The sequence below is a fragment of the Deinococcus maricopensis DSM 21211 genome, assembly GCF_000186385.1.
In the GTDB taxonomy this organism is placed as follows: Bacteria; Deinococcota; Deinococci; order Deinococcales; family Deinococcaceae; genus Deinococcus_B; species Deinococcus_B maricopensis.
In genome coordinates, this window is the sequence record NC_014958.1 from 2,680,565 (window position 1) to 2,734,964 (window position 54,400).

At 70.1% G+C, this 54,400-nt stretch carries 56 protein-coding genes (2 of these 56 cut by a window edge); 27 read left to right on the forward strand and 29 right to left on the reverse strand.

From position 1 onward, the window contains the following. A protein-coding gene (locus DEIMA_RS12525) for an LLM class flavin-dependent oxidoreductase (RefSeq protein WP_013557635.1) crosses the window boundary here: on the reverse strand, window positions 1-345 show its 5' portion. It extends 663 nt beyond the left edge of the window; the window shows 345 of its 1,008 coding nt (coding positions 1-345); its start codon is at window positions 343-345; its stop codon lies beyond the left edge, outside the window. Between the two features lie 264 nt (window positions 346-609). On the opposite strand from DEIMA_RS12525, the gene DEIMA_RS12530 reads away from it, so the two are divergent. Further along, window positions 610-2,424 carry a DEAD/DEAH box helicase gene (locus DEIMA_RS12530; RefSeq protein WP_013557636.1) on the forward strand — a complete coding sequence of 605 codons (1,815 nt, stop codon included), beginning with the start codon at window positions 610-612 and terminating at the stop codon, window positions 2,422-2,424. Window positions 2,425-2,486: 62 nt separating this feature from the next. Here the strand turns inward: DEIMA_RS12530 and DEIMA_RS12535 are convergent, their stop codons facing one another. The 7 genes from DEIMA_RS12535 to DEIMA_RS12565 form a co-directional block, all read right to left on the reverse strand. After that, on the reverse strand, window positions 2,487-2,894 hold the full coding sequence (locus DEIMA_RS12535) for a DUF3995 domain-containing protein (protein ID WP_013557637.1): 408 nt from the start codon (window positions 2,892-2,894) through the stop codon (window positions 2,487-2,489). 256 nt (window positions 2,895-3,150) lie between these two features. Beyond that, window positions 3,151-3,762 carry a thymidine kinase gene (locus DEIMA_RS12540; protein ID WP_013557638.1) on the reverse strand — a complete coding sequence of 204 codons (612 nt, stop codon included), beginning with the start codon at window positions 3,760-3,762 and terminating at the stop codon, window positions 3,151-3,153. Window positions 3,763-3,860: 98 nt separating this feature from the next. After that, the gene (gene rpmE / locus DEIMA_RS12545) at window positions 3,861-4,079 is read right to left on the reverse strand and encodes a 50S ribosomal protein L31 (RefSeq protein WP_013557639.1); all 219 of its coding nucleotides are present in this window, start codon (window positions 4,077-4,079) and stop codon (window positions 3,861-3,863) included. A 66-nt stretch (window positions 4,080-4,145) separates the two neighbouring features. Next, on the reverse strand, window positions 4,146-4,643 hold the full coding sequence (locus tag DEIMA_RS12550) for a MarR family winged helix-turn-helix transcriptional regulator (protein ID WP_013557640.1): 498 nt from the start codon (window positions 4,641-4,643) through the stop codon (window positions 4,146-4,148). Window positions 4,644-4,652: 9 nt separating this feature from the next. Further along, the gene (locus DEIMA_RS12555; RefSeq protein ID WP_013557641.1) at window positions 4,653-5,132 is read right to left on the reverse strand and encodes a DMT family transporter; all 480 of its coding nucleotides are present in this window, start codon (window positions 5,130-5,132) and stop codon (window positions 4,653-4,655) included. Window positions 5,133-5,169: 37 nt separating this feature from the next. Continuing rightward, entirely contained in the window at window positions 5,170-5,625 is a 456-nt protein-coding gene (locus DEIMA_RS12560) for a DMT family transporter (RefSeq protein WP_013557642.1), read from the reverse strand. Between the two features lie 71 nt (window positions 5,626-5,696). Further along, window positions 5,697-6,137, reverse strand: a complete 441-nt coding sequence (locus tag DEIMA_RS12565) for a response regulator (protein ID WP_013557643.1) — start codon at window positions 6,135-6,137, stop codon at window positions 5,697-5,699. Window positions 6,138-6,230: 93 nt separating this feature from the next. Here DEIMA_RS12565 and DEIMA_RS12570 point away from each other — a divergent pair, with 93 nt between their 5' ends. Both DEIMA_RS12570 and DEIMA_RS12575 read left to right on the forward strand, forming a co-directional pair. Then, window positions 6,231-7,418 carry a sensor histidine kinase gene (locus DEIMA_RS12570; RefSeq protein ID WP_013557644.1) on the forward strand — a complete coding sequence of 396 codons (1,188 nt, stop codon included), beginning with the start codon at window positions 6,231-6,233 and terminating at the stop codon, window positions 7,416-7,418. A gap of 148 nt (window positions 7,419-7,566) precedes the next feature. Beyond that, window positions 7,567-8,763 carry an MFS transporter gene (locus DEIMA_RS12575; RefSeq protein ID WP_013557645.1) on the forward strand — a complete coding sequence of 399 codons (1,197 nt, stop codon included), beginning with the start codon at window positions 7,567-7,569 and terminating at the stop codon, window positions 8,761-8,763. A 13-nt stretch (window positions 8,764-8,776) separates the two neighbouring features. Here DEIMA_RS12575 and mutL read toward each other — a convergent pair whose 3' ends face one another. The 3 genes from mutL to DEIMA_RS12590 form a co-directional block, all read right to left on the reverse strand. Next, window positions 8,777-10,447: a DNA mismatch repair endonuclease MutL gene (mutL, locus tag DEIMA_RS12580; protein ID WP_013557646.1), complete on the reverse strand. Its 1,671-nt coding sequence runs from the start codon at window positions 10,445-10,447 to the stop codon at window positions 8,777-8,779. A gap of 48 nt (window positions 10,448-10,495) precedes the next feature. Then, a complete protein-coding gene (gene mutS / locus DEIMA_RS12585) occupies window positions 10,496-13,060 on the reverse strand; it encodes a DNA mismatch repair protein MutS (RefSeq protein ID WP_013557647.1) in 2,565 nt (854 codons plus the stop codon). 181 nt (window positions 13,061-13,241) lie between these two features. Then, window positions 13,242-13,646, reverse strand: a complete 405-nt coding sequence (locus tag DEIMA_RS12590) for a hypothetical protein (protein ID WP_013557648.1) — start codon at window positions 13,644-13,646, stop codon at window positions 13,242-13,244. A gap of 344 nt (window positions 13,647-13,990) precedes the next feature. On the opposite strand from DEIMA_RS12590, the gene DEIMA_RS12595 reads away from it, so the two are divergent. From DEIMA_RS12595 to DEIMA_RS12605, 3 genes are all read left to right on the forward strand, one after another. Beyond that, window positions 13,991-14,509 (forward strand): hypothetical protein, encoded by a 519-nt coding sequence (locus DEIMA_RS12595; protein WP_013557649.1) that lies wholly within the window; start codon window positions 13,991-13,993, stop codon window positions 14,507-14,509. A 61-nt stretch (window positions 14,510-14,570) separates the two neighbouring features. Further along, window positions 14,571-15,056, forward strand: a complete 486-nt coding sequence (locus tag DEIMA_RS12600; RefSeq protein WP_013557650.1) for a cytochrome c biogenesis protein CcdC — start codon at window positions 14,571-14,573, stop codon at window positions 15,054-15,056. A gap of 24 nt (window positions 15,057-15,080) precedes the next feature. Then, the gene (locus tag DEIMA_RS12605) at window positions 15,081-16,316 is read left to right on the forward strand and encodes a cytochrome P450 (protein ID WP_013557651.1); all 1,236 of its coding nucleotides are present in this window, start codon (window positions 15,081-15,083) and stop codon (window positions 16,314-16,316) included. Window positions 16,317-16,418: 102 nt separating this feature from the next. Here the strand turns inward: DEIMA_RS12605 and DEIMA_RS12610 are convergent, their stop codons facing one another. The 4 genes from DEIMA_RS12610 to DEIMA_RS12625 form a co-directional block, all read right to left on the reverse strand. Beyond that, a complete protein-coding gene (locus DEIMA_RS12610; protein WP_013557652.1) occupies window positions 16,419-16,631 on the reverse strand; it encodes a hypothetical protein in 213 nt (70 codons plus the stop codon). A 27-nt stretch (window positions 16,632-16,658) separates the two neighbouring features. Beyond that, the gene (locus tag DEIMA_RS12615) at window positions 16,659-17,870 is read right to left on the reverse strand and encodes an MFS transporter (protein WP_013557653.1); all 1,212 of its coding nucleotides are present in this window, start codon (window positions 17,868-17,870) and stop codon (window positions 16,659-16,661) included. A 74-nt stretch (window positions 17,871-17,944) separates the two neighbouring features. After that, window positions 17,945-18,658: a hypothetical protein gene (locus tag DEIMA_RS12620; RefSeq protein WP_013557654.1), complete on the reverse strand. Its 714-nt coding sequence runs from the start codon at window positions 18,656-18,658 to the stop codon at window positions 17,945-17,947. Window positions 18,659-18,680: 22 nt separating this feature from the next. Next, a complete protein-coding gene (locus DEIMA_RS12625; RefSeq protein WP_013557655.1) occupies window positions 18,681-18,884 on the reverse strand; it encodes a MerR family DNA-binding transcriptional regulator in 204 nt (67 codons plus the stop codon). Window positions 18,885-19,191: 307 nt separating this feature from the next. Here DEIMA_RS12625 and DEIMA_RS12630 point away from each other — a divergent pair, with 307 nt between their 5' ends. Continuing rightward, window positions 19,192-19,719 carry a DUF402 domain-containing protein gene (locus DEIMA_RS12630; protein ID WP_013557656.1) on the forward strand — a complete coding sequence of 176 codons (528 nt, stop codon included), beginning with the start codon at window positions 19,192-19,194 and terminating at the stop codon, window positions 19,717-19,719. A 53-nt stretch (window positions 19,720-19,772) separates the two neighbouring features. Then, window positions 19,773-20,528 (forward strand): DUF554 domain-containing protein, encoded by a 756-nt coding sequence (locus DEIMA_RS12635; protein ID WP_013557657.1) that lies wholly within the window; start codon window positions 19,773-19,775, stop codon window positions 20,526-20,528. Between the two features lie 56 nt (window positions 20,529-20,584). Here DEIMA_RS12635 and DEIMA_RS12640 read toward each other — a convergent pair whose 3' ends face one another. Further along, window positions 20,585-22,045 carry a potassium/proton antiporter gene (locus DEIMA_RS12640; RefSeq protein ID WP_013557658.1) on the reverse strand — a complete coding sequence of 487 codons (1,461 nt, stop codon included), beginning with the start codon at window positions 22,043-22,045 and terminating at the stop codon, window positions 20,585-20,587. 29 nt (window positions 22,046-22,074) lie between these two features. Beyond that, entirely contained in the window at window positions 22,075-22,413 is a 339-nt protein-coding gene (locus DEIMA_RS12645) for a hypothetical protein (protein WP_148234961.1), read from the reverse strand. Window positions 22,414-22,553: 140 nt separating this feature from the next. Between DEIMA_RS12645 and DEIMA_RS12650 the strand changes: the two genes are divergently transcribed. The 5 genes from DEIMA_RS12650 (at window position 22,554) to DEIMA_RS12670 (ending at window position 26,861) form a co-directional block, all read left to right on the forward strand. After that, window positions 22,554-23,801: an aspartate aminotransferase type Ic gene (locus tag DEIMA_RS12650; RefSeq protein ID WP_013557660.1), complete on the forward strand. Its 1,248-nt coding sequence runs from the start codon at window positions 22,554-22,556 to the stop codon at window positions 23,799-23,801. A 73-nt stretch (window positions 23,802-23,874) separates the two neighbouring features. Further along, window positions 23,875-24,315 (forward strand): hypothetical protein, encoded by a 441-nt coding sequence (locus DEIMA_RS17010; protein WP_013557661.1) that lies wholly within the window; start codon window positions 23,875-23,877, stop codon window positions 24,313-24,315. A gap of 46 nt (window positions 24,316-24,361) precedes the next feature. After that, complete coding sequence (gene gatC, locus DEIMA_RS12660) at window positions 24,362-24,649, forward strand: Asp-tRNA(Asn)/Glu-tRNA(Gln) amidotransferase subunit GatC (RefSeq protein WP_013557662.1); 288 nt, start codon at window positions 24,362-24,364, stop codon at window positions 24,647-24,649. Window positions 24,650-24,686: 37 nt separating this feature from the next. Continuing rightward, complete coding sequence (serS, locus tag DEIMA_RS12665) at window positions 24,687-25,955, forward strand: serine--tRNA ligase (protein WP_013557663.1); 1,269 nt, start codon at window positions 24,687-24,689, stop codon at window positions 25,953-25,955. A 93-nt stretch (window positions 25,956-26,048) separates the two neighbouring features. After that, a complete protein-coding gene (locus DEIMA_RS12670; protein ID WP_013557664.1) occupies window positions 26,049-26,861 on the forward strand; it encodes a DMT family transporter in 813 nt (270 codons plus the stop codon). On the opposite strand, the gene DEIMA_RS12675 is transcribed toward DEIMA_RS12670, so the two are convergent. Continuing rightward, entirely contained in the window at window positions 26,858-27,133 is a 276-nt protein-coding gene (locus DEIMA_RS12675) for a hypothetical protein (protein WP_043816730.1), read from the reverse strand. The genes DEIMA_RS12670 and DEIMA_RS12675 overlap by 4 nt on opposite strands. 35 nt (window positions 27,134-27,168) lie before the next feature. Between DEIMA_RS12675 and DEIMA_RS17365 the strand changes: the two genes are divergently transcribed. Beyond that, on the forward strand, window positions 27,169-27,972 hold the full coding sequence (locus DEIMA_RS17365) for an IS5 family transposase (RefSeq protein ID WP_083810903.1): 804 nt from the start codon (window positions 27,169-27,171) through the stop codon (window positions 27,970-27,972). A gap of 68 nt (window positions 27,973-28,040) precedes the next feature. On the opposite strand, the gene DEIMA_RS12680 is transcribed toward DEIMA_RS17365, so the two are convergent. Next, the gene (locus tag DEIMA_RS12680; RefSeq protein ID WP_013557666.1) at window positions 28,041-28,667 is read right to left on the reverse strand and encodes an MBL fold metallo-hydrolase; all 627 of its coding nucleotides are present in this window, start codon (window positions 28,665-28,667) and stop codon (window positions 28,041-28,043) included. Between the two features lie 65 nt (window positions 28,668-28,732). Between DEIMA_RS12680 and DEIMA_RS17965 the strand changes: the two genes are divergently transcribed. Together DEIMA_RS17965 and DEIMA_RS18875 are read left to right on the forward strand one after the other, a co-directional pair. After that, the gene (locus DEIMA_RS17965) at window positions 28,733-29,104 is read left to right on the forward strand and encodes a hypothetical protein (RefSeq protein WP_043816732.1); all 372 of its coding nucleotides are present in this window, start codon (window positions 28,733-28,735) and stop codon (window positions 29,102-29,104) included. Window positions 29,105-29,179: 75 nt separating this feature from the next. Beyond that, window positions 29,180-30,559 carry an ATP-binding cassette domain-containing protein gene (locus DEIMA_RS18875; RefSeq protein WP_043816734.1) on the forward strand — a complete coding sequence of 460 codons (1,380 nt, stop codon included), beginning with the start codon at window positions 29,180-29,182 and terminating at the stop codon, window positions 30,557-30,559. A gap of 34 nt (window positions 30,560-30,593) precedes the next feature. On the opposite strand, the gene DEIMA_RS12695 is transcribed toward DEIMA_RS18875, so the two are convergent. Beyond that, on the reverse strand, window positions 30,594-31,370 hold the full coding sequence (locus DEIMA_RS12695; RefSeq protein WP_013557668.1) for an HAD hydrolase family protein: 777 nt from the start codon (window positions 31,368-31,370) through the stop codon (window positions 30,594-30,596). 65 nt (window positions 31,371-31,435) lie between these two features. Further along, window positions 31,436-32,239 carry an enoyl-CoA hydratase/isomerase family protein gene (locus DEIMA_RS12700; RefSeq protein ID WP_013557669.1) on the reverse strand — a complete coding sequence of 268 codons (804 nt, stop codon included), beginning with the start codon at window positions 32,237-32,239 and terminating at the stop codon, window positions 31,436-31,438. A 63-nt stretch (window positions 32,240-32,302) separates the two neighbouring features. On the opposite strand from DEIMA_RS12700, the gene DEIMA_RS12705 reads away from it, so the two are divergent. Next, window positions 32,303-32,800: a hypothetical protein gene (locus DEIMA_RS12705; protein ID WP_013557670.1), complete on the forward strand. Its 498-nt coding sequence runs from the start codon at window positions 32,303-32,305 to the stop codon at window positions 32,798-32,800. A 69-nt stretch (window positions 32,801-32,869) separates the two neighbouring features. On the opposite strand, the gene ftsH is transcribed toward DEIMA_RS12705, so the two are convergent. Continuing rightward, window positions 32,870-34,741, reverse strand: a complete 1,872-nt coding sequence (gene ftsH / locus DEIMA_RS12710; RefSeq protein ID WP_013557671.1) for an ATP-dependent zinc metalloprotease FtsH — start codon at window positions 34,739-34,741, stop codon at window positions 32,870-32,872. 222 nt (window positions 34,742-34,963) lie between these two features. On the opposite strand from ftsH, the gene dnaK reads away from it, so the two are divergent. From dnaK to DEIMA_RS17970, 4 genes are all read left to right on the forward strand, one after another. Next, on the forward strand, window positions 34,964-36,853 hold the full coding sequence (gene dnaK, locus DEIMA_RS12715) for a molecular chaperone DnaK (RefSeq protein WP_013557672.1): 1,890 nt from the start codon (window positions 34,964-34,966) through the stop codon (window positions 36,851-36,853). Between the two features lie 97 nt (window positions 36,854-36,950). After that, on the forward strand, window positions 36,951-37,568 hold the full coding sequence (locus DEIMA_RS12720; protein WP_013557673.1) for a nucleotide exchange factor GrpE: 618 nt from the start codon (window positions 36,951-36,953) through the stop codon (window positions 37,566-37,568). 153 nt (window positions 37,569-37,721) lie between these two features. Beyond that, window positions 37,722-38,609 (forward strand): DnaJ C-terminal domain-containing protein, encoded by an 888-nt coding sequence (locus DEIMA_RS12725; RefSeq protein ID WP_013557674.1) that lies wholly within the window; start codon window positions 37,722-37,724, stop codon window positions 38,607-38,609. Window positions 38,610-38,735: 126 nt separating this feature from the next. Next, complete coding sequence (locus DEIMA_RS17970) at window positions 38,736-40,232, forward strand: tetratricopeptide repeat protein (RefSeq protein WP_148234962.1); 1,497 nt, start codon at window positions 38,736-38,738, stop codon at window positions 40,230-40,232. A gap of 36 nt (window positions 40,233-40,268) precedes the next feature. On the opposite strand, the gene DEIMA_RS12735 is transcribed toward DEIMA_RS17970, so the two are convergent. The 6 genes from DEIMA_RS12735 to DEIMA_RS12760 are packed head-to-tail and all read right to left on the reverse strand — an operon-like array spanning window position 40,269 to window position 45,785. Beyond that, window positions 40,269-40,979, reverse strand: a complete 711-nt coding sequence (locus DEIMA_RS12735) for an ABC transporter ATP-binding protein (RefSeq protein ID WP_013557676.1) — start codon at window positions 40,977-40,979, stop codon at window positions 40,269-40,271. Continuing rightward, window positions 40,979-41,728, reverse strand: a complete 750-nt coding sequence (locus DEIMA_RS12740; protein WP_013557677.1) for an ABC transporter ATP-binding protein — start codon at window positions 41,726-41,728, stop codon at window positions 40,979-40,981. The genes DEIMA_RS12735 and DEIMA_RS12740 overlap by 1 nt, the downstream gene beginning before the upstream one ends. Beyond that, window positions 41,725-42,693: a branched-chain amino acid ABC transporter permease gene (locus tag DEIMA_RS12745; RefSeq protein WP_013557678.1), complete on the reverse strand. Its 969-nt coding sequence runs from the start codon at window positions 42,691-42,693 to the stop codon at window positions 41,725-41,727. Before DEIMA_RS12745 ends, DEIMA_RS12740 begins: the two co-directional genes overlap by 4 nt. Continuing rightward, window positions 42,690-43,553: a branched-chain amino acid ABC transporter permease gene (locus DEIMA_RS12750; protein ID WP_013557679.1), complete on the reverse strand. Its 864-nt coding sequence runs from the start codon at window positions 43,551-43,553 to the stop codon at window positions 42,690-42,692. Before DEIMA_RS12750 ends, DEIMA_RS12745 begins: the two co-directional genes overlap by 4 nt. Then, on the reverse strand, window positions 43,526-44,596 hold the full coding sequence (locus DEIMA_RS12755; protein ID WP_013557680.1) for an alpha/beta hydrolase: 1,071 nt from the start codon (window positions 44,594-44,596) through the stop codon (window positions 43,526-43,528). Before DEIMA_RS12755 ends, DEIMA_RS12750 begins: the two co-directional genes overlap by 28 nt. 28 nt (window positions 44,597-44,624) lie before the next feature. After that, window positions 44,625-45,785 (reverse strand): amino acid ABC transporter substrate-binding protein, encoded by a 1,161-nt coding sequence (locus DEIMA_RS12760; RefSeq protein WP_043816737.1) that lies wholly within the window; start codon window positions 45,783-45,785, stop codon window positions 44,625-44,627. A gap of 100 nt (window positions 45,786-45,885) precedes the next feature. Here DEIMA_RS12760 and DEIMA_RS12765 point away from each other — a divergent pair, with 100 nt between their 5' ends. The 6 genes from DEIMA_RS12765 to DEIMA_RS12790 all read left to right on the forward strand — a co-directional run bounded on the left by DEIMA_RS12765 (window position 45,886) and on the right by DEIMA_RS12790 (window position 53,323). Beyond that, a complete protein-coding gene (locus tag DEIMA_RS12765) occupies window positions 45,886-46,887 on the forward strand; it encodes an alpha/beta fold hydrolase (RefSeq protein ID WP_013557682.1) in 1,002 nt (333 codons plus the stop codon). Between the two features lie 74 nt (window positions 46,888-46,961). Then, the gene (locus DEIMA_RS12770; protein ID WP_013555658.1) at window positions 46,962-47,657 is read left to right on the forward strand and encodes a CoA transferase subunit A; all 696 of its coding nucleotides are present in this window, start codon (window positions 46,962-46,964) and stop codon (window positions 47,655-47,657) included. Continuing rightward, window positions 47,657-48,286: a CoA transferase subunit B gene (locus DEIMA_RS12775; RefSeq protein WP_013557683.1), complete on the forward strand. Its 630-nt coding sequence runs from the start codon at window positions 47,657-47,659 to the stop codon at window positions 48,284-48,286. Before DEIMA_RS12770 ends, DEIMA_RS12775 begins: the two co-directional genes overlap by 1 nt. 40 nt (window positions 48,287-48,326) lie before the next feature. After that, on the forward strand, window positions 48,327-51,299 hold the full coding sequence (locus DEIMA_RS12780) for an AfsR/SARP family transcriptional regulator (RefSeq protein WP_043816739.1): 2,973 nt from the start codon (window positions 48,327-48,329) through the stop codon (window positions 51,297-51,299). A 47-nt stretch (window positions 51,300-51,346) separates the two neighbouring features. Next, entirely contained in the window at window positions 51,347-52,126 is a 780-nt protein-coding gene (locus DEIMA_RS12785) for a 3-hydroxybutyrate dehydrogenase (protein ID WP_013557685.1), read from the forward strand. A gap of 105 nt (window positions 52,127-52,231) precedes the next feature. Next, the gene (locus DEIMA_RS12790) at window positions 52,232-53,323 is read left to right on the forward strand and encodes an aldose epimerase family protein (RefSeq protein ID WP_013557686.1); all 1,092 of its coding nucleotides are present in this window, start codon (window positions 52,232-52,234) and stop codon (window positions 53,321-53,323) included. 77 nt (window positions 53,324-53,400) lie between these two features. Here DEIMA_RS12790 and DEIMA_RS12795 read toward each other — a convergent pair whose 3' ends face one another. Beyond that, on the reverse strand, window positions 53,401-54,400 hold the 3' portion of the coding sequence (locus DEIMA_RS12795) for an acyl-CoA dehydrogenase family protein (RefSeq protein WP_013557687.1). The gene runs 140 nt beyond the window's last position; only the last 1,000 of its 1,140 coding nucleotides appear in the window; the start codon falls outside the window, past its right edge; the stop codon is at window positions 53,401-53,403.

Genomic DNA, 54,400 nt, shown 5'->3' on the forward strand with positions numbered 1-54,400 from the left:
CCCGTCCGTCCCCGGGGCCCGCCCGATGCCCAGGTCAATGCGGCCCGGCGCGAGCGCCTCCAGCGTCCGGAAGTTCTCCGCGACCTTCAGCGGCGCGTGGTTCGGCAGCATCACGCCGCCCGACCCGACGCGAATGCGCGTGGTCGCGCGCGCCACGACGCCCACCATCAGTTCCGGCGCGCTGCTCGCCAGGCTGCTCATGTTGTGGTGCTCCGCCAGCCAGTACCGCGTGAACCCCTGCGCGTCCGCGTGGCGCGCGAGGTCCAACGTATTCTCCACCGCCTGCGCGGGTGTCGAGCCAGACGGAATGGGCATCAGGTCCAGGACAGAAAGGGGCAGATTCATGCGCCGCAGCGTACGCCGCCCACCTGCAACAACCGTGACGCAAGACCGCTTTGCTTCGCACTGGACAGAATGCCTGTCTATCCTATATAATTCTCTCTTAGTGCCGCACGAGAGACATCGCGCGGCGGGGGCGCTCCCGACTGCCCGAGCCTGCACACCGTGTGCCGCTCACCTGCACCAGACCACCGCCAGCGACGGCGAAGCACTGGCCGCGAACGAGCTGATGGCCTTGACCGGGGGAGAAGCTACCCGAAAGGACCAAATATGCAGTTCACTGACCTGATCGCGCCCGCACTCGCGGCGCGCCTCGCCGAGCGCGGTATTCTCGAAGCCAGCCCCATCCAGGCCGAAAGCCTGCCCCACACCATGCAGGGCCGCGACCTCATCGGCCGCGCCCGCACCGGCACCGGCAAGACCCTCGCCTTCGCGATTCCCGTCATCGACAAGCTGGAACCCAGCCGCGAACGTGGCCGCCTGCCCCGCGCCCTGATCCTCGCCCCGACCCGCGAACTCGCGAAGCAGGTCGCCGAGGAATTCAAGAAGAGCGCCCCCGAACTCCTCACGCTCACCGTGTACGGCGGCGCCGCGTACGGCCCGCAGGAAAAAGCCCTGTACGGCGGCGTCGACGTGATCGTCGGCACCCCCGGCCGCGTCATCGACCACATCGAGCGCGGCAACCTGAAGCTTGACGCCGTGCAGTTCGCCATCCTCGACGAAGCCGACGAGATGCTCAGCGTGGGCTTCGCGGACGCCATCGAGTCGATCCTCAGCGCCACGCCCGAAACGCGCCAGACGATGCTGTTCAGCGCCACGCTGCCTGCCGGCGTCACGCGCATCGGCAACAAGTACCTCAAGGACCCCCTCGTGGTGGACCTCGTCGGCGAGAGCCGCATGCAGGCCGCGCAGACCGTCCAGCACCTCAAGGTGAAGGTGGGCCGCACCCGCACCCGCGTCCTCGCGGACTTCCTCACCATCTACAACCCCGAGCGCGCCATCGTCTTCACCCGCACCAAACGCGAAGTGGACGAGCTCGCGATGGAACTCATCCACCGCGGCCTCGAAGCCGAAGCGCTGCACGGCGACCTCGCGCAGAGCCAGCGTGAACGCGCCCTCGGCAGCTTCCGCGCCGGACGCGTCCGCGTGCTCGTCGCCACCGACGTCGCCGCGCGCGGCCTTGACATCCCCGAAATCGACCTCGTGGTCCAGTACCACCTCCCCCAGGACCCCGAAAGCTACGTGCACCGCAGTGGCCGTACGGGCCGCGCCGGCCGCACCGGCACCGCCATCGTCATGTACGGCGAACGCGAAGGCCGCGAACTGCGCAACCTGGAGTACCAGACCGGCGTGAAGTTCGAGGAGCGCAGCATCCCCACGCCCAAGGAAGTGCGTGAAGCGAGCGCCCGCGCCGCTGCCGACAACGTCAAGAAGGTCGACGCCGAAATGGCCCAGCCCTTCATGGCCGAAGCGGAACGCCTGTTCAGCGAACTGGGCCTGGACGCCCTCGCCCGCGCCCTCGCCAAAATCAGCGGCGTGACGCAGCCGGCCGTGAACGCCAGCCTGCTCAGCGGCGAAGAAGGCATGACCACCATCATCCTGAACGCCGAGCGCATGAGCGTCGCCCGCGCCGTCGCGCTGATCGCCCGCAGCACCGATATCGACACGCGCCGCCTTGGCAAGATCCGCCTGTGGCGCGGCGGGGCCGTCGCGGACCTCCCGAACGAGGCCGTTGCCCCGCTCCTCGCCAAGAACCCCATCGACGACGAAGTGACCATCGAAGTCGCCCAGGAACTGCCGGAACTCTTCGAGCAGCCGGAACGTGAAGGCCGCAGCGGCGGGCGCGGCAACTACGGCGGCGGCCGCGGCGGACGCTACGACCGCGACGGCGGCCAGGGCGGCGGGTACGGCAACCGTGGCGGCGGACGCTACGGCAACCGCGACAGCGGCCAGGGCGGGTACGGCAACCGCAGCGGCGGACGCTACGAGGACCGCAACAGCGCGCCCCGCGACGATCGCCCCCGCCGTGACGACTTCAGCAACCGCGAATTCGTGCCGGCCGGCCCCAGCCGCCGCCGCGACTAACCCACCGAAGTCCCCAACAAGAAGGCCCCTGCTGCAACGCAGGGGCCTTCTTCCGTTCCGGTTTATCGGGGCAGCGTCCACACCACCACGCCCAGCAGCAGACACAGCGGCGTGAACAGCCACGCGTCCCACCGCGCGAACGGGGTGGCGCGCACGCGCCTGAACAGCCCCACGTACCGGAATTCCCCCAGGGCGCGCAACAGGAACACGCACGCGAGCGCCCTCTCCCCCACGATTAGCAGGACCTCCGGGACGGGCGCACGCAGGACGCCGTGCGCTGCGAGGACCAGCAGGGCCGCAAGACCCAGCGCGCACGCGACCATCAACGTGGCCAGGATGGACGGGCGGAACAGCTGCGCCCCGTTCGGGCTGGTGGGCACCGCCACGGCGACGCCGCGCCGCCCCCCCAGCGCCCAGTACACATGAAGCCCACTCAATGCCAGGAGCACTGCCACCACTGCCGTGACCATCTGACCCTCCTCTTTCCGGCGTTCGCCTGAGGGCAGTGTCCTCGCGGCGCGCGAGGCGCATGTCCCCCACATGAGGGAGGTCACGTGGGCGCTCCCCTCATTCAGGCCCGGGTGCGTGGGCGCCCGGGCCTGATGGGTGGTGAGGGCTGCGTACGGGGTTGCTCGGTTCAGGATCAGCGCGCGGACAATTGACGGTACCGTTGTCGCCGCTGCTCACGCGTGATGTTGAAGCGCTGCAGGTGGAGCGTGCGCTGCTTCAGTCGCGGCGGAGTTCGTGGTGCACTCGGCAGCGCGCTTCGTACGCTTCCTGCGCGCCGACCATGACGACGGGGTCGTTGAAGCGGGCGGGCTGGCCGCCGATGAGGCGTTGCGTGCGTGTGGCGGGCGCGCCGCACACGACGCAGATGGCGGTGAGCTTCTCGACGCTTTCGGCGCGGGCGACGAGGTCGGGCATCAGGCCGAACGGTTCGGCGCGGAAGTCCAGGTCGAGGCCGGCGAGGATGACGCGTACGCCGTGGTCCGCGAGGTCAAGCGCGAGGGGGACGAGGCCGGCGTCGAAGAATTGCGCCTCGTCGAAGCCGACGACGTCGGGGAGGGCGGTGTCGGCGGTGAGCAGGGTGCCCTGTCCGGTGAGGTGCGCGAGGACGTCGTCGGTGTGGCGGACTGCGACGGCTTCGACGGTGCGGCCGTTGTGGCTGGCGACGAAGGTGGCGTGGTAGCGGTCGTCGATGGCGGGTTTGAACACGGCAACGCGCTGGCGGGCGATGACGGCGCGGTTGACGCGGCGGATCAGTTCTTCGCTTTTGCCGCTGAACATCGGGCCGACGATCACTTCGAGGTGACCGCCGTGGTAGGGGGATTTCAGCATGACGCGCCATTGTAGTGCAGGGGGTGGGGTGCGGGCGACCCCCTCATGCGGGAAGGCCGCCACGCAGAGCGTGGCGGCCTTGAAGGTGCAGATCTGGGTTACTTCTTGCGGCTGCGGTAGCTGTCGCCGAAGCGCTTGTTGAACTTGTCCACGCGGCCTTCGGTGTCGACGAAGCGCGCTTCGCCGGTCCAGAAGGGGTGCACGCCGCTCCACACGTCGACGTGGATTTCGGGCTTGGTGCTCATGGTTTCCATGACGACCTTGCCTTGGTAGATGATCTTGCAGGGAACCGCTTTGGGGTGGATGTCCTTCTTCATGTTTCGCCTCCTCCGCCACGTCAGGTGCGTAGCGGGCAACCGCTCCAGTGTAGCACAACGCGCCGGTCAGGGCGTGGCTTCAGGGGCGTCCATCAAGCGCGTGAGGAGGGTGCGCAGCGTGGCGCGCTCCTCGCGCGTGAGGGGGCTGAGCAGCCGCTCCTCGTTGGCGACGTGCGCGTCGAGGACGTCGTCAACGCGGGCGCGGCCGTCGCGGGTGAGGCGGACGCGGGTGGCGCGGCGGTCCGTTTCGTGCGGGACGCGTTCGATCAGGTGCAGCGCTTCCAGGGCGTCGAGGCGCTTGGTGATGGCGGGCGGCGTGATGGCGCACAGGCCGCTGAGTTCGCCCGGGGTGAGGCCGCCGGGCGGGGCGGAGCGGCGCAGCGTGACGAGCAGGTCGAAGCTGGCAGGGGTCAGGTCGTGCGCGGCAAAGAACCGTTCGAGGTGCGTCTGGAGGTAGGCGCTGGCCCGCTGCACCGAGATGACGGTGAGCATGGGGGTGGCGTCAAGGTCGGGGCGCGTGGTGCGCCAGTCGTGTTCGATGCGCGCGAGGAGGTCGTGGGCCATGGACGCTGCTCAGTGTGCCGCATGCTCGGGCGGTGCGGTGCGGGGGGTGGGCGTGGGGCGTTCGCGTTCGCGGGCGAGCAGGACGACGGCGAGGAGCAGGATGGCGCCGGCGAGGAGGTGCGTGGGGCGCGGGGGGTGCGCGGTCACGCCGAACAGGCCGAAGCCGTCGACGAGGAGCGCGCCGGCGATCTGGCCGAGGGTGGTGGCGGCGGTGCTGGCGGTCAGGCCGAGTTGCGCGGCGGTGCGGAGCGTGAGGGTGACGTAGATGGCGCCGATGAGACCGCCGAGGTACGCCCAGGCGGGCGCGGTGGCGTGCAGGTGCGCCGGGAGGAGCAGGGTGGCGAGGCCGGTGACGAGGGCGCCGCCGAGGAAGTTGACGAGGCTGGCGAGCAGCGCGTGGCGGGCGTGACCGGCGAGGCGGACGTTGATGGCGAGGCCGACGCTGAGGCCGAGGCCAGCGCCGAGCGTGCCGAGCAGAGCGATCAGCATGGGGGGTCCTTTCTGAGGGGGCGCATGGGCCGGCGGGTCAGTGGCTGAGGGCGCGCAGGACGACGGCGATGAGGATCAGCGCGACGACGAGGAGCCGCGTGGGGTTCAGGGGGCGGCGTTCCAGGCCGAGCGCGCCGAAGTGGTCCAGCAGGACGCTCATGAGGGTCTGCGCGGCGATGACGAGCGTGACCGCGAGGCCGGCGCCGAGTTCGCGGGTGAGGACGACGCTGCCGAGCACGTAGGCGCTGCCGAGCAGGCCGCCGGTGAGGGTCCAGGCGGGGGCGCTGCGCAGGCGCGTGAGGTGGGCGCGCGCGGCGGGCGTGAGCGCGATCATGACCGCGAGGGTGAGGGTGCCGATGACGTAAGAGGTGAAGGCGGTGAGGGGGGCGCTGCCGTTGGTGCGGGCGAGCGCGGCGTTCACGGCGAATTGCGCGGGGAGCAGCAGTCCGGCGGCGACGGCGAGGGCGAGCCAGGGGGCGGTGTTGACCTTCATATCCTCATAGTTCACCGGTGAACCACTTGCGCGGGGTGAGCGGCGCACAATCCGCCCCTCCGCCGTCTGGCCTACCGGCCCGCCACCTCACCCAGCGTCGGCAGGCGCAGCACCCCGCGCCAGTACGCTTCCACCGTCTGCAGCACCCGCGTGTACTCCGCGTACGTGCCCGGCTTCACCACATACCCGCTCGCGTGCCCCTCATACGACCGCTGCACGTCCTCCGGATGCTCCGACGTCGACAGCACCAGCACCGGAATACTCCGCAGCCGCTCATCCGCCTTCGCGCGCCGCAGAAACGCATGACCGTCCATCACCGGCATGTTCAGGTCCAGCACCACCAGGTCCGGACGAAAGTCCGCGCCGCCGGTCAGGAACGCCCACGCCTCCTGACCGTTTTCGACGTGGTGCACCATGATCTCCTCGGCCACCTCGGACAACATCTCCTGAAACAGCGCGGCGTCAGCCAGCTCGTCCTCCACGAGCAGCAACGTAAACGGGGTGTTCGGCATCCCCCCACGCTACCGCAGCGCGCAAGAGACGCCAACACCGAACTGTCAGCTACACCGAACTTTCCCCCCCAGCCCAGGTGTTACGTTGGCCTCATGCCTCGCCCCCTGGCGTCTCCCGCGCGGTACGCCATCGCGGCCTTCGACGCCCTCACCGCGCACATCGCCATCCTGAACGCCGACGGGGTCATCCTCGCCGTCAACAACGCCTGGCGGCGCTTCGCGCAGGAAAACGGCGGCACCGACGACGTCGGCACCAACTACCTGGAGTTGTGCGACCACGCGCGCGGCGACGACCAGGAGGACGCCCACCGCATCGCGGACGGCATCCGCGACGTTCTCGCCGGCACCCGCAGCGTGTACGAACTGGAGTACCCCTGCCACTCCCCCAACGAGCAGCGGTACTTCCTGGCGCGCGTCACGTGCTTCATGCAAGACGGCGCGCGCTACGCCGTCGTCGCGCACGAGAACATCACGCGCCGCAAACGCGCGGAGCTGGAGGTGCGCGACCTGAACCGCACCCTGGAGGCGCGCGTGCACGAACGCACCCGCGAAGTCGAGCAGGCCAGCGCCGCCCTCGCCGCCAAGAACGCCGAACTGGAACGCAGCGTCCGCGACCTGCGCGAGTTCGCGTACGTCGCCAGCCACGACCTACAGGAGCCGCTGCGGACCCTCGGGGCGTACAGCGACCTGCTGCGCCACCGCTACGCCGACCAGCTCGATGACCGCGCGCGCGGCTATCTGACGCACATCACCGAGCAGGTGTTCCGCGCGCGGCAGCTCGTGCGCGACGTGCTCACGCTGTCGAACGTCAGCGCGCAACCGCCCCTGGGCAGCGTCGACATGCGCGCCATCTGGACCACCGTCAGCGCCACCCTCCCCTGGCCTGAGGACGCCACCGCCACCTGCGGCGCCCTCCCGCCGGTCCGCGCGAACCTGCCGCAGGTGCAGCAGCTGCTCACGAACCTGCTCGGGAACGCCATCAAGTTCCGCGCGGACCGGCCGCTGCGCGTCCTGCTGAGCGCGTGGCAGCAGGACGGCTGGGTGGAGTTCGCGCTGTCCGACAACGGCATCGGCATTCCAGGCGCGCACGCCGAACGGGTATTCGTGATGTTCCAGCGCCTGCACAGCCGGCAGCGCGCCGAAGGGAACGGCATCGGCCTCGCGGTGTGCCGCAAGATCGTGGAGCGGCACGGCGGCCGCATCTGGATGGACACCCGCAGCGCCGAAGGGCTGACCGTGCGCTTCACCCTGCCGGCCATGACGCCCCCACCCGGCCAGTAACCCCGCCGCGAACACCGGGTGTACGCTGGGACATGCCGCTTCCCCCCTGGTAAGGCTCGCCGCATGACCGGCCCGGCACGGGTCTGTCCCCACCTTGAACGACGAACCGCCCGCCCTGCGCGCCTCGTCACCTTCAAGAGAGGACATCATGAACGTGCCTGCTGTTCCCCGGCCTGCCGGGCGCCCCGTAAGGTTCCTGGCGGCGCCCCTCGCTGCCGAATTCGTCGACGAACTGATGGACGGCGTGCTGGGCGCCGCGTGGCCCGCCATCACCCACGACCTGACCCTCACCTACCTGCAGGTGGGCTTGCTGATGGGCGTCCCGTACGTGCTCGGCAGCGTCGTGGACCCCGCGCTGGGCGTCCTGTCCGACGCGGGCGGGCGCCGCGCACTCGTGCTGAGCGGCGGCGTCGCGTTCGCGCTGTCCGTGACGCTCGTGGCGCTCAGCGCGGGCTTCTGGCCGCTGCTGCTGGCGCTTACGGTGTTCTTCCCCGCGTCGGGCGCGTTCGTGACCCTGACCGAAACGGCCCTGATGGACGCCGAACCCACCCGCCGAGAAGCGAACATGGCCCGCTGGGCGCTCGCCGGGTCCGCCGGAAACACCGCCGGGCCGCTGCTGGTGAGCGGCGCGGCCGCGCTCAGCCTCGGCTGGCGGCCCGTGTTCGCGCTGGTGGCGCTCCTCACGCTCGCCGCCCTGGCCCTGGTGTGGCGACGCCGCGCCGCCCTCGGGCCCGCCACGCCCCTGGCCGCGCCCACAGGTGCGGGCGTACGGGGCGCGCTGCGAGGCCTGGCGCCGCTGCTGCACCGCCGGGACGTACGCGCCGCGCTGCTGCACCTGGAGTGCGCGAACCTCCTGCTGGACGTGTTCCGTGGGTTTCTCGCACTGTACATCGTGAGCGCGGACGGCGTGACGCCCGCGCAGGCCGGCGTGGCCGTGGCGGTGCTGACGCTGGTGGGCCTGCTGGGAGACGCGCTGGCCGTGCCCCTGCTGGAGCGCGTGCGCGGCGTGCCGCTCGTCCGCGCGAGCGCCGCCGTGACGCTCGTGGTGTTCCCGGCCTTCCTGCTGGCCCCCACCCTGCCCCTGAAGCTGGGGCTGATCGGCGCGCTCGCCCTGCTGACGTCCGGGTGGTACGCGGTGCTGCAGGCGCGCCTGTACGCCCTCGTGCCGGAGCGCAGCGGCAGCATCCTGACGCTCGGAGCGGTGACGGGCCTGCTGGGCGGCGCCGTCCCGGTCGCGCTGGGCGCCGTGGCGCAGGCGGCGGGTATCGGTGCGGCCCTGTGGCTGCTGCTGCTCGGCCCGCTCACGCTGGTGCTCGGCCTGCCCCGTCAGAAGGACGCGGGTTGACGGGGCCGCGAAATCAGGGGCGGGCGGGCGGCGGGGTGGCGTCCTCGCGGGCGACCGGCGCCTCGCGGGTGTCGCGGGCGCGCGCGACGTCCCGCACGCCGCGCCGACCGAACGCGTGCGCGAGGTCCCGCTCGGACAGGCGCAGCACGGTCGGGCGGCCGTGCGGGCACGCCCACGGCTGCGCGCACCCCGCCAGCTCCGCGAGCAGTGACGGGCCGCGCTCCTCGGTGAGCATGCCGGCCTTCAGGGCGGGCGCGCACGCGAGGCGCGCGAGCACCTCGCGGCGCGGGTCGTGCGTGCCGAGCGCCGCCTCGATCACCTGCTCATGCAGGCGCGGCACGGGCAGGTGCGCGAGCGCGGCCGGCAACGCCCGCAGGCGCGCCAGGCCCGCCCCGAACGCCTCCACGTGCAGCCCGAACGCGCGCAGGTCCGCTTCCGTTCCGGCGAGCCGCGCGGCCTGCTCGGGCGTCAGCTGCAGGAGTTCCGGCTCGGGCAGCTCGAACGCCTCGGCCGCGTCGAACGCGGCGCTCAGGCGCTCGTACAGCACGCGCTCGTGCGCGGCATGCGCGTCCACCACCCACAGGTCTCCGTCGCCCTCCGCGAGCAGGTACAGTCCCGCGAACACGCCCGAGAACGTGAGCGGCGGGAAGGTGCCGTCCGCGGCAGCGGCGCGCGGCGCGGGCGGCTGTGGGAGGCGCAGGTCCGGCAGGGCCCGCGCGAGCGGATGCTGCGCGAGCGCGGCGCGCACCGCCTCGGTCACGCGCCGCGCAACGCCGTCCACGTCCGCGAGCGCCACCACGGCCTTCGCCGGGTGGACGTTCGGGTTCACGTCCTCGGGCGGCACGCGCACGTCCAGTACGCACAGCGGCGCGAGACTGCCGGGCAGCAGCTCCCCATACCCGTGGATGATCGCGCGTTCCAGCTCCGGCGGCGCGAGCACCGGACGGCCGTTCACGCTCACGTGCATGCGGTCCCGGCGGGCGCGCGTCAGCTCCGGGCGGGAGATCACGCCGGTCACGCCGGTCGCGTCCACGCGCACGACGCGGTTCGCGCTGAGGCTCCCGTACACGCTCGCGACCGCGGCGCGAGCGTCGCCGGGTGCGTGCTGCACGCGCACCTCGCCGTCCACCGTGAGGCGCCAGCTGAGGCCCGGATGGTGCAGCACGTACCGGGTGACGAGGCCCGTGATCTCGCGCGCCTCCGTCGCGGCGGACGCCTGCGTGCGGCGCCGCGCGGGCAGGTGCGCGAACAGGTCCGTGACGGCCACGCTCGTGCCCGCCGGGGCGCTCACGCGCCGCACCTGCACGTCGTCCGCGCAGGCGACCAGCTCCGTCGCGCCGACCTGCGCGGCCGGACGGGTCGTGAGCGTCAGCGTGCCCGCCTGACTCATCGCCCACAGCGCCTCCCCGCGGAACCCGAGGGTGGTCACGCGGTCCACGGCCTCCAGCTTGCTCGTCGCGTGCCGCAGCGGCGCGAGCGGCACCTCACCGGCAGGAATGCCCGCACCGTTGTCGCGGACGCGCACGGCGCGCAGGCCGCCGCCCTCCACCTCCACCTCAATGCGCGTCGCGCCCGCGTCGAGGGCGTTGTCGAGCAGTTCGCGCACCACGTCCAGCGGGCGCGACACCACCTCGCCCGCCGCGATCTGGCGGGCCACATCCGGCGGGAGAATTCGGATCGTCATGGTTGACCTCCATGATCGCGCGAACGGGCGCGCGGGACGGTGGACTGGTCAGGAATTGACTGGGGCCTCGTCGCCGCGCGCGCGCCGCTGCCACGCGTGCAGCAGCTTCAGGGCGTCCATCGGCGTGAGCTGCGTCAGGTCGAGCGTCACGAGGTCGCGGCGCAGGCTGTCCGTGTCGCCCGTGGCGTTCAGCGCCGCGAGCAGGCCGCTCGCGCGCGCCGTCACGCTCGCCGGCAGGCCCGCGAGACGCGCGACCTCCACGCCGTAACTCTGCGCCGCCGCGCCCGGAATCACCTGATGGTAGAAGGTCAGCCCGCCCCGCTCCTCCTCTTCGGCGGCGACATGCAGGTTCACGAGGCCGGTGAGTTCGCCGTCCAGGCGCGTGAGCTCGAAGTAGTGCGTGGCGAACAGCGTGAACGCGCCTGTGGCGTGCAGGTGCTCCAGCGCGGCCTGCGCGATGGCCTGCCCGTCGAGGCTGCTGGTGCCGCGCCCGATCTCGTCGAGGACGATCAGACTGCGGGCCGTCGCGGCGTGCAGGATCGTCGCGAGTTCGCTCATCTCGACCATGAAGGTGCTGCGACCGCCCGCGAGGTCGTCGGACGCGCCGATGCGCGTGTGAATGCTGTCGAAGATCGGCAGGCGCGCGCGCTGCGCCGGCACGAAACTGCCGATCTGGTGCAGCAGCGCGCACAGCGCGACTGTGCGCAGGTACGTGCTCTTCCCCGCCATGTTCGGCCCGGTCAGCACCAGCACGCGCCGCGTGGCGTCGAGGTGCGCGTCGTTCGGCACGAACGCGTCCCCGAGCGCGTGCTCCACGACCGGGTGCCGCGCCTGCTCCAGCTCCACCCGGGTGTCTGCGTTCGTTTCGGGCCGCGTCCAGTGCCGCTCCGCCGCGAGGTCCGCGAGGGTCGACACGACGTCCAGTTCCGCGAGCGCACCGGCGGCGTCCGTGAGGGCGTCCACGTGCGCGGCGAGCGCGTCACGCAACTCCGTGAACACCTCCAGCTCCAGGCGAGCTGCGGCCCCCTCGGCCCGCGCGATCTCCCGTTCCCGCTCGCGCAGGTCCGGCCGCGTGAAGCGCGCGCGGTCCTTGAGCGTCGCGATCTGCCGGTAGTCGCCCGGGACGCGCGGCAGGTGCGTCGCCGTCACTTCCAGGTAGTACCCGATGACGTTGTTGAACCCGACCTTCAGCGAGCCGATGCCGGTGCGCGCCCGCTCCTCCGTTTCGAGCGCCGCAATCCACGCCCGGTGCCCGAGCGACTCCGCACGCAGCGCGTCCAGTTCCGCGTGGAACCCGTCGCGGATCAGGCCGCCGTCTGTGGCGCGCAGCGGCGGGTCGTCCGTGAGGGCCGCGCGAATCAGGTTCAGCGCCTCCGGCAGGGCCGTGAGGCGCGCGCGCACGCCGCCCAGCAGGCCGTCCTGCACCGCCAGCAGCTCCGTGGCCTGCGGCAGCAGCTCCAGCGTGCGCGCGAGTGCGGCCACCTCGCGCGGCGTCGCGCGGCGCGCCGCCACGCGCGCCGCGAGGCGCTCCAGGTCGTGCGCGCGGTACAGCAGGGCCCGCACGCCCGCGCGCAGGTCCGGGGTGCGTACGAACGTGTCCACGGCGTTCACGCGCGCCTCGATGCTCGCGGCGTCCAGCAGCGGCGCGCGCAACCACGCGCGCAGGCGACGCCGCCCGCCCGCCGTGCGGGTGCTGCCGAGCGCCTGCAGCAGCGTCATGCCCTGCGGACTGCTCGCTTGGAACACTTCCAGGGCCCGCAGCGTCTGGTCCGCGAGGTGCATCTGCGCGCCCGGCTCGTACCGGGTGACGCGCCGCACCATGTCCAGCCGGCCCTGCTGCGTGCCGCGCGCGTACAGCAGCACGGCCCCGCACGCGCGCACGAGCGCGGGCGTGCTCAGGCTGGCGGGCACGTCACCGAGCGTGTCGCGCAGCGCGCCTACGGCGTCCTGCGCGTCGAAGCTCGCGTGCGACAGCATCACGGGGAACCGCGCCTGGAAGTCCGCGAGCAGCGCCGCGTTCCCTTCGAGTTCCGGCGCGAGCAGCACCTCGCGCGCGCGGTGCCGTCCCAGCTCGTCGTACAGGGCCGTGCGCGTCCCGAAGCTCGCGCAGCGGAACTCGCCGGTGGACAGGTCCAGCAGCGCGAGCGCGTACCCCTCGCCGGTGGCGACCGCCGCGAGGTAATTCTCGTCCTGCCCGATCAGCTTCTCGTCCGTGACAGTGCCGGGCGTGTACAGCTGCGTGACCTTGCGGTCCACGAGGCCAGCGCCGGGTTCTTCCATCTGATCCGCGACCGCCACGCGCACACCGAGGTTCAGCAGGCGTTCGATGTGCGTCTCGGCGGCGCGTACGGGAATGCCGGCCATGGGGGTGCTGAAGTCCTTGCTGGTCTTGTGCGTGAGGGTCAGGCCGAGCAGGCGGGAGGCCCGCTCGGCGTCCTCACCGAACGTTTCGTAGAAGTCCCCGCACTGGAACAGCAGGATGGACCCGGGGAGGTTCTCGGCGACGCTGTCGCGCATGTCCACGTACTGCTGGAGCATGGGCGGCAGCGGCCCGCGTCCCGAGCCTTTCAGGCCGAGGTCGTGGTGAATGCGTTCTGTATCGAAGCGGGCCATGCGGACGCCAGTATTTCACGGGGGGTCCATGCGGACCGTGGCTGAATCCCGGTGTGCGCTGACGCGTACGGGGATGCCCGTGCTGGTGCACTGGGCGTCACGACTTCACAGGTGGTTACGCGCCCTCAGAGGGCGACGAAGCATGCTGCGCTGGACAGCGCCGGGCCCTTCGGCGCCTGGCTTACCAGTCGAGGCGGAGGGCGACGTGCAGACCGATTTCCTCGTCGCCGAAGAGGTGCGCGCTGATGGTGTGGTCGCTGGCTTTGTTCACGAACACGTCCACCGGACCGTCCTTGGTGTTGCCGGAGCGTTGCGGCTGCAGCACGTAGCCTTTGCTCTTGAGCAGGGCCACGAAGTCCTTGTAGGTGTTCATGGCGTTGCCGTGCAGCTTCCAGAGCTCGATGTGCTTGACGTCCGCGGGCGTTTTGTACACCTGCACGTACCCTTTTTCGATGTCGCCGCAGGCTGCCTGGAATCCGGATGGAGTGGCCAGTTCGGCGTTGAGAATCTTTTTGACGTCTTTGGGGCAGGCGAGGGCCATGCTCGACGTGGCGAGCATCAGCAGAACAAAGGGAATTCGCATCATGGTTTACGTCCTTGCGGCGCACAGCAAAAGCGAAGGTCGTGTGCTTTGATGCACGGCCTTCGCTTCTAATCCAGTACGGGTGTTTTAACGCAGCAGGAGAAGCTGCGGACGCTGAACTATAGCAACCGCGCCTGACCAGTACAACCCCACCCGAACTGCATGCGAACAGGCTGTCCTTGCAAGCGTGGCCTCCGAATTCTCATGAGCGGCGGGCTGCGCTGGCAGGCCGCCTGCTGCACTGACGCAGCCATACTGACGCGGCCGTGCCCAGAGTGCGGGCCTGTCGATGCACGCAGGGCAGCCACCCGGGGGGAGGCGCCGGTGCGTTCCGGTACGCTGCGGGCATGATGAGTCACTTCAGGGTGCTGGCGCTGCTGCTTGGCCTGGGGGGCGTCGCGGCGTCGTCCGCGGACCGCGTGTACACCTCGCTGGATCCCAACGTGTGCCGCACGGTCGAGCAAGATACGGAAAGCGAGTTCATCCGGCAGCTCTGCCCGGGGGTCGCCCGCGTGACGCTGGAGGTGTCCGAAGGGGACCTGCGCACGAACGTCCGGGTGAGGACCGCCAATGGCCGCTGGTCGGACCTGCGCCTGATGGAGCTGGTGTCGTCCGGCTTTTCGTCGCTGGGGCCGCGCGCGGAGTGGGTGGTGGGGCGGGGGGTTCCGCTGGCGTTGATCCTGCGGTACAACGCCAGCGAGGTGTCGGAAGCGCCGGAGCGCCTGACGTCGTACCTGGTGGTCAGCAAGGTGACGGGCACGGGCGTGTGCGTGGTGGGGGTCGTGAAGCCGTCCGCGCAGGCGAACGTGCGGGCGCGCGCCCTCGCCGAGCAGGCGGGTGGACGGCCCTGCCTGCGGGCCCCCTGAGCGGCCGCAGCGCTTCAGCCCGGACCTTTGTCTCGGGGGTGGGGGGGTATCCTGCGGGGGTATGCATGTTGCTTCCGCGCTTGGATATGTGCCGCTGTTCATCATCGCGCTGAACATGTGGCGCCGCTCCCGGAATCTCGGGAAGCCCATCCGCCGCGCCCGGACGCTGCTGATCCCCGCGTTCGGCATCATGACGGGCCTGCCGTTCATGTTGCTCCGCCCGGACATGCACGGCCTGCACCCGTTCCTGCCGCAACCGTGGTGGACGATGCTGGTGGCGGTGCTGGTCGGGGCGCTGTTCGCGTTGCCGCTCGCGCACTTCACGCGCTATGAGCGGCGCGCGGACGGCCTGATCTATCAGCAGGCGAGTACGGCGCTGCTGGTGGCGTTCGTGGCGATCGTGGTGGTGCGCGTCGTGGCGCGCGTGGCGCTCAGCTGGATGGACCCGTGGGTGGAGAACGCGCTGTTCTTCATGCTGGTAGTGTCGTACATCTTCGTGTGGCGTCTGGCGAGCTACCTGAAGTTCGTGCGCGTGCAGCGCGGCTGAGGGGACGGCGGAGTACACTCCGGCATGACTGCTCACGCGCTGCCGGATGTGCCGTTCGATTTGACTGACCCGTCGTTCGTGCGGGACCCGTACCCGCAATTGGCGGCGTGGCGGGCGGCGGGTCCGGCATTCGCGTCGGGCCCGCTGACGTTCTTCACGCGGTACGCGGACATGGCGGGGATCCTGCGGGATCGTCGGCGGTTCGGGCGGACGATGCTGCACCGCTTCTCGCGCGATGAGCTGGGGTGGCCGCCGCCGGACCCGCGCCGCGCGCAGTTCGATGCGTTCAACGGGAACCACATGCTGGACAGTGAGGGCGAGAAGCACGTGCGCCTGCGGTCGCTGGTGGCGCGGGCGTTCACGCCGAAACGCGTGGAGGACCTGCGTCCGCGCGTGGAGGCGATCTTGTCGGCGCGTCTGGACGCGCTGCGCGGCGAGGCATTCGATCTGGTCGTGGACGTCGCGGAGCCGCTGCCGGTGACGGTGATCGCGGAGCTGCTGGGCGTGCCGGAGCCGGACCGGCACCGGCTGCGCCCGTGGAGTGCGGCCATCGTGAAGCTCTACGAGGTGTCGCATTCGGACGCGGACCGGGACGCGGCGGAGCGGGCCGTGACCGAGTTCAGTGCGTACCTGCGGGCGCTCGCGGCGGAGCGGCGGGCGCGGCCGCACGACGACCTGATCACGGCGCTCACGCAGGTGAGTGACGGGTCGGACCGCCTGAGCGAGCAGGAGCTGATCGACACGTGCATCCTGTTGCTGAACGCGGGGCACGAAGCGAGCGTGAACGGCCTGAGCAGCATGGTCCTGAACCTCCTGCGGTCCCGCGCGCACTGGGACGCGTTGGTGGCGGCGGCGCGGGCGGGCGCGGGCGATGAGGTGTTCGGCCCGGCGGTGGAGGAACTCCTGCGGTTCGATACGCCGCTGCCGATGTTCGAGCGGTACGTGCTGGAGGACACGGAGGTGGCGGGCGTGCCGCTCGCGCAGGGCCAGCGGGTGGCGCTGCTGTACGCGAGTGGCAACCGGGACGCGGCGGCGTTCGACCGTGCGGACGAGCTGGTGCTGGACCGCGCGCACAACCCGCACCTGACGTTCGGGCTGGGCGCGCACTACTGCCTGGGCGCGCCGCTGGCGCGGCTGGAGCTGCGTCTGGCGTTGCGGGCGTTGTGCGCGCGCCTGCCGGAGTTGCGGCTGGTGGACGCCGAGCCGTCGTACGTGGGGGGGTTCGTGATTCGCGGGCTGGCGGCGTTGCGGGTGCAGTAGGCCTGCCTTCGGCGCCGGGGCGTACGTTGGGTGCCCGCTTCAGCACGCGGCGCGTGTGGTCCTGAGGGTGTGACGCCCAGCCCGCACGAGGGGCCGCGGGCGTCAGCGTTCGGCGCGGATCAGGGCGGGCGTGCCGTGCGCGTCGGTGACGTGCCACTGCGCGGGACGTTCGGGGGTGGTGGCCTTGCCGGCGAGGGTGAGGCCGAGTTCGTCGGCGACGGCCTGCGCGGCTTTTTTGGCGTTGGTGGCGGGCACGCGGCGCCGGATGGCCTGCCCGAGCCCTTCAATGATGACGTTGTAGTAGGTCTTGCTCATGCCTGCACGCTAACGCACGCGCAGGGGTCAGGCGCGCGCGTCAGTGTGGGCGGCATGCCGGGCACGCAGGTGCGGACCGAGCAGAAGGTGCAGGGCGGCCACGAGGAGCGCCATGCCGAGGGCGCTGAACCACAGGGTGGGGGCGCCGCGGTGCGTGAGCAGGAACCCGCCGGCGAGGGGCGCGGCGAATGACGCGAGGCCCCACATGCTGCCGCTGACGCCCTGGTACGTGCCGCGCAGGTGCGGCGGCGCGAGGTCCGCGATGACGTTTTTCATGATGGTGAAGTTGATCAGTTCGCCGAGCGTCCACACGCCGACCGCGAGGGCGTGCAGGGCCACGCTGCCCTGCAGGGCGTGGAGGGCGAAGCCGCCGCCGAGCAGGACGCTGCTGAGCGCGAGGAGGCGGCTGCTGGCGCCCGTGGCGATCAGGCGGTTGATGGGCAGGCCGAGCACGACGATCAGGATGCCGTTGACGGCGATGATGCGGCCGTAGTCGCCGGCGTTGAAGCCCTGCCGGGCGAGCGCGAGGGCGAGAGTGGTGTACCCCTGCAGCCACACGAGCGCGAACAGGAAGGTCGCGGCGGCGTACGCCCACAGCAGGGCGTCTTTGGGAATCAGGGTGAGGCGCGCGCCGGGGGGCTGGGGGTCGCGGGCGGGCTCGCGGAAGTGGCGGATCAACAGCAGGGCGTAGGCGGTCATGGCAGCGGCGTTCAGCGCGAACAGCCAGCCGTACGCGAGGCCGGCGAGCAGGCCGCCGAGGACGGGGGCGATGGCGGCGCCGACGTTGATGGCCCAGTACAGCAGGCCGTACGCGCGGGCGCGGGCGTCGCCGCTGAGCAGGTCAGCGACGGCGGCGCCGCTGGCGGGCCGGTAGGTGTTGCTGATCAGGGCGTACAGCGTGACGAGCGCGAGGATGGCGGCGTAGGGCCGCGCGAACGCGAGGGCGGCGAGGGTGGCGGCGCCGCCGAGCAGCGCGAACACCATGACGGGTTTGCGGCCGATGCGGTCGGTGAGGGTGCCGCCGAGCGACTGCGCGAAGAATCCGCCGACGCCGAGGGCGCTGAGGACGACGCTGGCCTGCTCGACGCTGAAGCCGCGGACGGTGGTGAGGTACAGGCCGAGGAAGGGGATGACGAAGTCCCCGGCGCGGTTGATGAGGGTGCCGCCCCACATCACCCAGAAGCTGGTGGGGTACGCGCCGAGGAGACGCTGCAGGGCGGTGGAGGGGGAGGGCGTCACGGGGGCACGCTAACACTGCGTGCGGCGCCGGGCGTGTTCCCACCCGGGGGACAAGCGCGGCGGGTCTCCCCTGCTCAGTCGGGGTGGGCGGTCGGCGTGGCGGTGACCCAGTCGGGGAGGCCCGACAGGGCGCCCGACTGGCGTTCCGTTTCGGCGTCGTCGTGGCGGCCGAGGGCGTGCAGGGCGAGCACGCGGGCGGGGCTGCGCGGGGCGCTACGCGCGCAGGCTTTCTGGGCGGTGAGGGCGGCTTTGGCGGTGCCGCCCGCGAAACGCTGCGCGTGCGCGAGGACGGCCAGCAGGTACGCGTCGGCGTCCTGGCCGGTGAGCTCCGCGACCTTGAGGCCTTCGGCGAGGTCCCGGAGGGCGTCGTGCGGGGCGTGCGGGAGGTGCAGTTCGCCGAGCAGCGCGGCGGCCTGCACGAGCGCGGCCGTGTCGCCTTCAGCGCGCGCGGCGGTGCGGGCAGCGCGCGCGAGGGCCGGGGCGTCGGAGTGGCGCGCCTGGGCGTGCGCGCGGGCGCGTAGCAGGAGCACGCGGGCAGTGTCGCGCGCGGCACCCAGGGCGTAGAGCGCCTCGGCGTTCCGGCCGAGGCGCAGGTGGGCGGCGGCGAGCGTGAGGGCGTCGTCGGTGCGTTCCGCCCAGGAGACCGCGAGGTGCGGGCGGCCCAGCATCAGCGCGAGAGCGGACGCGGTCGGCAGGTCCGCCGGGTCGGGCGTCCAGGCGTCCAGGGTGCGCAGGGCGTCGCCGTCCTGGCCCGCGCGGTGCTGACTCAGGATGAGCGCGGCGGTCATGGCCGCAGTGTACCCGCTCGGGTCAGGCGGTCAGCGCGAGATCCAGCCCCAGGAAGCGCCACAGGGCGCGGCGGGGCACGCGGATTCCACTGGGGCTCTCGAGGGCCGTGAGGCGTCCGTCTCGAATCCAGCGGCGGACGGTGCGTTCGTGCGTGCCGGTAAACTCGGCGACTTCAGCGACCTTGAGGAGTTTCGGGAGCGTGTGGAACTGTTCGCGCAGGGTCACGGTATGGACCTCCTGAGTGGGAACGGACCTGAGGGGCGGGGGGGCGGACCAAAACACACGAGGCCGCCAGAAGGCGGCCTCGTTGGTGGCGGGCGAAGGGGCCCGTGCCGGCGCGTTTCATCGCGACGCCTCCGTACCGGAGGGGTGGCGTGATGGCGGAGCGGCATGGGCTGTTCACTTGCGTGGAGTCTAGCGCGCGGGCCGTCAGGCATGTGTCAATTTTCCGCTTACGTTGTCTACATCAACGTCGCGTACGGGCGCGCGCAAATGTGCGTGCACGGGTGGGGCCTGCGTGCCACGCTGGGGCATGCATCCTGTTCGCGTGGAGACCCTGGACCTCGCGGCGCTGACGCACACGCTGGAAGGCGGCGCCTGGGCGCAGCCGAGCACGTTCCCGCTCGCGTGGGCGCAGCGCACGCCGTACGGCCTGCACGTGGGCCGCGCGTTCCTGCAGCACCCGACCATCACGTTCATGGAGCGGCACGTCCTGCTGGAGTTCGGGCTGCTCGTGAGCCGTTTCAGCGGACTCCCAGGCATTCCGCACTCGCAGTATTACGTGGACGTGGCGAGCGTCGTGCCTGGGGAGCGCGCGTGGGTCACCCGGGACCTGTACCTGGACTTGATCGTCCGCGCGGAGGGCACGCCGGTGCTGCACGACACGGACGAGTACCTGCAGGCCGTGGAGGCGGGGCACCTGTCGCGGGCGGAGGCGGCGGGAGCGCTCACGGCGTTTCACCGCGCGGTGAACGGCGTGATGCGGTTCGGGGAGCTGGAGCGCTGGCTGGCGGCGGAAGGCGTACAGCTCACGTGGCGTGGCGCGCCCGCGACGGCCTGAGCGCGGCTAGGCACCCGGCGCTGCGCGCGCGATCCCTGCATTAACGTGAGCGGGTGATTCTCGCTCAACTTTCCGGGACGTTCATCAATATCGCGGCGGTGCTGGTGGGCACGGCGGTCGGCCTCGCGCTCGGCGGGCGCCTGCCGGAGCGCACGCAGCGGACGCTGCTGCAGACCCTGAGTCTGGTGACGCTGTTCATCGGGCTGGGCATGGCCGGTGACCTGAACAAAGTCAGCGCGGGCAGCGTGCCGGGCGTGATCGTGGCGCTGCTCGCGCTGGCGCTCGGCGCGGTGATCGGCGAGGCGCTGCAGCTGGAAGATCACCTTTCGACGCTCGGGGACGCCCTCAAGCGCCGCTTCCGGGGCGGGGGGCGGTTCACGGAGGGGTTCGTGGCGGCCAGCCTGCTGTTCTGCATCGGGCCGATGACCATCATCGGCGGGTTGCAGAACGGCCTGACCGGCGACAACAGCACGTACGTCCTGAAGAGCACGCTGGACGGCATCGCGGCACTGGCGCTGGCGGGGGTGTACGGCGTGGGGGTGGGGTTCAGCACGCTGACGATTCTGGTGCTGCAGGGCGGCATCAGCCTCGCGGCGGGCGCGCTGAGCTCGTCGCTGCCGGACCCCGCCACGAACCCGTACGTGCTGGCCCTGACGGGCGCGGGCGGTCTGATGATCGTGGGCATCTCGTGGAACCTGATGCTGGCGGGCCTGAACCTGGAGGACCGGCGCGTGCGCGTGGGGAGCCTGCTGCCGGCGCTGGTGATCGCGCCGCTGCTGCTGTGGGTGTTCGGGCTGCTGGCCCGCTGAAGCCTCACCGCAGCGCGGACCACCCGTTTCGGTGGTCCGCGCTGCGGTGAGGCCGTTCAGCCCTGGCGTTTGGCGACGAGGGCACGCACGGGGTCCGCGTGCGGCCGGCCCGCGAGGACCTGCAGGACGTCCCCGGCCAGCAGGGTGGTGCTGCCGCGCGGGATCATGTACTCGTCGTTGCGGCGCAGCATCACGATCAGGGCCTCGGGCGGCAGGCCGAGGTCCACGATGCGCTGCCCGACGACGTACGAATCGGCCGGCACGGTAATTTCCAGGAAGTCGTTGCGGCCCGCGCCGGTGGGCGTGTACTCCAGCGGCATGTTGACCGTGTCCTCCAGGGGTACGTTGACGCGCAGCCAGCGCGCCACGAACGGCAGGGACGTGCCCTGCACGAGAATCGACACGAGTACCAGAAAGAACGCGACGTTGAAGAGGTCCTGCGCGCCCGGTACGCCCGCGAGCAGCGGGAAGGTGGCGAGCACGACGGGCACGGCGCCGCGCAGGCCCACCCACGCGACCATGGTCTTGTGCGCGATCGGCATGCGCACGCCGAGCAGGCTGACGTACACCGCGAGGGGCCGCGCGGCGAACACCAGCACCAGCGCGAGCAGCAGGGCGGGGACGGCGATGCCCGGGAGTTGCGAGGGGAACACCAGCAGGCCGAGCAGCAGGAACATGCCGACTTCCAGCAGGTACGTGAGGCCCTCGTGGAAGTGCCGCAGGGAGCGCTTGTGAATGAAGCGGGCGTTGCCGAGGACCACGCCGGCGATGTACACGGCGAGGAAGCCGCTGCCGTGCACGGCGGCGGTCGCGCCGTAGATGATGGCGACGAGCGCGACGGTGAGCACGGAGTACAGGCCGTCGAGGGGGAGGTTGATGCGGTTGATGATCGGCACGGCCACGCGCCCGGCCACGTACCCGATGACGCCGCCGAGCACCATTTCCTGCAGGAACTCGGTGAGCAGGGACAGCGGGGGCGTGCCGGGGTGCTGGATCAGTTCGGTCAGGCCGATGACGAGCACGACGGCGGTGGGGTCGTTGATTCCGGACTCGAATTCGAGCAGGGGGCGGATACGGCCTTTGAGGCCGAGCGCGCGTTCCTTCAGGACGGAGAACACGGCGCTGGCGTCGGTGGGGGCGACAATCGCGCCGAGCAGCAGCGCGGGCAGGAGCGGCAGGCCGATCAGGGCGTGCGCGGCGAGGCCGACGAGGGCGGTGGTGATGAGGACGCCGAGGGTGGCGAGCGAGATGCTGGACCACAGGACGGGCTTCGCGGTGCGCCAGTCGGTTTCGAGGCCGCCGGTGAACAGGATGAACGCGAGGGCGACGACGCCGACGAACTGCGTGAGGGCGTAGTTGTCGAAGTGGATGCCGCCGAAGCCGTCGCTGCCGGCGAGCATGCCGATGATCAGGAACAGCAGCAGGCCGGGCAGGCCGAGGCGGCCGCCGACTTTGCTGGCGAGGAGGCTGAGGAACAGCAGGGCGCCGCTGACGAGGATGAGGGTGGCGGAGTTCAAGTGCGGACCTCCTGAGGGGCGTGAGGGGGTTACTCGCCGGGTGGCGCGGTTCTGGCTTTCAGGCCGAATTCGCTTTCCGCGAAGGCGCGCAGCCGTTCGCGCATCTCAGCGGGTTCGGGCCGCTCGAAGCCGGCGGCCTGGACGGCGTCCTGCACGGCGGCGGTGAGCAGGTCGCTGGCGGCGCGGGTGCGGGAGACGTCCATGAGGTCCGCGAGTTGCGTGAGCCAGTAGAAGCTGGTGAGGTCGAGGCGGACGGTCACTTTGCCTTCGGGGTGGTCCTCCAGTACGGGGCGGACGGCGCGTTGTTCGAGCGTGTGGTCAATCAGCGCGCGCAGATGGGAGGCGTGGGGTTTGGTTCGGTTCGGCATATGAATCGCCATCCATTCTCGCGTTATTTGCTGGCAATTTGCCAACAACTCGTCTTGAGGGGTGCTTAAGGCTGCGGGCACGCCCATGTTGCCTGAATAACCCGACCACGCCCGAACCCGCACGGGGTAAGGTGCGAGGCATGACGAGCACCACCGCACGCGAACAGTACGAGGCGTTCAAGGCGCGCGGCCTGCGCCTGAACATGCAGCGCGGCCAGCCCAGCGACGCCGACTTCGACCTCAGCAACGGCCTGCTCACCGCGCTTGGCGAGCACGACTACCTGACGGACAGCGGCAGCGACATCCGCAATTACCCGGGCGGCGTGCACGGCCTACCCGAAGCGCGCGCGCTGTTCGCCGACTACCTCGACGTGAAAGCCGAAAACGTCATCGTCTGGAACAACGCCAGCCTGGAACTGCAGGCGTTCGTGCTCACCACCGCCCTGCTGCACGGCCTGCGCGGCAGCACCGGCCCGTGGGTCACGCAGAAGCCGCAGATGATCGTCACGACGCCGGGGTACGACCGGCACTTCCTGCTCCTCGAAACGCTCGGCTTCGAACTGCTGACCGTCGACATGCAACCCGACGGCCCCGACCTGGACGCCGTCGAGCGCCTCGCCGCCGGCAGTGACCGCGTGAAGGGCATCCTGTTCGTGCCGACGTACAGCAACCCCGGCGGGGAAACCATCAGCGCCGAGAAGGCCGCCCGCCTCGCGGGGCTGAGCGCCGCCGCGCCGGACTTCACGATCTTCGCGGACGACGCGTACCGCGCGCACCACCTCTCCGACGACCGCGACGCGCCCGTGAACTTCATTCAACTGGCGCGCGACGCCGGCCACCCGGACCGCGCCCTCGTGTTTGCCAGCACCAGCAAGGTGACCTTCGCCGGGGCGGGTCTCGGGTTCATGGCGAGCAGCGAGGACCACATCCAGTACCTCAGCACGTACCTGAACGCCATGAGCATCGGCCCGAACAAAGCCGAGCAGTGGCGGCACGTGCGCTTCCTGCGCGCGTACCCAGGCGGCCTGGACGGCCTGATGCGCGACCACGCGCGCCTGATCGCCCCGAAATTCCAGGCGGTGTACGACGTCCTCAGCGAGGACCTCGGCACGGACGGCCGCTACGCCACGTGGACGGCGCCCAGAGGCGGGTACTTCATCAGCCTGGATACGGCGCTGCCCGTCGCGGACCGCGTCGTGAAGCTCGCGCAGGAGGCCGGCGTGAGCCTCACCCCGGCCGGCGCGACGTACCCGGCCGGGCGCGACCCGCACAACCGGAACATCCGCCTCGCGCCCACCCGCCCGGAAGTGGAGGACGTCCGCACCGCGATGCGCGTGGTGGCGGCCTGCATCCGCCTCGCCAGCGAGGAGTACGCCGCGCAGCCGTAAGGCCCCAGGGGCACGGAGATGGGCGCCCATCTCCGTGCCCTTGGGGGAGAGGGTTTCGTTTACCCTGTGGCGCATGACGCGGCTGCTCAGTGTTCTGCTTGGCGCGGCGATAGGTGCGCTGCTCGCCGCCGCGCTGTCCGCGCACGCGTTGACGCCAGAGGTGCTGGGCGCCTTCGGTGCCCAGCGCGCGAAGACCGCCCTCTCGGGGGCGGTGGCGGGCCTGATCCTCTCGCAGGTGTGGCGTGGCCGGCCCCGGGCACGGGGCGCCGGGTGGGTGTGGCAGCCGCTGGCTGCTGGCGTAACCTTCGTCGCGCTGCTCGCGGCGTCCTGGCGCGCCCTGGCCGCCCTAGAGGGGCAGTGGCAGGCCCTGCATCCACCGCAGAGCCGCACCGTGGACGTCCTGATCATCACCAGCCCGGCCTCCCCGGCGGAACTGGCGCCACTCGCCCTGACGGCCCTGGCGGTGTTATGGCTGATCGGCCTCCCGTTCATGTGGCGCAGACGCCGCCCGTGAACATCGCGGACGGCGTGCGCGCAGCGGCTTGTTTATAATCCTCGTCATGATTGACGCCGCTGAAATGGAGCACCTCAAGACGCTGGCGCGCCTTCACCTCAGCGACGACGAGACCGAGGCGATGCGCGGCGACCTCAACCGCATCCTCGGGTACTTCGAGCAGCTTCAGGCGCTCGACACGACTGGCGTCGAGGAGATGCAGCGTCCCGTGGACCTCGTGAACATCCTGCGCGCCGACGAGCCCGGCGAGACGTTCTCGCAGGCGGTCGCGCTCAGTCTCGCGCACGACACGCACGACGGCTTCATCCTCGTGCCCCGCACCGTCGAACAGTAACGCCCCGCGCACCCACTCTCCCGGAAGCAGGACAACCATGCTGGATCTGAAATTCATCCGTGACAACGCCGACACCGTCCGGCACGCCATCCAGGTCAAGGGCGTGCCGCTCGACCTGGACGAGCTCCTGCGCGTGGACCGCGAACTCGTGGAACTGCGCGCGCGCCTGGAAACCCTCCAGGCGGAACGCAACGCCAACGCGAAACTCGTGCCGAAAGCGGGCGCCGACGAACGCGCGGCGCTTATCGCGCGCGGCAAGGACCTCGCCGAGGAGATCCGCGCGCAGGAGCCCGCGCTGCGCGCCCATGAAGACGCCCTCAAGCAGCTGCTGCTGCGCGTCCCGAACATCCCGCACCCGTCCGTGCCGGTCGGCCGGGACGACAGCGAGAACGTCGAGCTGCGCCGCGAAGGCACCCTGCCGACATTCAGCTTCACGCCGCTCGACCACGTGCAGCTCCTCGAGAAACACGGCTGGGCGGACCTGGAACGCGTGGCGCGCGTGTCCGGCAGCCGCAGCTACCTCCTGAAGGGCGACGCCGTGCGCCTGGAGCAGGCGATCATCAACTACGCCCTCGACACGCTCGCCGACGCGGGCTTCACGCTCGTGAGCACCACCGCGCTCGTCCGCCCGGACACGCTCGTCGGCACTGGGCATTTCCCCGGCGGCGAGGACCAGGTGTACAAGATCGAGGGCGCAGACCTGATGCTCGCCGGCACCGCCGAAGTGCCCGTGAACAGCCTCCACGCCGGTGAGGTCCTCGCGGAAGCGGACCTGCCCGTCACGTACGCGGCGATCTCGGCAGCGTTCCGCAGCGAAGCGGGCAGCGCCGGTCGGGATGTGCGCGGCCTGATGCGCGTGCACGAGTTCAAGAAGGTCGAGCAGTACGTCATCACCCGCGCTGACGAAGCCGAAGGCCTCGCGATGTTCGAGCGGCTCCTCGGGAACGCCGAGACGATCCTGCGCGGCCTGGAACTCCCGTACCGCGTGCTGCAGAACTGCACGGGCGACATGGGCGCCGGGAAGGTCCTGATGTACGACCTGGAATGCTGGGTGCCCAGCGAAGAGAAGTACCGCGAGACGCACTCCTGCTCGTACCTCGGCGACTGGCAGGCGCGCCGCACCGGCATCCGCTACCGCGACGAGGCGGGCCGCATGCAGTTCCCGCACACGCTGAACAACACCGGCATCGCGTCGCCGCGCATTCTCGTGCCGTTCCTGGAAGTCCACCAGCAGGCGGACGGCACCGTCCGTGTTCCAGCCGCACTGCGCCCGTACCTGGGTGGCCGCGAGGTCCTCGGCGCGTAAGCACGAGCGCGTGGAAGGGCCAGGAGGGCGAGCAGCCCTCCCGGCCCTTTTTGGGCGGAGGTCACTGCGCGTGGTAGCGTTGCGCGCGTGAACATGGGCGCGGCAGGGTTCGGGCTGGCTTCGGCACTTACGTACGGCGTGGGCGACTTCCTCGGCGGTCTCGCGAGCCGCCACGACTCCCCCACGCGCGTGGTGGCCCTCACGCATCCTGTCGCGATTCTCGCGTTCACGTTGCTCGCCGCCCTCACCGGCGAGGCGCTCCCGCCCGCCCGGGACCTCGCGTGGGGCCTCGCGGCGGGCCTCGTGGGGCTCGTTGCGGTGCTTGCGTTCTACCGCGCGCTCGCGCTCGGCCCGATGGGCACCGTGAGCGTCACCGCCGGCGCGCTCAGCGCCCTCGTGCCCGTCGTCGTCGGCGTGGCGAGCGGCGAGGTCCTCACGCCGCTCGCCGCGGGCGGTGCCCTCCTGATCCTCGCGGGGACTGGCCTGCTGAGCGCCACGCCCGGCACCGGCGGTCGCGGCGGCGTACTGCTCGGCGTCCTCGCCGGTCTCGGCTTCGGGCTGTTCTTCGTCATGCTCGCCCAGGCGAAAGGGGGCGTGTACTGGCCGCTCGCCGCCGCGCGCCTCGCCAGCAGCGCCGTCATCGTGCCGCTCGTGACCCTGCGCGAAGGCCTGCGCCCGCAGCGGCCCGCACTCGTCCTCGCCGCGCTGCCCGGCGACGCCCTCGGGAACTTCTTCTACCTGCTGTCCGCGCAGGCCGGGAAGCTCAGCATCGCGGGTCTGCTGACGAGCCTGTACCCCGCCTTCACGACCCTGCTCGCCGTTGTGGTGCTGCGCGAGCACCTGCGCCCCACGCAGTGGGCGGGCGTCGCGCTCGCGTTCGCCGGGGCGCTGCTCGTCACCCGCTAGAGCGTGTGCTCACGGACATCCGGCTCTTCGGGGAGGAGCCGCCAGGCCGGCGCGCACCACCCCACAAGAGCATCAAGGACGCAGGTTTCCAACACCTCCCGTTCGTCCCCCGAGGGTGTCCACGCCTGCGTTTCCTCGAACAACGCCAAGAATGCCCGGTACAGTTGCGCCTTTGACCAACCTTGCGTATGCAGGTCACGCACCAACAGGCGCAGTGCTTCCCCCGGCTGCTCGTCACGGAACGCCTGTTGAACCAAGGGGACCAGTGGCATTTCTCAAGGGTAACGGGTCTACCTTCGGTCTCATGCTGCATCGTCACGACCTCACCGACGCCCAATGGGCGGCGTTCCAACCCCATCTTCCCTCACCGCAGGGGTTCGGTGGCCGACCCCGTATCAATCACCGAAACTTTGTCAACGCGGTCCTCTGGTTGTTGCGTACCGGTGCGCCCTGGCGTGACCTCCCACCCTACTACGGCCACTGGAGTTCCATCTCGACCCGGTTCTATCGCTGGAGTCGAGCGGGCATCTGGCAACAGCTGTTGAGCTGCCTTCAGCAAATTGCAGATGAACAGCACCAGATTGACTGGGACACGCAATTCATCGACAGCACCGTGATCCGTACGCACCATCACGCGGCGGGCGCACGGGGTGGCCAGCAGCATGAAGCCCTGGGACGTTCACGCGGTGGGTTCAGCACCAAAATTCACCTGAAATGCGAAGGCGGTGGGAAGCCCTTGGCCGTCCTGCTCACGGGCGGGGAACGCCATGAGATGGTGGGTTTTGTCCCGCTGTTGGAACGTGGGCGCGTTAAACGCACTGGGCAAGGACGACCCAGATCACGACCGCGTCAATTGGTAGGGGATCGCGGATACAGCAACGGGGTCGCGCGTAAGGAACTGCGGCGACGGGGCATCCGAGCGGTGATTCCCCCGAAACGAGATCACCGGCGCCCGGCGAACGATGACCAGAGCGTGTATCGCGAACGCAACCAGGTGGAACGCGCCATCGTGAAACTCAAACGATTCCGACGTCTGGCCACTCGGTATGACAAACGGCAGGTGCACGATCTGGTCATGATCACCTTAGCCATGGCCTTGTCGTGGGTGTGAGGTCACTCCGTTGCTTTCACGGATCAATGAACATCCGGCTGACCGCCATGAGCACACGCTCTAGACGTTTACAGGTCCCGCACCAGTCGGTCCCGGACGGCCTGCATCGGCAGCGCCGGCCCGTGCCCGCTCCAGACCGTCCGCGCGCCCAGCTGCGTGATGTCCCGCAGCGTATGCAGCGCCGCGCCGGGATCGTCGTTGTATGCCGTGCGGGGCAGCCGGGCCTGTCCCGCACGGCTGATCAGCGCGTCCGCCACGAGCGCCACCTCGCCCCCGCGCACCAGCACGCCCACCTGCCCGTGCGTGTGCCCCGGCAGGTGCAGGACCGTGTGCCCCAGCAGGTCGTCGCCCGGCAGGACCGTGCGGATCGCGCGCTCCGGCACGCGCGGGTGCGCCCGCGCCAGGGCCGCGCCCACCTGGGGCATGCCCGCCGGGTACGGCAAGCGGAAGCGCTCGCCGGTCACGTACGGCACGTCCAGGGCGTGCATGAAGATCGGGATGCCTGCACGCGCGGCCAGATGCGCGCCCCCTCGGTGGTCAATGTGGTGATGCGTGATGAGCAGCGCGTCCGGCTGGTACTGCCGCAGCACGCGCGCGAATGCCGGGGCGTGCGTGAACAGGCCCGCGTCCACGATGAGGCGCCCGTCGGGGCTGTCGAGCAGGAACACGTTGCTGCTGAAATTCAGAACGCGCACCCGAGCAGTGTACCGAGTTCAGGCAACCAGCAGCTCGGTTCGGGTCCTTCCAGTAGGCTCAGCGCATGTTGCGACCGGCCGGATTTTTCAGGGAGCTGGGGCATGGGGACGGGCGACCCGGAGAACCATCCATTCAAGATTACCTGCATTCCCCGTCTCCGCAGAAGGCAAAGGTGGTGGCGTATCTGTTGAACGGGCACCTTTACGCTGTTGCTGCCGGGGTGAGCGTGGACATTTTCAGGTCACCAGAACGTCACATCATCGGTGGCTTGACGCTGTTGACGGACGGGATTTGGTTATGGCCTTCCGACCTGCCGTATTACGTGCAGGGCTATGACGTCGCCATCGCCGTGGATTTTGCTGAGCATATGCGCGCGCAGGGGTGGACTGTTCCGACGCTGACTTCGGAGGACCTCCGGGCGCTGCGTCGGTCTTGAATGCCGCCGGCGTCCGGGATCTTACTCCTAGGCAGCCGTTCAGCGCCTCAGGCGCCTCGTCCTTAGACTGGCGCGGTGGAGCCGCTGGTGCAGTTGGAGAGCGTGGGTGTGCGCGTGGAGGGCGCGTGGGCCCTGCAGGACGTGACGTTCGGTCTGACGCCGGGGAGTGCGTGGTTGCTGACGGGCGGGAACGGCGCGGGCAAGAGCACGTTGCTGCGTGTACTGCGCGGCGAGGTCGCACCGACGGCGGGGTCGCGGGCGTACGTGCTGGACGGGGCGCGGCGGTCGTCGGCGGTGCGGGCGCTCGCGCGGATCGCGCTGGTGAGTCCGCGTGAGGAGGCGTTCTACCTGACGCGGTCGTGGGCGCAGTCCGTGCGGGATTCGCTGCTGGCGGCGTGGGATGGGGGGACGCAGCGGTTGTGGGTGCCGACGCCGGAGGCGCAGGCGCGGCTGGCGGACGTGGCGGAGTGGACGTTCCTGACGGCGTTGCTGGACCGGGACGTGCAGGCGTTGTCGCATGGGCAGCGGCGCCGGGTGACGCTGGCGCGGGCGCTGATGCGCGAGCCGGTGGCGCTGCTGCTGGATGAGTTCACGGACGGGCTGGACGCGGCCGCGCGGGCGCGGCTGGGTGAGGTGGTGGAGGGCGTGGCCGCGTCGGGTGTGGCGGTGGTGCTGGCCACGCACCGTCCGTCGGACGCGCCGCGTCTGGCGTGGTCACGGCTGCACCTGGAGGGGGGGCGGGTGGCGCGGCCGAGTGCCTCGCCGGAGGCCGCGCCGGCCGTGGCGGCCGTGTCGGACGCGCTGACCGGGGAGGTGCTGGTGCGGCTGGAGAACGCCGGTGTGTACCGGGGGGACCAGCTGGCGGTGGGGCCGTTGTCGTTCACGTGGCGGACCGGGGAGCACTGGCTGGTGACGGGCGGGAACGGCGCGGGCAAGAGCACGCTGGTGCGGACGCTGGCGGGCGAGGTGTTCCCGGCGGTGGGCGGGGTGGTGGCGCGGCCGTTCCTGCGCCGGGATACGCGGGCGGAGCGGGCGCGGCGGATCGGGTGGGTGTCGGCGGAAGCGCAGGTGGACCTTGCGCGGGACTGGACGGGCTGGGCGGTGGTCGCGTCGGGCTTCACAGGCGAGCGCGGGACCGGGCCGGACCTGACGCCCGAGCAGGCGGCGCGCGTGGCGGACGTGACCGCGCGCCTCGGGGTGTCGGACCTGCTGGACCGTCATGCCGATACGCTGTCGCAGGGGCAGCTCAAGCGGTTGTTGCTGGCGCGCGCGACCGTGCATGCGCCGGCGTTGTTGCTGCTGGACGAGCCGTTCGATTTCCTGGATGCGGATGCGCGCGCGCGTCTGAGTGCGCTGCTGGCGCATCTGGTGGCGGGCGGCACGCACGTGCTGGTGGTGGCGCATCACGCGAGTGACGCGCCGGGGTTTCTGAACCGGCACCTGCATCTGCAGTGACGCGCCGGGCCCGTCAGCCCGGCGCGGGGTGCGGTCAGCGCTGCTGTTCGGCTTCGAGGCCGTCGGCGAGGCCGGTGAGGTACGCGGCGAGCGTGTCGGGGCCACTGACGGTTTCGTGGGCGACGTCGCGCAGGAGGGGCAGGTCGCCGACCTGCACGGCGCGTCCGGCGATGCTGAGCATGGCGACGTCGTTGTCGCTGTCGCCGAACGCGACGGTGTCCGCGAGGGGCACACCGAGCGCCGCGGCGAGGGCGGACAGTGCGGCGCCCTTGTGCGCGTCTTGCGGGGTGACGGTCAGGAATTCCGGGTAGGGGGCCTGCGCGCCCGTGAGGGTGAGGTGCGGGTGGGAGCCGCGCAGGGTACCGGCGTGTTCGTGCACGTTGGGGTGGTAGAAGCCGACTTTGAGGATGGTGTCGTTCACGGCGTCACTAAGGGGGCGCGTGTCGCGTTCCTTGAGCCACGGGGCGAGTTCCTCGCCGCGGGGATGGTCGAGGTACAGGGCGTCGCGGCCGAACGCGACGACGCGCGCACCGGGCAGGGCGTGGTCGAGGACAGCGCGGAGGTCCTCGGGCGTGAAGGTCGCTTCGGCGTGGACGTGGTCGTCGATGATGATGCGTCCGCCGTTGTTCGTGGCGATGCCGTGCGGGTGGATGGCGTCGAGGACGGTGGGTGGGACGACGTCGCGGCCGGTGATGATGGCGATCTTGACGCCGAGGGCGCGGAGGCGCGCGAGGGCCTCCGCGGTGGCCGCGGGGATGGTGCGGCCGGTGTCGGGGAGGAGGGTGCCGTCGAGGTCGAAGGCCAGAAGCATGCGCTCAGGGTAACAAGCGCGGGTGAGGTCAGGGCCTCACCCGCGCGGCGGTGCGTGGGTTGGCGTTACAGGGGTGCTTGTTCCTGAAAGTTCGGTTCGCGTTTCTCGCGGAGGCTGGCGAGGCCTTCGCGAACGTCCGGGCCGGTGAAGCCGAGGAATTCGAGGGCGAGGCTGGTGTCGAAGGTGGGGCCCATGGCGCGCAGCCAGTTGTTCAGGGCGTATTTCGTCCAGCGGACGGCGGTGGGGCTGCCGCTGGCGAGTTTGCGCGTGACGGCCCACGCGCGGTCGAGCAGTTCGTCTTCGGGCACGCAGAGGCTCACGAGGCCGATGCGTTCGGCTTCTGCGCCGCTGAGGGGTTCGTTGAGCAGCAGGTGGTATTTGGCTTTGTTCAGGCCGCACAGCAGCGGCCAGATGATGGCGGCGTGGTCGCCAGCGGCGACGCCGAGGCGGGTGTGGCCGTCGAGGATGCGGGCGGTGGGCGTGGCGATGCTGACGTCCGCGAGGAGGGCGACGGCGAGGCCCGCGCCGACGCAGGGGCCGTGGATGGCGCTGACGATGGGTTTGCTGCAGTTGATGACGTTGTAGACGAGGTCGCGGGCCTCCTTCCATACGCGCGTGAGGGCGGTGAAGTCGCGGCTCATTTCCTCGATGAGTTCGAAGTCGCCGCCGGACGAGAAGCCGCGCCCTTCGCCGCGGATCAGGACGGCGCGGACGTCGTCGCTGGCGTCGATGTCGCGCCAGACGTACGCGAGTTCCTTGTGGGTGTGGGCGTCGGCGCTGTTGAGGGTCTTGTCGTTGCGGAGGACGATTTCGAGCAGCCCACCGTCGTGGAGCTGGAGGTGCAGGCCGTGGTACGCGGTGAGGTTCACGCTTCAGGGTAACAGACGTTCGTTTGGGCTGCGCGCGTGGGCGGACCCTGCTAGCCTGGGGGTATGGGGGGATTGAGGTGGGCGGCGCCGCTGGCGCTGGGGCTGGGGTTGGGGGCGTGCGCGCCGGTGACGCAGTCGGGCGTGGCGTTCCACGTGACGGACGCGCAGGCGAACGTCGCGGACGTGTCGTTGAGTGCGCTGCCACTCCGCGCCGGGCAGGTGTGGCGGGTGCAGGGCGTCGTGAGCGGGTCAACGACGAGTATCGTCGTGCCGGTGGCGGCGCTCGTGAACGAGGGCGCGACGTTCAGCAGCATGAGTGCGGCGCAGCGCCTGCAGATGCGCCTGTCGGGCGGCAGCGGCGTGACGCTGAACACCCTCACGAACGAACTGAGTTTCGCGTGGTCGAGTGGTGGGGACGCGGCGCTGTTCACCTGCACGGTGCGGCAGGCGCGGCCGGACGCGAGCACCCTTGCGGGCACGCTGACGCTGCAGGCGGGCCGTTCCACGCAGACGGGGTCATGCACCGCGGCGGTCACCCTGGACCGCACTTCGGGCACATAGGCGCGTGGACAGGCAAGCGGACGGCAGGGCTCTGCCGTCCGCTCGCTTCCTGCTGAGGGCCGCTGGGGGTCAGGCGCCGCCGGGGCTGAGTTTGCCGAGGGCGGGGGGACCGCCCTGCGCGGCGTCGTCGGAGCGTTCGAGGTCGGGGAGGGTGCCGCCGTCCACGACGGTCTGGAACTCTTCGGCGCTGAGCGTCTCGCGGGTGATCAGCGTGTCGGTGAGGCGGTGCAGGGTGTGGGCATGCTCGGTGAGCAGGGCGAGGGCGCGCTCGAACTGCCCGTCGAGGAGGTCGCGGACTTCGGCGTCGATGCGCTGCGCGGTGTGCTCGCTGACGTTCAGGGCGCTGGTCATGCCGCCCAGGTAGCTTTCGTGCTCCTGCGCGAGCGCGGCGTGCCCGAGGGTGTCGCTCATGCCCCACTCGGTGATCATGCGCCGCGCGATGCCGGTGGCCTGCTGCAGGTCGCTTTGCGCGCCGGTCGTGATGGTGCCGTACGCGAGCTGCTCGGCGGCCTGCCCGGCGAGGGCGACGCACAGGCGGTCGGTGAGGGCGGCGCGGGTGTGGTGCAGGCGGTCCTTGGGGGTGTACGCGGCGAAGCCGAGCGCGCGGCCACGGGGGACGATGGTGAGTTTGTGCAGCGGGTCGGCGTGCGGCAGCAGGTGCGCGACGAGGGCGTGCCCGACCTCGTGGTACGCGGTGAGGCGTTTATCGTTGGCGGCGATGACGCGGCTCTTGCGTTCTGGGCCCATCAGCACGCGGTCGCGGGCGTGCTCGACGTCCGGGGTGGTGATGCGTTTGCGGCCGTTGCGGGCGGCCTGGAGGGCGGCTTCGTTGAGGAGGTTTTCGAGGTCGGCGCCAACCATGCCGGGGGTACGGCGGGCGACGAGGGCGAGGTCGACGGTGGGGTCCAGGGGTTTTTTGCGGGCGTGGATCTTGAGGATCATCTCGCGGCCGCGCACGTCCGGGGCGTCCACCACCACCTGCCGGTCGAAGCGGCCGGGGCGCAGCAGCGCCGCGTCGAGCACGTCGGGGCGGTTGGTGGCGGCCAGCACGATCACGTCATGGGTGGTGCCGAAGCCGTCCATTTCGACGAGCAGCTGGTTGAGGGTCTGCTCGCGTTCGTCGTTGCCGCCGTTGAGGCCGGTGCCGCGCTTGCGGCCCACCGCGTCGATCTCGTCGATGAAGACGATGCAGGGGGTCTGCTTCTTGGCCTGCTCGAATAGGTCACGGACGCGCGCGGCGCCAACGCCGACGAACATCTCGACGAAGTCGCTGCCGCTGATGCTGAAGTACGGCACGCCCGCTTCGCCGGCGACGGCCTTGGCGAGCAGGGTCTTGCCGCTGCCAGGCGGGCCGACCAGCAGCAACCCGTGAGGGATGCGCGCGCCCAGCTGGTGGTAGCGTTCCGGGTGCCGCAGGAAGTCCACCACTTCGGTCAGGTCGGTTTTCGCTTCGTCGCAGCCGGCCACGTCCGCGAACGTCAGCTTCACCTGCCCTTCCCGCACCACCGTCGCCCGTGACCGCCCGAAGCTGTTCGCGGGGTTTTCGGGCGCGGCGCGGCCCTGGCGGAGCAGGAGGTAGAGCAGCGCGAGGATCAGGAGGACGGTGAGGGTGGTGCTGGTGACGCCGAGCCAGTTGACGCGGCTGACCTGCGCGAGGGTGACGTCGACGCCGCGGGCGCGCAGGGTGCTGAGGTTGAGCAGGGGGTCGCTGGCGAGCGCGCGGCTCTGGAAGGAGGTGCCGTCGCTGTAGCGTCCGGTGAGGGCGACGGTGTTGTCCTGTGGGGTGAGGATCAGGCTGCGGATCTGCCCGCCCTGCACGGCGCGCTCCAGTTGGGTGACGTCGATCAGGCCGCTGGGGGCGCGGGGCATGGTGAGGCTGGCGGTGAGCAGGAGGGTGACGGCCAGGCCGAGGAGCAGCCAGCCCCAGGTGGCGCGTTTCACGCGCGCGGCCTCGGTGTTGCTGGGGTCATGAGTTTACTGTACGCCGTGTGCGGCGAGGCATTCGCGGCTTATGCAACGGTTCAGGGTTTGGTTCATCCCTGCTTAAGTTGAGTGTACCTCACTCAAGTCTATTGACTCTGGGAAACTGTGGCCTTATGATGGTCCTCGTTCAGAACTGTTTCCGACCCCAGAAACAGAATCCTCACCATCAAGGAGTCATCCATGCCCAAAGCAGTCGGTATCGACCTCGGCACCACCAATAGCGTCATCGCCGTCATGGAAGGCGGCAAACCCGAAGTGATCGTCAACGCCGAAGGCGCGCGTACCACGCCCAGCGTCGTCGCGTACAAAGGCGACGAGCGCCTCGTCGGCCAGATCGCCCGCCGCCAGGCCGCCCTCAACCCCCAGGCCACCCTGTTCGAAGTCAAACGCTTCATCGGCCGCCGCTGGGATGAAATCCGCGAGGAAGCTGCGCGGAGCCCCTTCAAAGTCAAGGAAGGCCCCGGCGGCAGCGTCCGCATTGAAGTGGCCGGCAAGGACTACGCGCCCGAACAGGTCAGCGCCGAAGTCCTGCGCAAACTCGTGAACGACGCCAGCGCCAAACTCGGCGAGAAGATCAAGGACGTCGTCATTACCGTCCCCGCGTACTTCGACAACAGCCAGCGCGAAGCCACCAAGCAGGCCGGTGAAATCGCGGGCCTCAACGTGCTGCGCGTCATCAACGAACCCACCGCCGCGGCCCTCGCCTACGGCCTCGAGCGCAAAGGCAACGAAACCGTCCTCGTGTTCGACCTCGGCGGCGGCACCTTCGACGTGACCATCCTCGAACTCGGCGACGGCGTCTTCGAAGTGAAGAGCACCAGCGGCGACACGCACCTCGGCGGCGCGGACTTCGACCAGCGCATCGTCGACTGGCTCGCCGGTGAATTCCAGCGCGACCACACCTTCGACCTGCGCAAGGACCCCCAGGCCCTGCAGCGCCTCATCGAAGCGGCCGAAAAGGCCAAGATCGAACTGTCCAGCGCGTCCGAAACGACGATCAGCCTGCCGTTCATCACCTTCGACCCGGAAACGCGCACGCCGCAGCACCTCGAACGCACCCTCAGCCGCGCGAAGTTCGAGGAGCTCACCAGCGACCTGCTCCGCCGCGTCCGCGAGCCCGTGCAGCAGGCGCTGAGCGACGCGAAGCTCTCCCCGAGCGACATCAATGAAGTGATCCTCGTGGGCGGCAGCACCCGCATCCCCGCCGTGAAACGCATCGTGCAGGACATCATCGGCAAGACGCCCAACGAAAGCGTCAACCCCGACGAAGCCGTCGCGCTCGGCGCCGCCGTGCAGGCCGGCATCATCCAGGGCGACAGCGCCCTCGGCGACATCGTCCTCGTGGACGTCACGCCCCTCACGCTCGGCGTGGAAGTCAAGGGCGGCATGATCGCCCCCATGATCACCCGCAACACCCCCGTCCCCGCCAAGAAGACCGAGGTCTACACCACCGCCGAGAACAACCAGCCCGGCGTGGAAATCGTGGTGCTGCAGGGCGAACGCCCCATGGCCGCCGACAACAAGAGCCTCGGCCGCTTCAAGCTCGAAGGCATCCCCCCCATGCGCGCCGGCCAGCCGCAGATCGAAGTGACCTTCGACATCGACGCGAACGGCATCCTGCACGTCACCGCGAAGGAAAAGACCAGCGGCAAGGAAGCCAGCATCCGCATCGAGAACACCACCACCCTCGACAAGACCGACGTCGAGAAGATGGTGCAGGAAGCCGAGCAGAACGCCGCCGCCGACAAGGCCCGCAAAGAGAAAGTCGAGAAGCGCAACGCCCTCGACAGCCTCCGCATCCAGGCCGTGCAGCAGCTTGACGAAGCCCAGAACGCCGACCAGGGCGCCAAGGACAAACTCAAGGCCGCCGCCGACGCCGCCGAGGAAGCCGTACGCAGCGACGACGACGCCAAGATCGACGCCGCCCAGAAAGCCCTCGAAGAGGAACTGCGCAGCTTCATGACCGCGAACCAGGGCGCCGCCCAGACCGGCGCGCCGGACAGCGGCCCGACGGTGAACACCCGGAAGGACGACGACGTCATCGACGCGGACTTCAAACCCGCCGACTGATTCGCACGCACCATGACGTTCGGGGAGAGGCCGAGGCGGGACACCCCCCTCCCCTCTCCCCCTTCCGCTTGACGCGCACCCCCTTCAGGAGAACCCCGTGACGAACGACGACAAGAAAACCATCAACGCGCAACCCGGCGACCTCGACACCGAAGCGCAGGACGCCACGCCCGACGTGCAGGACGAAATCGACGAACTCGAAGACGGTACCGACGGCATGCCGGACCTCGACGAGGGCATGTTCGCGCAGGTTCAGGAAATGATGGAGAAGCTCGGCAAAGTCGACGAGCTGGAACGCGAAAACGCCGAACTGAAAGGCAAACTCGGCCGCCTCGCCGCCGACTTCGACAACTACCGCCGCCGCACGCAGCAGGACGTGCAGGACGCGCAGGGCCAGGGCGTCGCCAAAGCCGCCGAAGCGCTCATGCCCGTGTACGACGACCTCGACCGCGCCGTCACCATGGGCAGCGGCGACCCCGCCAAACTCATCCCCGGCGTGCAGGCCGTGCAGGCCACCGTGCTGCGCATCTTCGCGAACCTCGGCCTCGAAGCCACCGGCCAGGAAGGCGAAGCGTTCGACCCGCAATGGCACGAAGCGCTGCAGGTCATCCCCGGCGAACAAGACGACGTGATCGTCCAGGTGTACCAGCGGGGCTTCCGCATGGGCGACCGACTCGTCCGCCCCGCCCGCGTCGTCGTCAGCAAAACCAGCTGAGCCTCAACGGACAAAACGCGCCGGACCCATCCAAGTCCCCCTGAACGACCCCGGCGTTTTGTCCACACTCTTCGCGAACGGCGGGCCGTTCACTGCCGACATTCGCGCGGCGTGAACGGCCCGCCCCGCTATGCTTGACCCAGGAGATTTCGCATGGCCTACAAGGACTACTACGACGTGCTCGGCGTCACGCGCGGCGCCTCCGATGCCGACATCAAGAGCGCGTACCGCAAACTCGCGAAACAATACCACCCCGACAAAAACCAGGGTGACGAAAAAGCCGCCGAGAAATTCAAGGAACTCGGCGAAGCCTACGCCGTCCTCAGCGACCCCGAAAAACGCAAAGTCTACGACACCTACGGCCACGCCGGCCAGGTCCCACCCGGCGCGTACACCGGCGGCATGCCCGGCGCGGACTTCAGCGGCATCGACGGCAGCCAGTTCAGCGACTTCTTCCAGGGCCTGTTCGGCGGCGGGAGCCGCAGCGGCTTCAGTGGCGCGGGCGGCGCGCAGGTCAGCCTCGAAGACCTCCTCTCCGGCATGGGCGGCGGCCGCCGCTTCGTGCAGAACGTCGAAGGCGAACTGCAGGTCACGCTGCAGGAAGCGTTCAGCGGCACAGAGGAACACATTCAGGTGGAAGGCAAACGCCTCACCGTGCGCGTGCCCACCGGCACCCGCGACGGCACCAGACTGCGCCTCAGCGGCCAGGGCCCCGGCGGCGGCGACGTGCTCCTCACCGTCCGCGTCCTCGACGACAACCGCTTCGAACTCGACGGTGACGACGTCACCGTGAGCGTCGACGTGCCCGCCCCCATCGCCGCGCTCGGCGGGAAAATCAAGGCCCCCACGCTTAAGGGGAACGTCGAACTCAACCTCCCCGCAGGCAGCAGCAGCGGCCGACGCGTCCGCCTGCGCGGCCAGGGCTGGCCCAAACGCAACGGCGGAAACGGCGATCTATTCGTCCGCGTGAATGTGACCGTGCCAAGTGAATTAAGCGAACGGGAACGAGAACTGTATACCCAACTTCTAGGTAGTAGATAGACAGATAGATTAGACCACATACGCTTTTTTCTCCACTTAAAGGAACTTGAAAAAAGAGGGCCTGCTTTTAAAATGCATTTATGAAGATAGCAATCCGGATTCTGTTTATTCTTTTGGCTTCCAGTTATGCTCAAGCACGACCAATTGACGCTGATAATACAGGAGGCGGCTGTAATTATGGACTACCACGAAGTCAAGAGCCCCCTACACCCTCCCAAATTGGGAAAAGCACTCCTTGAAGTCCAACGAGAAAGGCTCTCCGAGGCAAATGATCTCTGGGATTCCAGCAAGATAAAATTAGCAGAGGAGCTTCTTTCCAGAGAAGCTCCTCTGCCAGAGTTAGCTCCAGACTGGTATTATCTACAATCCAGATGCTTTGATTTCCTGGGAAATCTAGAAAAGTCAGAGTATTACCTGAGCTTGGCAGCAGAATCCGCCAAACAAAAAGGGGACTTAAGACTAATAGGGCAAATAAAAATGTCCTCAGCTCGTTTTCTCATTATAAAACGCAAGCATGATGAGGCCCTAGAGGTAATGCATCAGGCCTTGGCCACTCTAAAAGGGAACAAGGCATCAGTTGCCTGGGTCCTAAGTAACCTTGGAAATGAATATTTAGGACGACTACGCCTAGATCATGCGGTTCACTACCTGGAGCAGGCACTATCCACCACTCGAGTGATCAAAGATGCCCGATACCTTAATTCAAACATTTTGCAAAATCTTAGCGAGGCAGCACGCCTAAAAGGAGATTTTAGCCTCGCCCGTTCTCGAGCACTCCAAGCATTAAAGTCTGCTACTCAACCGTATTTTACCTTTACTGCAAACATCCACTTAGGCCATGCCTTGCGTATTAGCGGCGACCCTTTGGAGAGCCTGAGGGCCTACCATGCAGCTTTGGCTTCCAACATAGACGGAAATGGCGCTCACCGGGCGAAAGCGTTGATCTGGATTGCCGAGAAGCAACTAAACATCCATCTCGAACCGCCGGAAGAAAAGCTACTAACCCTTATAGGTGACCGTGACGCCGCACGTATTGAGTTACATCTCGCAGATCTCGCCTACTCCAATGGGCACTTGGAGAGAGCGCTCAGTCTGCTACAGAATGCCTTCGAGAGAGATGAGCCTGCAGCCTTCGTTGATGAGGCATGGGTACTCGGCGAGCTTTACGCCTTCGCACGGCACGAGGGATTGGAAATGCCCCTGCCCCCTCTACGCGTCGAAACACCAACAATCCAGATCCAGACCCTAGGTACACCCACTATCAGAATCAATGACCGTACCGTAACGGTACAAGGCAGCAGTAAAGTTGTCGCCCTGCTTGCTTACCTTCATTCTCAGGGTGTGGTGCCCTGGGAGCGCGTCGTAACTGATTTGCTAGGTATAGAAGAGGAAACTCGCGGTTACACACAGGTCAAGTACCTGCTGAGTCAGGCCCGGCATATGATCGGCGACTCAAAGGCGGTGTTACTGACGGGGGGGCGCGTGAGCCTGAGCGAGCGGTGGACGTGGTCGTCAGATCTTAAGGACGCGCTTGAGCATAAGGCGCAGCCCAAGGCGCTGTTCCTGCCGGACCTATACCTGGATTGGGTGCTGGAGATGCGGGCACGACTGGGGCAGGATTGAGGCGCACCGGGTTCGGTGCGCCTTTTGTTTTGGGGTTTAAAGGGCGAGGTACGCTTCGCGGACGGTGGGGTCAGCAAGCAGCGCAGCGCCGGTGCCTTCGTTCACGACCTGGCCGTTCTCAAGGACGTAGGCGCGGTCGGCGAGCTTGAGGCTGGCGCCGACGTTCTGTTCGACGAGCAGGACGGCGACGCCAGTGTCGTTGACGGCTTTGAGGGCGCCGAACACGATCTGGGTCATGAGGGGGGACAGGCCGAGGCTGGGTTCGTCGACGACCAGCACGCGGGGGCGGCTCATGAGGGCGCGACCGACGGCGACCATCTGCTGTTCGCCGCCGCTGAGCGTCCCAGCGAGTTGGGTTTGGCGTTCCTGGAGGCGGGGGAACAGCGTGAACACCTGCGCGAGGGTTTGCGCGGAGTGCGCGCGCGCTTCGGGGCGCACGGCGGTGCCGAGCGTGAGGTTCTCGAGGACGGTCATGAGCGGGAACAGTTCTCGGCCTTCGGGGACGTGGCCGAGGCCGAGGCGGACGATGTCGCTGGGGTTGCGGCCTGTGAGGTCCTGCCCGCCGAGCAGGATGCGGCCGCCCGTGGGTTTGACGAGGCCGCTGATGGCGCGCAGCGTGGTGGTTTTCCCGGCGCCGTTCGCGCCGATGACGGCGACGAACTCGCCGGGGTTGAGGTGGAGGTTGACGTCCCAGAGGACCTGGACTTTGCCGTAGCCGGCCTGGAGGTTCTGAATGACGAGGTCCATCAGGCGACGTCCTGGTCGAGTTCGGTGCCGAGGTAGGCGCGGATGACGTGCGGGTCGGCGGTGACTTCGTGGTACGTGCCGCGCGCGAGGACGCGGCCCTGGTCCATGACGACGACGCGGTCGGCCAGGTCGCGGACGATGGGCATGATGTGCTCGATGAACAGGACGCTGATGCCGCTGTCGCGGACGCCGCGGACGAGTTCGACGGCTTCTTGCGCTTCGGTGGGGCGCAGGCCGGCCATGACTTCGTCGAGGAGCAGCACTTTGGGTTGGGTGGCGAGGGCGCGGGCGACTTCGAGGCGTTTGTCCTGCAGGAGGTTGAGGTCGTGGGCGGGTTTGTGGGCGTGGGTGGCGAGGCCGGTGCGTTCGAGGAGCGCCCAGGCTTCCTCTCGGGCGGTGTGGAGGCGCGCGCCGGGCTTGCCGAAGAGGGCGCCGACGGTGACGTTTTCGAGCACGGTCATTTCGGGGAAGGGGCGGACGATCTGGAAGGCGCGTCCGAGGCCGAGGTGGCAGCGGCGTTCCATGCTGGCGCGGGAGACGTCGTGGCCGAGCAGGTGCAGCGTGCCGCTGGTGGGGCGGTGCAGGCCGGAGAGGAGGTTGAGGAGGGTGGTTTTGCCGGCGCCGTTCGGGCCGATAATGGCGAGGATCTCGCCGGCGCGCTGCTCGAAGCTGACGTCCTGCACGGCGGTGAGGCCGCCGAAGCGTTTCGTGAGGCCTTCGGCGCGCAGCACGATGTCGGGGGTGGTCACAGGTCACCGTCCGTTCGGCCTCGGCGCAGCAGGCCCATCAGGCCGCGGGGGAGCCACAGGATGCTGATGATGAGGACGAGGCCGTACACGATGAGGTAGCCGCTCTTGAACTGCGAGTGCAGGAGTTCCTCGGCGACGCGCAGGACGGTGGCGCCGAGGACCGGGCCGAGCGTGGTGTACAGCCCGCCGAAGATGCTGGTGGTGAGGGGGGCGATGCTGGTGGCGATGCTGAAGGTGTCGCCGGGGTTAATGAAGAAGGTCTTCCCGGCGTACAGCACGCCGGCGGCGGCGGCGAGGGCGCTGCTGATCGCGAACGCGAGGAGTTTGTAGCGCACGACGTTCACGCCGAGCACGCGGGCGACGTCCTCACCCTGGCGGATGGCGCTGAACGCGGCGTGCAGGCGGGTGAGGCGCACCGTGAGGCTTACGAGCACCGCCAGCACGAGGATGCCGAGCGCGAGGAGGTATTGCGCGCGGGAGTTCCCGCCGAGCAACGCGGGCACGAGCAGGCCGGTCGGGCCGCCGGCGAAGCTCTCAGGGAGGTTCTGGACGACGGTGCGGGTGACTTCCGTGAACGCGAGCGTGGCGATCGCGAAGTACATGCCGGACAGCCTGGACGCGACCGCGCCGAGGATGACGCTGATGAGCGCGGCGAGGGCGGCGGCGGCGAGCAGCCCGAGGGGCCAGGCGACGCCAGCCTTGCTGAGGATCGCGAAGGTGTACGCACCGATGCCGTAGAACGCGGCGTGCGCGAGGGACAGCTGTCCGCTGCGCGCGAGGATGTCCCAGGAGAGCGCGAGGGTGCCGGCGACGAGCGTGAAGTACCCGATCTGCAGGAGGTATTCGGTGCGGTCGCCGAGCGGGAGGAACGGGAATGCGAGCGCGAGGGCGAAGAAGGCGGCGAGCGGGCCGAGACTCCAGCGTTTCGCGCGGTTGCGGGTGGGCGTGGCGGCGCGGGCGGTCATCGGCGGCCTCCGAGCCAGGAGCGCTGCACGAGGGTGGCGAAGATGAGCAGGAAGAACACGGCGTCGCTCCAGCCGCCGCCGCCGGGCACGTACGTCTGCACGAGCGCTTCACTGACGCCGAGGAGGACGCTGGCCCACAGGACGCCCGTGAGGTTCCCGAGGCCGGCCATGACGATGATCGCGAACGCCTTGAGGCTGAACACGAGGCCGACGGTGGGGCTGGCGAACAGCAGGACGGCGACGAGGACGCCCGCGATCCCGCCGAGCGCGCACGCGACGCTGAACGCGATGAGGTACACGCGGTCGACGTTCAGGCCGATGAGGGCGGCGCCGCGGCGGTTCTGCGCGACAGCGCGCATCTGCTGCCCGAGGCTCGTGCGGTACAGGACGGCGTACAGGCCCGCAAGGATGGCGGCGGCAAGCGCGAACGCGATGAGTTTCGGCGTGCCGATGGTCAGGCTGGCGAGGTGCAGGCTGCTGCCCTGGTAGGCGGTGCTGACCGTGCGGGTGTTCCCGCCGAGCAGCATGAGCGCGAGGTTCTGGAGGACGATGCCGAGCCCGAAGGTGAGGAGCATCTGGTTGAGTTCCGGCGCGAGGAGGACGTGCCGGATGGACACGCGGTACGTGAGGGCGCCAGCGGCGAACGTGGCGAGCGCCGCGATGGGCAGGCTGATGAGGGGGTCGAGGCCGAGGGCGCTGCTGAGGCCCCACGCGAGGAACGCGCCGAGCATCAGGAATTCGCCGTGCGCGAAGTTCACGATGCCGACGACGCCCACGGCGAGCGCGAGGCCGCTCGCGACGAGCGCGTAGATGCCGCTTTGCAGCAGGCCGTTCAGGAGGGTCTGAAAGAAGAGGTCCATGCGCTCAGGTGCTCCGTGAAGGCGTCGAGGAAGGCGGCGGGCGCTTCGAGGAAGGGGGCGTGGCCGACGCCGTCGAGGGCGACCTCGCGGACGGGCGCGCCGCCGCGCGCGTACGCTGCCAGGACCGCGCGGGTCTGCGCGAGCATGGGTTGCGGCGGGTGGGTGGCGTCGCCGGGCCAGCCGGGAATAAGGCCGCGCTGGCCGAGCGTGGCGAGGTCAAGGGGGCTGGCGTCGCCGATGATGGCGTCCTGCTCGCCGCGCACCCACAAGATGGGCGGGCCGCCGCGCAGGTCCGCGAGGCGCGCGAGGTGCATGAAGCGTGGGCTGAAGGCGTTGGCGACGCCGCGCGTGCCCGGCGCGGTGTGCGGCCAGTGCGCGCTGGGGGTGGCGTCGCCGGGGTAGTGGTCGTCGCCGGTGCGGGTCTGCAGCATGCTGTTGAGCAGGGCGTCTTCGCGTTCGGGTGGGAAGGTGAAGTGGGCGGCGTGGACGTAGAAGTTCCGCAGGACGTCGCGGGGGCTGCCGGGGGCGTCGGAGCGGTCGCCGTCGCGGATGGCGGCGACGAAGGCGGCGTTGACGGTGCCGCCGCCGCTGCCGGCGAAGTCCGCGGCGTTCGGGGTGCCGCGCTCGCCGTGCGTGCCGCCGAACCCGTACGGGCTGATGGGCGCGACGAGCGTGAGGGTGTGCACGCGCGAGGGGCGCTCCAGCGTGGCGTGCAGGACCACGCCGCCACCGAGGCTCCAGCCGAGCAGGTGCGCGCCCGCCCAGCCGAGCGCGTCCATCAGGGCGTGCAGGTCATCCGCGAAGTCCGCGAGGCCGCGCGTCGCGTCGAGCGGCAGGGGGTCGCTGAGGCCGTAGCCGCGCAGGTCCGGGGCGACGACGTGCAGGCCCGCCGGGAGGGCCTGCAGGAGGTCGCGGAAGAATTCGCTCGACGAGACGTTGCCGTGCACCAGCAGCACGCGCCCGGCGGGAGGGCCCTCGGCGGGGCGTTCCAGGACGTGCACGGCGAGGCGCGCGGTGGGGATGGTTCTGGACAGGATGGTCATGGTGTCTCCCCGCGGGGCGCGCTGGCGGTCAGCGGCCGTACTTGATGGGCTTCTGCGCGAACTTGATGGGGTACACGGGGGAGCGGGTGTCGCTGAGGAACTGGAAGTGCAGCCAGTTGCCGCTCTTGAACCCCTGGTACTTCGTTTTGTTGCTGGGCGTGAACGTCAGCGGGCCGAACGGCGTGCTCATGTTCGTTTTGGCGAGGGCGGCGGCGACCTTGTCCTTGTCGGTGCTGCCGGCGTCGTTGATGGCGCGCGCGAGGCTGATGAGGTTCACGTACGCGAGCGGCGCGAAGTACTCTTCGGTGACGTTCCCGAATTTCTTCTTGTACGCGGCGACGAATTTGCGGCTTTCCGCCTGCGGGCTGTTCGGCAGCCACAGGCTCAGGCCGGCGATGTTGTCCGCGAGGGCGTTCTTCTCGAAGCCGACCGGCCAGGAGGGCGGCGTGCCGTACACCATGCCGAGCTTCAGGCCCTGCTGCTTGATTTCCGTGGCGAGCGGGAGGGCGTCCGTGTCGTACCCGACCCAGTACAGGATGTCGGGGTTCGCGGCTTTGGCTTTGCTGACAAGCGGGCCGAAGTTGCCGCTGCCGGTCTTGAACTTCTCAGTCATGACGACCTTGAAGCCGGCTTTCTTGAACGCCGCGACGGTGTCGTTGATGCCGGCCGAACCGAACGGGCCGTCCTCGTACGCGATGGCGATGTCCTTGGCGCCTTTCGTGCGCTTGAGGTACTTGAAGTAGTCGAGGATCGCCTCGAAGTTGTAGTACGACCACGGGTGGTAGTGGAAGAAGTACGGGTGCCCCGCGAACGCGTCCTCGACGGGCACGGCGGCCGCGCCGATCCACGCCATGAAGGTGTTGTACTGCCGGGCGGGGCCGCTCACGGCGATGCTGGTGGCGCTGCTCACGCCGCCCGCCATGAAGTCCACCTTGTCGACCGTCACGAGCTTCACGAATTCCGGGACGGCCTTGGCGGGGTTGCTGCCGTCGTCCGCGAATTCCAGTTCGAGGGGTTTGCCGAGCACGCCGCCCGCGCGGTTGATCTCGTCGAGCGCCAGTTTGTACCCGTTCTGTGCCGCCTGGCCTGAAACGCTGCCGCTTCCCGTGAGGGGGAGGAGCACGCCGACCTTCACCGCGCCCGCGCCGGACAGCGCGAGCATCAAGCCCGTCATCAGCAGTTTGTTCATGTCGTGGTGAGTGTAGTGCTGGCCCGTCACGCTGCCATTACAGTGGCGGGCCGGGCGCGCCTGTGACCGGACCGTTACGGCCCGTGCGTACCGTGAACGCGTGACCGCCACCACCACCCACACCTTCACGTTCGAGACGACGCACGCCCTCGGTGGTCCCGCGCCCCTGCCGGTGCGCCTGCAGGTCGAGACGTACGGCACCCTGAATGCCGCGCGCGACAACGCCGTGCTGGTCTGCCACTACTACACCGGCACCATGCACGCCGCGGGGGGCGGCCACACGCCCGGCTGGTGGGACGCGCTGATCGGCGACGACCTCGCCGTGGACACCCGCCGGTACTTCGTGGTGTGCATGAACACGCCGTCGAACGTGCAGGCGCTCGACCCGCGCGTCGTGACGACCGGCCCGGACTCGCCCGACGTGCACGGCCGGCGGTACGGCGAGCGCTTCCCCGCGTGGGACCTGGGGGACCTGTTCGAGCTGCAGTGCGCGCTGATGCGGCACCTGCGCGTGCCCGCGTGGCACGCGGTGCTCGGGCCGAGCTTCGGGGGCATTCAGGCGCTGCAGTGGGCGGCGCGCGCGCCGCAGCTCGCGCCGCGCGTGGGCGCGCTGGTCGCCAGTCCGTACGCCGGGCCGGTCCTGCAGCAGGCGTTCCTGCCGACGCTCTGGGAGGTCGCGCGAGCGGGCGGGGTGGAGGGCGCGCTGCGGCTCATCAGCTTCTACGGGCTGGGCGCGGAGGGCGTGCGGCAGTGGTTCGAGCAGGAGGACTTCGCGGCGTACGTGCGGGCCCGTGGGGGCGCGGCGAGCCTCGCGCACATCCTGGATATCGGGCGGGTGGTGGGCACGCACGACCTGCGGTGCATCGCGCCGCCCGAGGCGCTGTTCGAGCGGTGGCGGGCGCACGGGACGCGGCTGCTGAGCGTGAACGTCCTCAGCGACCTGTTCTTTCCCGCGTCGGAGATGCGGGCGTTCGCGCGTGCGGCGGCGGCGGCGGGCGTGGCGCACACGCACGTGGAAGTGGACAGCGACCTCGGGCACCTCGCGTGCCTGCACGAACCGGAGAAGTTCGCGCCACACCTCCGGGCGCTGCTGAGTCAATAGACGGGCCACGGCCGGGGGCCCGCCGACGCTGGCCGGCCCCGCCGGCCACGGCAAAACTGCAAAGGAGACTGAATGTGACCAAGGTGTATGAGAGTGGGCGGGCGGCGCTGTCGGACGTGGTGCACGACGGGCAGCTCATCGCGGTGGGCGGCTTCGGGCTGTGCGGCATTCCCGAAGCGCTCATCACCGCGCTGCGCGACACCGGCGCGCGCGACCTCACCGTCGCCAGCAACAACGCCGGCGTCACCGACTTCGGCCTGGGCGTGCTGCTGCACACCCGCCAGATCCGCAAGATGATCAGCAGCTACGTCGGCGAGAACGCCGAATTCGAACGCCAGTACCTCGCCGGCGAACTCGACGTGGAATTCACCCCGCAGGGCACCCTCGCCGAGCGCCTGCGGGCCGGCGGTGCCGGCATTCCCGCCTTCTACACCAAAACCGGCGTGGGCACCCCGGTCGCCGACGGCAAACCCACCGCGGAGTTCGACGGTGAAACGTACCTGCTGGAGCGCGCCATTCGCGCGGACGTCGCCCTGGTCAAGGCCTGGCGGGGCGACCGCGCCGGGAACCTGATTTACCGCAAGACCGCCCGCAACTTCAACCCGATGGTCGCCACCTGCGGGCGCGTCACCATCGCCGAAGTCGAGGAGCTCGTCGAGGTTGGCGAACTCGACCCGGACCAGATTCACACGCCGGGCATCTTCGTGCAGCGCGTCGTCCACCACCCCACCCCCGAGAAACGCATTGAGCAGCGGACGGTGCGTCACTGATGCCCTGGACCCGTGAGCAGATGGCGGCGCGCGCCGCGCAGGAGTTGCAGGACGGCATGTACGTCAACCTCGGCATCGGGCTGCCCACCCTGGTCGCCAACCACCTGCCGCCCGGCGTGAACGTCACGCTGCAGAGCGAGAACGGCCTGCTGGGCATCGGGCCCTTCCCCACCGACGCCGAGGTCGACGCGGACCTGATCAACGCCGGGAAGCAGACCGTGACCGCCACGCCCGGCGCCAGCTTCTTCAGCAGTGCCGACAGCTTCGCCATGATTCGCGGCGGGCACGTGGACGTCGCGATTCTGGGGGCCATGCAGGTCAGCGCGCGCGGGGACCTCGCCAATTGGATGATTCCCGGCAAGATGGTCAAGGGCATGGGCGGCGCCATGGACCTCGTGGCGGGCGTGCGCCGCGTGGTGGTCCTGATGGAACACACCGCCAAGGGCGGCGCCCAGAAGCTCCTGCCGGCGTGCACCCTGCCGCTCACGGGCGTGCGCGTCGTGCACCGCGTCATCACGGACCTCGCTGTCCTCGACGTCACCCCCACCGGCCTGCGCCTCGTCGAACTCGCCCCACACGTCTCCTTCGAGGAGCTCCAGCGCAACACCGGCGTTCCCGTGGGCCGCTGAGCCATTGCCATGCGGCCTGCCAACTCACTAGCATAGCCGCGTGTCCTGGCGTGAACATGCCTCCGCGCGCCGCGCGCGGCCCCCGCAGGTGCGCGGCGCCGTCGCGCGCCCGCGCCTCCTTGAGGCGCTGCAGAGCGCCCGCATCCTGACGGTCACGGCGCCCGCCGGGTACGGCAAGACCACCGCCCTCGCCGCGCACCTCGCGGACCTGGGCGGTGCGTGCTGGCTGACGCTCGACGTAGACGACGCGGACCCACGCGTCCTCGCGGGCGGCCTCGCGCTCGCCCTCGCGGGATTGCCGGGCGGGGAGCGCCTGAGCGCCCTGCTGAACGCGGACGCGGCGCCGCTCGCGGTCGCGCGGGCCGCCGCGGAACTGCTGGAAGACACCGACACGCTCCTCGTGATCGACGAGGCGCAGCACACGCAGGGCACGGACGCCCTGCTGCTGCTGCGCACGCTGCTGCCGGCGCGCGTGGCGCTGCTGACGCGCACGCCGCTGCGCTGGCCGGAACTCACGGCGCTCACGCTGCGCGGCGAGGCGCGCGCCCTGGGCGCCGCGGACCTGGCATTCACGGTGCAGGAGGTGCAGGCCCTCCTCGACGCGAACGGCGTGACGACCCGCCCGGAAGACGTCCGCCGCGCGCACGCCCTCACGGAAGGCTGGCCGATCGCGGTGCGGTTCCTGGTGCAGGCGGCCGGGCAGGGACGCCTGCGCACAGAGGACCTGCGGGACCTGGAGGGGGAGGCGCCGCAGCTGGGCACGCTGTTCGAGTACCTCGCGCAGGAGGTGCTGGGGCCGCTCGACCCGGCGCTCAAGGCGCTGCTGCTGCGCGCGTGCGTGTTCGAGGAGGTGACGCCGGAGCTGCTGGAGGAGGGCCTGGGGGAGCCGGACGCACGCGCGCGCCTGGACGCGCTCGCGGACGGCGGGACGTTCCTGACACGCGCCGGGGACGCGTACCGCGCGCACCCGCTGCTGCGCGCGCACCTGCGCGCGCAGGTGCCGGAGCGCGAGGCGCGCGCGGTGGCCGCGCAGGGCGCGGCGTTCTTCGAGGGGACGGGCCGCTGGCGGCGCGCGATGGCCGCGCACCTGCAGGCCGGGAACGCGGACGCGGCGGCGCGGCTGCTGCTGGCGCGCGGTGAGGGGTGGCTCGCGCAGGGGCGCGTGCACCTGATGGAGCGCAGCCTCGCGCGCCTCCCGGCGGGCATCTGGGCGCAGGAGACGGCGCTGTACGGCCTGCTGGGAGACGTGCGGCGCGCGCAGTCGCGGTACGCGGACGCCGTCGCGGCGTACGTGCAGGCGCCGGAACTGATGGGGCTGCTCGGGCGGGCGCGCGTGTACCTCGACACGGTGCAGCCGGCCCTGGCGGAGCCGCTGCTCGCGCGCGCGGAAGCGCTCGGCGGGGACGTGCGGGTGCTGCGCGCCGAGAACGCCCTGAACGCGGGTCGCCTTGCGGACGCCGTGGCGCTCGCGCCGGAACTGGCGGAGAGCGCGCGCTACGCTCTGCGGCGCGGCGACCTGGAGCGCGCGTTGACGGTGGCGCGCGCCGCCCGCGCGGAGGTGGGCGGGGAGCGCGCCGCCGGGAATCACCGGGAGGCGCTGCTGCTGGAGAGCTTCGTGCTGAGTGTGCTGGGCGACCCGGGAGGCGCGGAAGCGGTGGCGCGCGCGGGCCTCGCGGAGGGTGAGCGGCTCGACAGTCCGTTCGTGCGGTCGTTGGCGCGCGCACGGCTCGGGCACGCGCACCTCGCGGGCGGGCAGCTGCGGGCGGCGCGCGCCGCGTACGAGGGGGCGCTCGCGGGCGCGGAGGCGGTCGCGCCGCGCCTGCAGGTGGAGCCGCTCATGGGCCTCGCGTACCTCACGGCGGTGGGGGGCGAAGCGGCGGCGTACGGTGCGCGCGCCACGGAGGCGGCGCAGGCGAGCGGCGACCGGTACATGACGGGCCTCGCGCGGCTCACGACGGCGCTCGGCGCGCTCGAAGCGGGGCAGGACGCCGCCGCGGCCCTGGAGGACGCCCGCGCGGACTTCGCGGCGTGCGGGGACGCGTTCGGGGTGGCCTGCGTGACGCTCGCGCTGTTCGTGGCGGGACGCGCGGACGCGCGGAGCGCGGTGGCGTCCGTGCGCGCGTACCCGTTCCTGCTGGCGCACCCGTCGCTGCTCGCGCCGGCGCGCACGGTCGCGGGGCGCGCGGCGGTGCTGTCGCGCCTGCGCGGCGCGGTGCTGGAGGCCGGGGAGCGCTGGGACCTTGCGGGCGTGGAGGCCGCCCTCGGGTACGACCGTGGCGTTCCGCTCGGGCATCCCGGCTGGACGGTGGACGTGCAGGTGCTCGGGCGGGTGGGCGCGCGCGTGAACGGCGCGGAGCCGCGCGACTGGGGGCGCGCGAAGGCCCGTGACCTGCTGGCGCTGCTGGCCGTGCACCCGGACGGGCTCGCGCGCGAGGCGGCGCAGGAGGCGCTGTTCCCGGACGCGGACCCGGCGGTGGGTGAGCGGAACTTCCGCGTGACCCTGCACGCGCTCGGGCAGGTGCTGGAGGCCGGCGCGCCCGGCGGGTTCTTCCTGGACCGCGGCGACTGGGTGCGGCTGCGGGTCGGGCCGGACCTGCACGTGGACCTGCACGCCGCGTGGGCGACGCTGAGGGCCGCGCCGGGCACGTCGGGCCGGGCGGCGGCGCTGCTGGCCCTGCCGGGAGGCGTGGCGTCCGTGCCGCTCGCGGCGGTGGAGGACGTGGCCGCGCAGTACGCGGCGCGCCTTCCGGAAGCGATCGCGGAGGAGGGCGCGTACGCCCTCGCGCACGGCCGCGCGCCGGACGCGGCGCGCCTCGCGGAGCACGCGCTCACGCTGGACGCGGCGTCCGAGCCGGCCGCGCGCGTGCTGATGCGCGCCCGGTACGCGCTCGGGAACGTCGCGGGCGTGCAGCGCGCGTACGCGGCGTGCGCGGCGGCGCTGCGGGAGCTGGGCCTCACGCCGCTGCCGGAAACGGCGGCGCTGCACCGGGCGCTCACGAGCTTCGCGCCCTGAACGACTGGTGAAACCGGCGCGTGACGGGCCGCCCGTACACTGCGCGCATGACCACCGACCGGCAGATTTCGGATCAGCGCGTCGCCCTCGTGACGGGCGGCACCAGCGGCATCGGCCTCGCCATCGCCCAGCGCCTGCGGGACGACGGGCTGCGCGTCGCTGTGCTCGACCTGGACCGCGAGGAGGCGCGGGCCGTCGCGAACGACGCGGCATTCCTGTTCGTCGGCGCGGACCTCTCGCGGCGCGCCGACTGCCGCGCCGCCGTTGACGCCGTCACGGGCGCGTTCGGGCGGCTGGACGTGCTCGTGAACAACGCGGGCTTCCAGCACATCGACCCCATCGTGGACTTCCCGGAGGACACCTGGGACGCCATGCTGCACGTCATGCTGACCGCGCCGTTCCTGCTCAGCAAGTACGCGTGGGCGCACCTCGCGGCGAGCGGGCAGGGCCGCATCGTGAACGTCGCGAGCATTCACGCGCAGGTGGCGAGCCCGTTCAAGAGCGCGTACATCAGCGCGAAGCACGGGCTGATCGGCCTGACGCGTACGCAGGCGCTGGAGGGCGCGGACGCGGGCCTCACCGCGAACGCGATCTGCCCGGCGTACGTGCGCACGCCGCTGGTGACGCGGCAGATCGCGGATCAGGCGCGTACGCGCGGCATCAGCGAGGCGGACGTGGAGCAGCAGGTGATGCTGGAGCCCGCGGCGATCAAGCGCCTGCTGGACCCGGTGGACGTCGCGGCGCTCGCGTCGTACGTGGTGAGCCCGGCGGCGTGGGGCATGACGGGCGCGGTGCTGGACCTCGACCTGGGCTGGACCGCCCGGTAGGCCGCGAGCGAGGCGGGGGCCGGCCGGTCGCGCGTTCCGGGTGTCCCGGGCGGGTACACTGGGCGGCACGTTCCGGCCTGTCACTTCATTCCCTCGGAGGTCCTCATGACTGACGCTGCCCTCTCCCCTTCCGCCCCGTCCCTTACGCGCACGCCGTGGGGGACCGCGCCGGACGGCTCGGCCATCACCCTCTACACCCTGCGCCACGGTCCCGTCACGGCCCGGATCATGGATTACGGCGGCGTGATCGTCGGCGTGGACGCCCCGGACCGCGACGGCACGCTCGCGGACGTGGCGCTCGGGCACGACGAGGCCGGGCCGTACTTCGACCGGGCGACCGCGTCGTACTTCGGCGCGCTGATCGGGCGGTACGGGAACCGCATTGCCCGCGGGCGGTTCGAACTGGACGGCCGGGCGCACCAGCTCGCCACGAACAACGGCCCGAACGCGCTGCACGGCGGACCCGGCGGGTTCGATCAGGTGATGTGGACCAGCGACGCGGACGTCACGGCGGACGGCCCGCGCGTGACGCTGACGCGCACCAGCCCGGACGGTGAGGAAGGCTACCCGGGCGCGCTGGACGTGACCGTTACGTACACGCTCACGGCGGACGGCGCGCTGCGCCTGGCGTACCACGCGGTCACGGACGCGCCGACGGTCGTGAACCTCACCAACCACTCGTACTGGAACCTCGCGGGGGCCACGCGGGACGTGCTCGACCATGAACTGGTCGTGCACGCGGACGCAATCACGCCCGTGGACGAGACGCTGATCCCCACCGGGACACTGCTGGACGTGGCGGGCACGCCGTTCGACTTCCGCGCGGCGCGGCGCGTGGGCGAGCGCGTGGACGACGCGGACGCGCAGCTGCAGTTCGCGGGCGGGTACGACCACAATTTCGTACTGCAGGGGGCGGCGGGCGCGCTGCGCCACGTGGCGACGCTCAGCGACCCGCAGTCGGGCCGCGTGATGGAGGTGCACACGACCGAGCCGGGCGTGCAGTTCTACTCCGGGAACTTCCTGGACGGCAGCGTGACCGGCAAGGGCGGGCAGGTGTACGGGCACCGCTGGGCGGTGTGCCTGGAGACGCAGCACTTCCCGGACAGCCCGAACCGCCCGGACTTCCCGAGCACGCGCCTGAACCCGGGTGAGGTGTACCGGACGGTCACGGAGTACCGCTTCCGCACGCAGTCCTGAACGCCCCTGGCCGTGGGCCGCCAGATGAAAGCAGGCCCCTGCGGTGTCGCGGGGGCCTGCTCTGCTGCCGGGCGGGGTTACTTCAGGAGGTTGCGGCTGATGACGACGCGCTGGATCTCGTTGGTGCCTTCGTAGATCTGGTTGAGTTTCACGTCGCGCAGGAGCTTCTCGACGGGGTACTCGCCGACGTAGCCGTATCCGCCGTGCACCTGGATGGCTTCGTTGGCGGCGTTGAAGGCCATTTCGGAGCAGTACGCTTTCGCGATGGCGCTTTCGTAGCCGTGTGGGAGGCCCTGGTCGACGAGCCACGCGGCCTTGAGGCTCATGAGGCGGCCGGTTTCGATGCCCATGGCCATTTCCGCGAGTTTGAATTGGATGGCCTGGAAGGTCGCGATGGGTTTGCCGAACGCGGCGCGTTCCTTGGCGTACTTGATGCTTTCTTCCATGGCGCGGCGCGCGACGCCGACCGAGCCCGCCGCGACGGGAATACGGGTTTTGTCGAGCGTTTTCATGGCGATCTTGAAGCCGTCGCCGATGCCGCCGAGGATGTGGTCCTTGGGGACGCGGACGTTGTCGAACACGAGTTCGCTGGTGAGGCTGGCGCGCTGGCCGAGCTTGTGCTTGATCTTGTTGTAGCTCTGACCGGGCGCGTCCTTGGGAACGACAATGGCGACGGTGGCTTTGTGGCCGCCGTTCTTGTCGGTGGTGGCGAACACGACGGTGATGTCGGCGACGCCGCCGTTGCTGATCCACATCTTGGTGCCGTTGATGACCCATTCGTCACCGTCGAGGACGGCGGTGGTGCCCATGGCGGCGGCGTCGCTGCCGTTGTTGGGTTCACTGAGGGCGAAGGCAGCGAGGGCGGGCTTCTCGACGAGGGGGGCGAGGAAGCGTTTCTGCTGCTCTTCGGTGCCGCCGACGAGGATGGGGGTGATGCCCAGTTCGCTGGCCATCAGGATGGTGTAGATGCCCATGCAGCCGTACGCGAGTTCCTCGCCGATGATGGCTTCATCGACCATGCCGAGGCCGAGGCCGCCGGCGTGTTCGGGGACGCTCATGTTGAGCAGGCCGACTTCG

What these genes read in the sequence shown, in the direction of transcription:
- DEIMA_RS12530 (WP_013557636.1), top strand. Translation starts at nt 610, where the DNA reads ATGCAGTTCACTGACCTGATCGCGCCCGCACTCGCGGCGCGCCTCGCC.
- DEIMA_RS12535 (WP_013557637.1), bottom strand. Translation starts at nt 2,894, where the DNA reads ATGGTCACGGCAGTGGTGGCAGTGCTCCTGGCATTGAGTGGGCTTCAT.
- DEIMA_RS12540 (WP_013557638.1), bottom strand. Translation starts at nt 3,762, where the DNA reads ATGCTGAAATCCCCCTACCACGGCGGTCACCTCGAAGTGATCGTCGGC.
- rpmE (WP_013557639.1), bottom strand. Translation starts at nt 4,079, where the DNA reads ATGAAGAAGGACATCCACCCCAAAGCGGTTCCCTGCAAGATCATCTAC.
- DEIMA_RS12550 (WP_013557640.1), bottom strand. Translation starts at nt 4,643, where the DNA reads ATGGCCCACGACCTCCTCGCGCGCATCGAACACGACTGGCGCACCACG.
- DEIMA_RS12555 (WP_013557641.1), bottom strand. Translation starts at nt 5,132, where the DNA reads ATGCTGATCGCTCTGCTCGGCACGCTCGGCGCTGGCCTCGGCCTCAGC.
- DEIMA_RS12560 (WP_013557642.1), bottom strand. Translation starts at nt 5,625, where the DNA reads ATGAAGGTCAACACCGCCCCCTGGCTCGCCCTCGCCGTCGCCGCCGGA.
- DEIMA_RS12565 (WP_013557643.1), bottom strand. Translation starts at nt 6,137, where the DNA reads ATGCCGAACACCCCGTTTACGTTGCTGCTCGTGGAGGACGAGCTGGCT.
- DEIMA_RS12570 (WP_013557644.1), top strand. Translation starts at nt 6,231, where the DNA reads ATGCCTCGCCCCCTGGCGTCTCCCGCGCGGTACGCCATCGCGGCCTTC.
- DEIMA_RS12575 (WP_013557645.1), top strand. Translation starts at nt 7,567, where the DNA reads ATGAACGTGCCTGCTGTTCCCCGGCCTGCCGGGCGCCCCGTAAGGTTC.
- mutL (WP_013557646.1), bottom strand. Translation starts at nt 10,447, where the DNA reads ATGACGATCCGAATTCTCCCGCCGGATGTGGCCCGCCAGATCGCGGCG.
- mutS (WP_013557647.1), bottom strand. Translation starts at nt 13,060, where the DNA reads ATGGCCCGCTTCGATACAGAACGCATTCACCACGACCTCGGCCTGAAA.
- DEIMA_RS12590 (WP_013557648.1), bottom strand. Translation starts at nt 13,646, where the DNA reads ATGATGCGAATTCCCTTTGTTCTGCTGATGCTCGCCACGTCGAGCATG.
- DEIMA_RS12595 (WP_013557649.1), top strand. Translation starts at nt 13,991, where the DNA reads ATGATGAGTCACTTCAGGGTGCTGGCGCTGCTGCTTGGCCTGGGGGGC.
- DEIMA_RS12600 (WP_013557650.1), top strand. Translation starts at nt 14,571, where the DNA reads ATGCATGTTGCTTCCGCGCTTGGATATGTGCCGCTGTTCATCATCGCG.
- DEIMA_RS12605 (WP_013557651.1), top strand. Translation starts at nt 15,081, where the DNA reads ATGACTGCTCACGCGCTGCCGGATGTGCCGTTCGATTTGACTGACCCG.
- DEIMA_RS12610 (WP_013557652.1), bottom strand. Translation starts at nt 16,631, where the DNA reads ATGAGCAAGACCTACTACAACGTCATCATTGAAGGGCTCGGGCAGGCC.
- DEIMA_RS12620 (WP_013557654.1), bottom strand. Translation starts at nt 18,658, where the DNA reads ATGACCGCCGCGCTCATCCTGAGTCAGCACCGCGCGGGCCAGGACGGC.
- DEIMA_RS12630 (WP_013557656.1), top strand. Translation starts at nt 19,192, where the DNA reads ATGCATCCTGTTCGCGTGGAGACCCTGGACCTCGCGGCGCTGACGCAC.
- DEIMA_RS12645 (WP_148234961.1), bottom strand. Translation starts at nt 22,413, where the DNA reads ATGCCGAACCGAACCAAACCCCACGCCTCCCATCTGCGCGCGCTGATT.
- DEIMA_RS12650 (WP_013557660.1), top strand. Translation starts at nt 22,554, where the DNA reads ATGACGAGCACCACCGCACGCGAACAGTACGAGGCGTTCAAGGCGCGC.
- DEIMA_RS17010 (WP_013557661.1), top strand. Translation starts at nt 23,875, where the DNA reads ATGACGCGGCTGCTCAGTGTTCTGCTTGGCGCGGCGATAGGTGCGCTG.
- gatC (WP_013557662.1), top strand. Translation starts at nt 24,362, where the DNA reads ATGATTGACGCCGCTGAAATGGAGCACCTCAAGACGCTGGCGCGCCTT.
- serS (WP_013557663.1), top strand. Translation starts at nt 24,687, where the DNA reads ATGCTGGATCTGAAATTCATCCGTGACAACGCCGACACCGTCCGGCAC.
- DEIMA_RS12670 (WP_013557664.1), top strand. Translation starts at nt 26,049, where the DNA reads ATGGGCGCGGCAGGGTTCGGGCTGGCTTCGGCACTTACGTACGGCGTG.
- DEIMA_RS12675 (WP_043816730.1), bottom strand. Translation starts at nt 27,133, where the DNA reads ATGCCACTGGTCCCCTTGGTTCAACAGGCGTTCCGTGACGAGCAGCCG.
- DEIMA_RS17965 (WP_043816732.1), top strand. Translation starts at nt 28,733, where the DNA reads ATGTTGCGACCGGCCGGATTTTTCAGGGAGCTGGGGCATGGGGACGGG.
- DEIMA_RS12695 (WP_013557668.1), bottom strand. Translation starts at nt 31,370, where the DNA reads ATGCTTCTGGCCTTCGACCTCGACGGCACCCTCCTCCCCGACACCGGC.
- DEIMA_RS12705 (WP_013557670.1), top strand. Translation starts at nt 32,303, where the DNA reads ATGGGGGGATTGAGGTGGGCGGCGCCGCTGGCGCTGGGGCTGGGGTTG.
- dnaK (WP_013557672.1), top strand. Translation starts at nt 34,964, where the DNA reads ATGCCCAAAGCAGTCGGTATCGACCTCGGCACCACCAATAGCGTCATC.
- DEIMA_RS12725 (WP_013557674.1), top strand. Translation starts at nt 37,722, where the DNA reads ATGGCCTACAAGGACTACTACGACGTGCTCGGCGTCACGCGCGGCGCC.
- DEIMA_RS17970 (WP_148234962.1), top strand. Translation starts at nt 38,736, where the DNA reads ATGCTCAAGCACGACCAATTGACGCTGATAATACAGGAGGCGGCTGTA.
- DEIMA_RS12735 (WP_013557676.1), bottom strand. Translation starts at nt 40,979, where the DNA reads ATGGACCTCGTCATTCAGAACCTCCAGGCCGGCTACGGCAAAGTCCAG.
- DEIMA_RS12745 (WP_013557678.1), bottom strand. Translation starts at nt 42,693, where the DNA reads ATGACCGCCCGCGCCGCCACGCCCACCCGCAACCGCGCGAAACGCTGG.
- DEIMA_RS12750 (WP_013557679.1), bottom strand. Translation starts at nt 43,553, where the DNA reads ATGGACCTCTTCTTTCAGACCCTCCTGAACGGCCTGCTGCAAAGCGGC.
- DEIMA_RS12755 (WP_013557680.1), bottom strand. Translation starts at nt 44,596, where the DNA reads ATGACCATCCTGTCCAGAACCATCCCCACCGCGCGCCTCGCCGTGCAC.
- DEIMA_RS12760 (WP_043816737.1), bottom strand. Translation starts at nt 45,785, where the DNA reads ATGAACAAACTGCTGATGACGGGCTTGATGCTCGCGCTGTCCGGCGCG.
- DEIMA_RS12775 (WP_013557683.1), top strand. Translation starts at nt 47,657, where the DNA reads ATGCCCTGGACCCGTGAGCAGATGGCGGCGCGCGCCGCGCAGGAGTTG.
- DEIMA_RS12785 (WP_013557685.1), top strand. Translation starts at nt 51,347, where the DNA reads ATGACCACCGACCGGCAGATTTCGGATCAGCGCGTCGCCCTCGTGACG.
- DEIMA_RS12790 (WP_013557686.1), top strand. Translation starts at nt 52,232, where the DNA reads ATGACTGACGCTGCCCTCTCCCCTTCCGCCCCGTCCCTTACGCGCACG.